General features: G+C 59.6%; 42 protein-coding genes and 2 pseudogenes (2 of these 44 only partly in view). 22 read left to right on the top strand and 22 right to left on the bottom strand.

Features of this window, described 5'->3' with window-relative positions; genetic code table 11:
- Positions 1–149 carry the 5' portion of a GIY-YIG nuclease family protein gene (locus tag ACIQAL_RS24230; RefSeq protein ID WP_401150150.1) on the bottom strand. It extends 121 nt beyond the left edge of the window, so only the first 149 of its 270 coding nucleotides appear in the window; its start codon is at positions 147–149; its stop codon lies beyond the left edge, outside the window.
- Between the two features lie 227 nt (positions 150–376).
- Here ACIQAL_RS24230 and ACIQAL_RS24225 point away from each other — a divergent pair, with 227 nt between their 5' ends.
- On the top strand, positions 377–1,255 hold the full coding sequence (locus tag ACIQAL_RS24225; RefSeq protein ID WP_401150071.1) for a hypothetical protein: 879 nt from the start codon (positions 377–379) through the stop codon (positions 1,253–1,255).
- Between the two features lie 18 nt (positions 1,256–1,273).
- Here ACIQAL_RS24225 and ACIQAL_RS24220 read toward each other — a convergent pair whose 3' ends face one another.
- From ACIQAL_RS24220 to ACIQAL_RS24195, 6 genes are all read right to left on the bottom strand, one after another.
- Positions 1,274–1,771: a nuclear transport factor 2 family protein gene (locus ACIQAL_RS24220; protein ID WP_401150070.1), complete on the bottom strand. Its 498-nt coding sequence runs from the start codon at positions 1,769–1,771 to the stop codon at positions 1,274–1,276.
- Between the two features lie 89 nt (positions 1,772–1,860).
- Entirely contained in the window at positions 1,861–3,168 is a 1,308-nt protein-coding gene (locus tag ACIQAL_RS24215) for a CynX/NimT family MFS transporter (RefSeq protein WP_401150069.1), read from the bottom strand.
- 272 nt (positions 3,169–3,440) lie between these two features.
- Positions 3,441–4,205: an amino acid ABC transporter ATP-binding protein gene (locus ACIQAL_RS24210; RefSeq protein WP_296179560.1), complete on the bottom strand. Its 765-nt coding sequence runs from the start codon at positions 4,203–4,205 to the stop codon at positions 3,441–3,443.
- Between the two features lie 10 nt (positions 4,206–4,215).
- Positions 4,216–5,313, bottom strand: a complete 1,098-nt coding sequence (locus ACIQAL_RS24205; RefSeq protein ID WP_401150067.1) for an amino acid ABC transporter permease — start codon at positions 5,311–5,313, stop codon at positions 4,216–4,218.
- A gap of 10 nt (positions 5,314–5,323) precedes the next feature.
- A complete protein-coding gene (locus ACIQAL_RS24200) occupies positions 5,324–6,505 on the bottom strand; it encodes an amino acid ABC transporter permease (protein WP_401150066.1) in 1,182 nt (393 codons plus the stop codon).
- A gap of 66 nt (positions 6,506–6,571) precedes the next feature.
- Entirely contained in the window at positions 6,572–7,603 is a 1,032-nt protein-coding gene (locus tag ACIQAL_RS24195; RefSeq protein WP_401150064.1) for an amino acid ABC transporter substrate-binding protein, read from the bottom strand.
- Between the two features lie 486 nt (positions 7,604–8,089).
- Between ACIQAL_RS24195 and ACIQAL_RS24190 the strand changes: the two genes are divergently transcribed.
- Positions 8,090–8,746, top strand: a complete 657-nt coding sequence (locus ACIQAL_RS24190) for an alpha/beta hydrolase (protein ID WP_401150062.1) — start codon at positions 8,090–8,092, stop codon at positions 8,744–8,746.
- A gap of 286 nt (positions 8,747–9,032) precedes the next feature.
- Positions 9,033–10,319 (top strand): annotated as a pseudogene (rhlB, locus tag ACIQAL_RS24185) (ATP-dependent RNA helicase RhlB); the annotation flags it as partial.
- 147 nt (positions 10,320–10,466) lie between these two features.
- Here the strand turns inward: rhlB and moaE are convergent.
- The 5 genes and pseudogenes from moaE to ACIQAL_RS24160 all read right to left on the bottom strand — a co-directional run.
- Positions 10,467–10,916: a molybdopterin synthase catalytic subunit MoaE gene (moaE, locus tag ACIQAL_RS24180; protein WP_401150061.1), complete on the bottom strand. Its 450-nt coding sequence runs from the start codon at positions 10,914–10,916 to the stop codon at positions 10,467–10,469.
- Between the two features lie 2 nt (positions 10,917–10,918).
- On the bottom strand, positions 10,919–11,164 hold the full coding sequence (locus tag ACIQAL_RS24175) for a MoaD/ThiS family protein (protein WP_341964471.1): 246 nt from the start codon (positions 11,162–11,164) through the stop codon (positions 10,919–10,921).
- Between the two features lie 5 nt (positions 11,165–11,169).
- Positions 11,170–11,652, bottom strand: a complete 483-nt coding sequence (gene moaC, locus ACIQAL_RS24170; protein ID WP_341962187.1) for a cyclic pyranopterin monophosphate synthase MoaC — start codon at positions 11,650–11,652, stop codon at positions 11,170–11,172.
- Positions 11,653–11,776: 124 nt separating this feature from the next.
- Complete coding sequence (locus tag ACIQAL_RS24165; RefSeq protein ID WP_401150060.1) at positions 11,777–13,171, bottom strand: PhoH family protein; 1,395 nt, start codon at positions 13,169–13,171, stop codon at positions 11,777–11,779.
- A gap of 413 nt (positions 13,172–13,584) precedes the next feature.
- Positions 13,585–14,748: pseudogene (locus tag ACIQAL_RS24160) on the bottom strand (polysaccharide deacetylase family protein); the annotation flags it as partial.
- A 301-nt stretch (positions 14,749–15,049) separates the two neighbouring features.
- On the opposite strand from ACIQAL_RS24160, the gene yaaA reads away from it, so the two are divergent.
- Positions 15,050–15,829, top strand: coding sequence for a peroxide stress protein YaaA (gene yaaA / locus ACIQAL_RS24155; RefSeq protein ID WP_401150059.1), 780 nt, complete (start codon positions 15,050–15,052; stop codon positions 15,827–15,829).
- Between the two features lie 100 nt (positions 15,830–15,929).
- Here yaaA and ACIQAL_RS24150 read toward each other — a convergent pair whose 3' ends face one another.
- From ACIQAL_RS24150 to ACIQAL_RS24130, 5 genes are all read right to left on the bottom strand, one after another.
- Entirely contained in the window at positions 15,930–16,379 is a 450-nt protein-coding gene (locus ACIQAL_RS24150; RefSeq protein WP_401150057.1) for a hypothetical protein, read from the bottom strand.
- A gap of 365 nt (positions 16,380–16,744) precedes the next feature.
- The gene (locus ACIQAL_RS24145) at positions 16,745–17,365 is read right to left on the bottom strand and encodes a hypothetical protein (RefSeq protein ID WP_401150055.1); all 621 of its coding nucleotides are present in this window, start codon (positions 17,363–17,365) and stop codon (positions 16,745–16,747) included.
- 150 nt (positions 17,366–17,515) lie between these two features.
- Positions 17,516–17,848, bottom strand: a complete 333-nt coding sequence (gene imm40 / locus ACIQAL_RS24140) for an Imm40 family immunity protein (protein WP_401150053.1) — start codon at positions 17,846–17,848, stop codon at positions 17,516–17,518.
- Positions 17,848–24,258, bottom strand: a complete 6,411-nt coding sequence (locus tag ACIQAL_RS24135; RefSeq protein ID WP_401150051.1) for a DUF637 domain-containing protein — start codon at positions 24,256–24,258, stop codon at positions 17,848–17,850. The genes imm40 and ACIQAL_RS24135 overlap by 1 nt, the downstream gene beginning before the upstream one ends.
- Before the next feature lie 30 nt (positions 24,259–24,288).
- A complete protein-coding gene (locus ACIQAL_RS24130) occupies positions 24,289–25,992 on the bottom strand; it encodes a ShlB/FhaC/HecB family hemolysin secretion/activation protein (protein ID WP_401150149.1) in 1,704 nt (567 codons plus the stop codon).
- An 891-nt stretch (positions 25,993–26,883) separates the two neighbouring features.
- Here ACIQAL_RS24130 and ACIQAL_RS24125 point away from each other — a divergent pair.
- The 12 genes from ACIQAL_RS24125 (at position 26,884) to ACIQAL_RS24070 (ending at position 43,598) form a co-directional block, all read left to right on the top strand.
- On the top strand, positions 26,884–28,200 hold the full coding sequence (locus ACIQAL_RS24125; protein ID WP_166597146.1) for a nucleotide sugar dehydrogenase: 1,317 nt from the start codon (positions 26,884–26,886) through the stop codon (positions 28,198–28,200).
- Between the two features lie 127 nt (positions 28,201–28,327).
- Positions 28,328–29,809 carry a mannuronan synthase gene (gene alg8, locus ACIQAL_RS24120; protein ID WP_401150049.1) on the top strand — a complete coding sequence of 494 codons (1,482 nt, stop codon included), beginning with the start codon at positions 28,328–28,330 and terminating at the stop codon, positions 29,807–29,809.
- Between the two features lie 53 nt (positions 29,810–29,862).
- Positions 29,863–31,035: a PilZ domain-containing protein gene (locus tag ACIQAL_RS24115; RefSeq protein ID WP_341964469.1), complete on the top strand. Its 1,173-nt coding sequence runs from the start codon at positions 29,863–29,865 to the stop codon at positions 31,033–31,035.
- 2 nt (positions 31,036–31,037) lie between these two features.
- The gene (algK, locus tag ACIQAL_RS24110; protein WP_401150047.1) at positions 31,038–32,453 is read left to right on the top strand and encodes an alginate biosynthesis TPR repeat lipoprotein AlgK; all 1,416 of its coding nucleotides are present in this window, start codon (positions 31,038–31,040) and stop codon (positions 32,451–32,453) included.
- Positions 32,450–33,955 carry an alginate export family protein gene (locus ACIQAL_RS24105; RefSeq protein WP_166597149.1) on the top strand — a complete coding sequence of 502 codons (1,506 nt, stop codon included), beginning with the start codon at positions 32,450–32,452 and terminating at the stop codon, positions 33,953–33,955. The genes algK and ACIQAL_RS24105 overlap by 4 nt, the downstream gene beginning before the upstream one ends.
- Positions 33,956–33,982: 27 nt before the next feature.
- Positions 33,983–35,614 (top strand): mannuronan 5-epimerase AlgG, encoded by a 1,632-nt coding sequence (algG, locus tag ACIQAL_RS24100; protein ID WP_401150046.1) that lies wholly within the window; start codon positions 33,983–33,985, stop codon positions 35,612–35,614.
- Positions 35,615–35,627: 13 nt separating this feature from the next.
- A complete protein-coding gene (locus ACIQAL_RS24095; protein WP_166597151.1) occupies positions 35,628–37,067 on the top strand; it encodes an alginate O-acetyltransferase in 1,440 nt (479 codons plus the stop codon).
- A gap of 7 nt (positions 37,068–37,074) precedes the next feature.
- Positions 37,075–38,211, top strand: coding sequence for a mannuronate-specific alginate lyase (locus tag ACIQAL_RS24090; protein WP_401150044.1), 1,137 nt, complete (start codon positions 37,075–37,077; stop codon positions 38,209–38,211).
- Between the two features lie 244 nt (positions 38,212–38,455).
- Positions 38,456–40,021, top strand: coding sequence for an MBOAT family O-acyltransferase (locus ACIQAL_RS24085; RefSeq protein WP_401150042.1), 1,566 nt, complete (start codon positions 38,456–38,458; stop codon positions 40,019–40,021).
- A gap of 10 nt (positions 40,022–40,031) precedes the next feature.
- Positions 40,032–41,225 carry an alginate O-acetyltransferase gene (locus tag ACIQAL_RS24080; protein WP_401150041.1) on the top strand — a complete coding sequence of 398 codons (1,194 nt, stop codon included), beginning with the start codon at positions 40,032–40,034 and terminating at the stop codon, positions 41,223–41,225.
- A gap of 38 nt (positions 41,226–41,263) precedes the next feature.
- The gene (locus ACIQAL_RS24075) at positions 41,264–41,920 is read left to right on the top strand and encodes an alginate O-acetyltransferase AlgF (protein ID WP_166597155.1); all 657 of its coding nucleotides are present in this window, start codon (positions 41,264–41,266) and stop codon (positions 41,918–41,920) included.
- 223 nt (positions 41,921–42,143) lie between these two features.
- Entirely contained in the window at positions 42,144–43,598 is a 1,455-nt protein-coding gene (locus ACIQAL_RS24070) for a mannose-1-phosphate guanylyltransferase/mannose-6-phosphate isomerase (RefSeq protein WP_166597156.1), read from the top strand.
- 79 nt (positions 43,599–43,677) lie between these two features.
- On the opposite strand, the gene ACIQAL_RS24065 is transcribed toward ACIQAL_RS24070, so the two are convergent.
- Positions 43,678–46,416, bottom strand: a complete 2,739-nt coding sequence (locus ACIQAL_RS24065) for an RHS repeat domain-containing protein (RefSeq protein WP_401150040.1) — start codon at positions 46,414–46,416, stop codon at positions 43,678–43,680.
- A gap of 153 nt (positions 46,417–46,569) precedes the next feature.
- On the opposite strand from ACIQAL_RS24065, the gene ACIQAL_RS24060 reads away from it, so the two are divergent.
- The 4 genes from ACIQAL_RS24060 to ACIQAL_RS24045 all read left to right on the top strand — a co-directional run bounded on the left by ACIQAL_RS24060 (position 46,570) and on the right by ACIQAL_RS24045 (position 51,020).
- Positions 46,570–47,034 carry a multidrug transporter gene (locus tag ACIQAL_RS24060; RefSeq protein WP_401150039.1) on the top strand — a complete coding sequence of 155 codons (465 nt, stop codon included), beginning with the start codon at positions 46,570–46,572 and terminating at the stop codon, positions 47,032–47,034.
- 29 nt (positions 47,035–47,063) lie between these two features.
- A complete protein-coding gene (locus ACIQAL_RS24055; RefSeq protein ID WP_401150037.1) occupies positions 47,064–47,888 on the top strand; it encodes an SDR family oxidoreductase in 825 nt (274 codons plus the stop codon).
- A gap of 201 nt (positions 47,889–48,089) precedes the next feature.
- Positions 48,090–49,490 carry a hypothetical protein gene (locus ACIQAL_RS24050; RefSeq protein ID WP_401150036.1) on the top strand — a complete coding sequence of 467 codons (1,401 nt, stop codon included), beginning with the start codon at positions 48,090–48,092 and terminating at the stop codon, positions 49,488–49,490.
- A 210-nt stretch (positions 49,491–49,700) separates the two neighbouring features.
- The gene (locus ACIQAL_RS24045) at positions 49,701–51,020 is read left to right on the top strand and encodes a hypothetical protein (protein WP_401150035.1); all 1,320 of its coding nucleotides are present in this window, start codon (positions 49,701–49,703) and stop codon (positions 51,018–51,020) included.
- A 47-nt stretch (positions 51,021–51,067) separates the two neighbouring features.
- On the opposite strand, the gene ACIQAL_RS24040 is transcribed toward ACIQAL_RS24045, so the two are convergent.
- Genes ACIQAL_RS24040 through ACIQAL_RS24025 form a run of 4 tightly spaced genes read right to left on the bottom strand, consistent with a single transcriptional unit; the run spans position 51,068 to position 55,827 of the window.
- On the bottom strand, positions 51,068–51,922 hold the full coding sequence (locus ACIQAL_RS24040) for an efflux RND transporter periplasmic adaptor subunit (protein WP_401150033.1): 855 nt from the start codon (positions 51,920–51,922) through the stop codon (positions 51,068–51,070).
- A 17-nt stretch (positions 51,923–51,939) separates the two neighbouring features.
- Entirely contained in the window at positions 51,940–52,140 is a 201-nt protein-coding gene (locus ACIQAL_RS24035) for a DUF1656 domain-containing protein (RefSeq protein WP_401150031.1), read from the bottom strand.
- The gene (locus ACIQAL_RS24030) at positions 52,130–54,316 is read right to left on the bottom strand and encodes an FUSC family protein (protein WP_401150030.1); all 2,187 of its coding nucleotides are present in this window, start codon (positions 54,314–54,316) and stop codon (positions 52,130–52,132) included. The genes ACIQAL_RS24035 and ACIQAL_RS24030 overlap by 11 nt, the downstream gene beginning before the upstream one ends.
- Complete coding sequence (locus ACIQAL_RS24025; RefSeq protein ID WP_401150028.1) at positions 54,313–55,827, bottom strand: efflux transporter outer membrane subunit; 1,515 nt, start codon at positions 55,825–55,827, stop codon at positions 54,313–54,315. Before ACIQAL_RS24025 ends, ACIQAL_RS24030 begins: the two co-directional genes overlap by 4 nt.
- 181 nt (positions 55,828–56,008) lie before the next feature.
- Between ACIQAL_RS24025 and ACIQAL_RS24020 the strand changes: the two genes are divergently transcribed.
- On the top strand, positions 56,009–56,956 hold the full coding sequence (locus ACIQAL_RS24020) for a LysR family transcriptional regulator (protein ID WP_166597163.1): 948 nt from the start codon (positions 56,009–56,011) through the stop codon (positions 56,954–56,956).
- Positions 56,957–57,169: 213 nt separating this feature from the next.
- Positions 57,170–57,671 carry the 5' portion of a 2-hydroxyacid dehydrogenase gene (locus ACIQAL_RS24015; RefSeq protein WP_401150026.1) on the top strand. It continues 473 nt past the right edge of the window, so the window shows 502 of its 975 coding nt (coding positions 1–502); it begins with the start codon at positions 57,170–57,172; its stop codon lies beyond the right edge, outside the window.

Raw genomic sequence — 57,671 nt, 5'->3', positions numbered from 1 at the left:
ACGAGAGCCACGGCAGGGCTGGAAAAGAAAAATCGCGCGCCCTTTCCACTCTGGTGTTTGGTGAAGCGCCTGTGGGGGTCGTCGCTGATGCCGCAATACAGCGAGCCGTTGGCGGCCCGCACCAAATACACGAACCAAGGCTTAGGCATGCTTCCTACAAAGGGTTCGACGGGCACAGCGGTGTCTCGGCTGGAAAGTCTGCGCAGAATACACAGGCGGCATCCTACGGTCGACAGACGTAAAGGTCACCGGTGAACCAAGTTACTCCTACTCTCTCAATCAATGACTCACGCCTTGACGCGGGACATAGACGGACAGACCGACCTGTATGCACTGCTTACCGTGAAGCTTCAAACCAAGGATGGAGCTTTACCAAATGAACAAACATCTGCTTATGGTCGCAATCACCGCTGGCTGCGCATCGACCTCAGGCGCAGTACTTGCGGGAATTGGCGAAGATACGGCGAGAGCGCTCACTCGTCAGTACCACGACACGCGCGAAGCGTGTGCAGGCAATTCGCCGGCCTTCAAATGCTCGGGAATACTGCTACGCACCACCAAGCCCTCTCTCGCTTATCACACATGGGATCACAGCCCAAACTCGAGAGAGAAAGGCGGCGTGTCGTTTTCCTACATGCGTGCAGACGCGCCTATCCAACGCCTCGCCGGAAGTGGCAAGAGCGGTTATATCCTCATGCCTGACAGCTTGAAGAAACCTGAAGCCCTGGCATACGAAGTGTTGTGCGCGTACCCGACAGATGGTGATTCGTGGTACCGAGATCGAGGTGGTTGCGGAGACAACTCTCGGACTTCGGACACCGAGATGTTTTGCCAGGAAATAGGTGTTCGCACCGCCGGAGAATGGTTCGAAAAATACACGTTCACGCCGGGTCATAGTGGTGAGCGCTATTACAGTCAATGCGCGTTCGATATGAGCGAATCGCGCGGAGCGGAAGCGACGAAGGAGTTTTACGGCACGTTGCGCTTGATGAAGCTATTACGGGGCGACCCGTTCCCGTGGAACGAGGTGATGGTTAAAGCCTGGGACGAAAATCATGCGCATCGCCTGCCCATCCAAGCGTTTTTCTACGTGAAAAATAAGCATGGTTCAGGGGATTATGCTCGCCATGATCAACAGGATTTTTATGCTCAAACCGGACGCTTCATTCCGATAATTGAAATTGACCTGCACAACAGGAAGGGCCCGACATTCATCTACAAACCTTCAGTCCAGAGTATGAAAGAGCCCGGATAACCGAACGGTGGCTACGCGCTAGAGCCCTTGGCGAAAGCTGCGTAGCCCCTTCTTCGCCTGGGCGCGAATGGCGTTTTGAACGAACGGTGTCCAGCCCAGCAACGCACCCTTCGCACCCAACGCCTGCCGCGACCAACGCCACAGGTCGAAGTTGTCGTGGTGTTCGCAAATCTTGCCTTCGCGAAACACGAAGCGCGCCTGAATATCGTTGACCACGGTGCGGCCGGTCTGGCTGAACAGGTAGGTCGCCACCCAATGTGCGCCGCCGGAGCGTTCGTCGGCACGCACATTGTCGAAGCGGATGGAGAATTCCTTGGCCCGCGACGTCAACATGCGCCACATGTCACCGGCCTCGCTTCCCCGTAACTCACCGAACACCGGGTCGCTGAACAACACGTCGTCGGTGTAACAGGCGGCCATGGCCTCGGCGTCGAGCCGATTGAACGCCTCGTAGAAACGGCGGATCAGGGCGCTGTTGTGTTCGCCAGGCTGTTCGGTGGTGTGGAGATCGCTCATACGCAGTGTCGTCCATGGAAAAAGATGCCTGCACGATAAGCGGCAGCGGAGCGTTTTGCCACGGACATTCGCCGGGCAAATACCTCGACTCAAACTTTCTCGCTGGTCACGTCGACGTACAGCGCACGCCCGGCGCCCATACCCGCCAGAATCGCACCCACGCCAATGATGCCGAAGATCCAGCCGACCGCGCTCCAGTTGCCCGTCCAGTCATGCACCACGCCAACCGCGAACGGACCCAGCGAGGCCAACGTGTAGCCCACGCCCTGAGCCATGCTCGACAGGTTGGCGGCGACATGAGAATCGCGGGAGCGCAACACGATCAAGGTCAGCGCCAGGCTGAACGTACCGCCCTGCCCCAACCCCAGCACCACGGCCCAGAGCCACAGCTGATTGAGGGGCGCGTACAGACAACCATACAGACCACCCAGTGTCAGCAGCATGACCAGCAGGATCGCCAGTCGTTGATCCTTACCCCGTGTAGCCAGCCAGGGTGCAGTGAGCGAGCTGACCAGTTGCACCATGATCGACCCCGACAGCAGCAGACCCGCTTCTGTAGGGGTCAGGCCACGGCCAATGAGGATCGACGGCAACCAGCCGAAAACGATATAGGCCAGCGACGATTGCAGCCCCATATATAAGGTGACTTGCCGCGCCAGACGATCACGGAACAGCCCACGCACCCGATAGGCCACCTGATGCTGCCCCTGGCGTTGACGGGTTTGTGGCCACCAGAAGATCGCGGCAATCACCGCGGGGACGATCCAGAACCCAAGGCCGAGTGTCCAGTCGCTGCTGCTTTCGTTTCCAAACACTTGGCTCAACGGCACCGTCGAACCCGCCGCCACCGCCGCCCCAAGGCACAGAGCCATGGTGTATACGCCGGTCATGGTGCCGGCCTGCTTGGCGAAATCGCGTTTGACGATACCCGGAAGCAGCACGCCGATGATACCAATGCTCGCGCCCGCCATGATGCTGCCCGCGAACAAGCCGACTTCACCGAACGAACTGCGCAACAGGATGCCGCACGTCAGGGTCATCAGAATCCCCAGCACCACGCGCTCGCTGCCGAAACGCCGCGCCAGGATCGGCGCCAATGGCGCGAACAAACCGAGACACAGCACCGGCAGCGTCGTCAGCAAACCCGCCTTGGCCGCTGACAGACCCAGACCCTTCGACACCTCACTGAGCACCGGCGCCATGCTCGACAGCGCCGGCCGCAGGTTCAACGCCACCAGCACCAATCCCAATAGCAGAAACCACGGGCGTTTCAGGACAGGCCGGTGCTGCTGGACTTCATCGTCATCAGCCTCCGCGTCAATCAGCAGCTCGTCGATTTCATGATGTTTTCGGGAAGGGGATAGCGTGTCGCTCGCCGTAGGCGCCTTGGTCGTCATGGGATTCTCGTGGGGGCAGGATGTGTAACAGCGCATTGCGCAAAGACGTAATCCTGTTGGAGATCGGCAGAGAACACAAGTTTTACGAAGATTGAGTACAACCTCGCCAGCGCAGGTTTCTGTAGGAGCCGGCTTGCTGGCGAATGCGGTGGATCGGCCACGACCAAGGCGCTGACACAAAGGGTTCGCCAGCAAGCTGGCTCCTACAGGTGGGGGCTTAAACGAGAAACCCGGGCACAGGGCCCGGGTTTCTGGTTAACGCAGCTATTAACTCAGTGCAGGATCTGACTGAGGAACAGCTTGGTACGGTCGCTTTGCGGGTTGTCGAAGAAGTCGTTCGGGGCAGCTTGTTCGACGATTTCACCTTTGTCCATGAAGATCACGCGGTTGGCCACGGTGCGGGCGAAGCCCATTTCGTGGGTCACGCAGAGCATGGTCATGCCTTCTTCCGCCAGGCCGACCATGGTGTCCAATACCTCTTTCACCATTTCCGGGTCGAGGGCCGAGGTCGGCTCATCGAACAGCATGATTTTTGGCTTCATGCACAGGGCACGGGCGATGGCCACACGCTGCTGCTGACCGCCGGAGAGTTGGCCCGGGTACTTGTGCGCCTGCTCTGGAATGCGCACGCGCTCCAGATAGTGCATGGCGATTTCTTCGGCCTTTTTCTTCGGCATCTTGCGGACCCACATCGGTGCCAACGTGCAGTTCTGCAGGATGGTCAGGTGCGGGAACAGGTTGAAGTGCTGGAACACCATGCCGACTTCGCGGCGGATGGTTTCGATCTGCTTCAGGTCTGAAGTCAGCTCGGTGCCATCGACAACGATGCGACCTTGCTGGTGTTCTTCCAGACGGTTCAGGCAGCGAATGGTGGTCGATTTACCCGAGCCCGACGGGCCGCACAGCACGATACGCTCGCCCTGACGCACGTTCAGGTTGATGTCTTTCAGCACGTGGAACTGGCCGTACCACTTGTGTACGCCTTCCATCCGGATCATGCCTTCGGCGCCCAGGGGCTTTTTGATAGCTTCACTCATCTCATAACTCCTAACGCTTGTGGCCTGTGTCCAACTTGCGCTCCAAATGCATGGAGTAGCGGGACATACCGAAACAGAAGATCCAGAACACCAGGGCCGCGAACACGTAGCCCTCGGTCGCCATGCCGAGCCAGTTCGGGTCGGCTGCCGCTTGCTTGACGCTGTTGAGCAGGTCGAACAGGCCGATGATGATCACCAGACTGGTGTCCTTGAACAGCGCGATCACGGTGTTCACCAGACCCGGAATCACCAGCTTCAGGGCTTGCGGCAGAATCACCAGGCCCATCCGACGCCAGTAGCCCAGGCCCATGGCCGCAGCGGCTTCATACTGGCCTTTCGGAATGGCCTGCATGCCACCACGCACCACCTCGGCGACATAAGCCGACTGGAACATGATCACGCCGATCAGGGCGCGCAGCAGTTTGTCGAAGTTCATGCCTTCTGGCAGGAACAGCGGCAGCATCACCGACGACATGAACAGCACGGTGATCAACGGCACGCCGCGCCAGAACTCGATGAACGTCACGCAGAGCACGCGAATCGCCGGCAGGTCGGAGCGACGCCCCAGTGCGAGGATCACGCCCAACGGCAACGCACCGGCGATACCGACCGTGGCGATGACCAGTGTCAGCATCAGGCCGCCCCACTGGCTGGTGGCGACTTCGGTCATGCCGAACACGCCGCCATGCAGCAGGAAGAACGCCACGATCGGGTAGATGACCAGGAAGCTCAGGCCGTAAACAGCTTTGCGTGGCATGGCTTTGATGAACAGCGGCGCCGCGCCGATGATCGCCAGCCAGACGGTCAGATCGACCCTCCAGCGCAACTCCTGCGGGTAGTAGCCGTACATGAACTGGCCGAAGCGCTGTTCGATGAAGACCCAGCATGCACCGGCCTTGGTGCAGTCGGCGCGCGTGGTGCCGACCCAGTTGGCGTCGAAGATCGACCAGCTCAGGAGCGGAGGAATGACCAGCCAGATCAGGTAGATCGCGAACAGGGTCAACAGCGTGTTGATCCAGTTCGAGAACAGGTTCTGGCGCATCCATGCCACCGGGCCGAAGACTTTGCTCGGCGGCGGCATGTCGGGTTTGAAAATATGGGATGTCATGCGCGTTTCCTCACCGCTCGATCAGCGCAATGCGCTTGTTGTACCAGTTCATCAGCAGAGAAATGCTGATACTGATCGCCAGGTACACGCTCATGGTGATGGCAATGACTTCGATGGCCTGACCGGTCTGGTTCAACACGGTACCGGCGAACAGCGAAACCATCTCCGGATAACCGATACCGGCCGCCAGCGAGGAGTTTTTCGCAAGGTTGAGGTATTGGCTGGTCAACGGCGGAATGATCACCCGCAGGGCTTGCGGGATGATGACCTTGCGCAGCGTCGGCCCCGGGCGCAGGCCCAAAGAACGTGCGGCTTCGGTCTGGCCGTGGCTGACGGATTTGATGCCCGAACGCACGATTTCCGCGATGAACGCGGCGGTGTAGACGGTCAGGGCAAGGGTCAGCGCGAGCAGTTCAGGGATCAATACCCAGCCGCCGACGAAGTTGAAACCTTTGAGTGCAGGCACTTCCCAATGCACCGGCGCACCGAAGATCGCCGCACACAGTCCCGGTATTACGATGAACAGGGCCAGGCCCGCCCAGAACTTGTGGAAAGGGACGCCCGTCGCTTCGAAGCGTTTGTTCGCCCATTTAGCCATGATCACGATGGCGACGATGGCCACCACGATGCTGATCACGAACGGCCAGGTAGCGTCGTTGGTGATCGCCGCCGGCATGTTCAGCCCCCGGCTGCTGACGAAGAACGAACCCAGGAAGCCGTGAGCGGCACGTGGACCTGGCAAGGTCAGGAACACGGCGAAGTACCAGAACAGGATCTGCAGCAGAGGCGGAATGTTACGGAAGACTTCAACGTAAACCGTCGCCAGCTTGTTGATGATCCAGTTGTTCGAAAGCCGCGCCACGCCGACGATGAAGCCGAGCAGGGTCGCGAGAATCACGCCGATGAAGGTCACCAGCAGGGTGTTGAGCAAACCGATGAGGAACACGCGCGCGTACGAATCCGATTCCGTAAAAGGAATCAGGTGTTGCGCGATGCCGAAACCGGCGCTGTTTTGCAGGAAACCGAAACCTGAGGTAATACCCCGGTGTTGCAGGTTGGTTTGGGTGTTATCGAACAGATACCAACCCATCGCGACTACGGCGATAACCGTGATTATCTGAAATAGCCACGCACGCACTTTGGGATCGCTGAGGGATAGCCTCTGCTTGGGTGCGCTGATCTGATTTTGCATGGGAGTGCCCCAGAGAAAATGCAACGAAGCGCCCGGCTGCGGGATACGCAGCCGGGCACAGGTCAATCAACGTACAGGTGGCGCGTATTGGATGCCGCCATTGGTCCACAGAGCGTTCTGGCCACGGTCGATTTCCAGAGGCGTGGTTTTACCCAGGTTCTTCTCGAAGATTTCACCGTAGTTACCGACTTGGGCAACGATCTTGACGACCCAGTCCTTCGGCAGTTTCAGCTGAGGGCCGTATTCGCCATCAGCACCCAGCAGACGGGCTACGTCCGGGTTCTTGGTGGCTTTGGCTTCGGCTTCGACGTTCTTCGAAGTGATGCCCGCTTCTTCGGTGTTCAGCAGTGCATAGCCAACCCAGCGAACGATGGAGGTCCACTCGTCGTCACCACGGGCCACAACCGGTGCCAGAGGCTCCTTGGAGATGGTTTCAGGCAGAACGACGTAGTCTTTCGGCGAAGCCAGCTTGGAGCGCTGTGCGTACAGCTGGGATTTGTCGGAAGTCAGCACGTCGCAACGGCCGGACTCCAGCGACTTGGCGCTTTCGTCGGAGGTGTCGAAGGTGATCGGGGTGTATTTCAGGTTGTTGGCGCGGAAGTAGTCGGAGACGTTCAGCTCAGTGGTAGTACCGGCCTGAATACAGATGGTCGCACCGTCCAGTTCCTTGGCACTTTTCACGCCCAGCTTGGTGTTGGCCAGGAAGCCAACGCCGTCGTAGTAGGTGACGAAGCCAGGAAATTCCAGACCCATGCTCGCATCGCGGGAGCTGGTCCAGGTGGTGTTACGCGAGAGGATGTCGATCTCGCCCGATTGCAGCGCGGTGAAGCGCTCTTTGGCGTTCAGTTGGCTGAATTTGACCTTGGTCGCATCACCGAAGACAGCAGCGGCAACAGCGCGGCAGAAGTCAGCGTCGATACCCTGGATCTTGCCGCTTTTGTCCGGTACCGAGAAACCTGGCAGACCGTCACTCACGCCGCACTGGATGAAGCCTTTCTTCTGAATGGCGTCCAGTTTGGCGCCCGCTTGAGCGAAACCGGTCAGACCGAGCGCTGCTGCGGCGGCCACTACAGCCAGGGTGGATTTCAACATCTTCATTCAAACCTCCAGTTTGCTCTTTGTTGTGTGGGAGCTTTAGCCCGTCGCACCCTTGTGAGGCATTCATGACCCGTGCTGGCTTGTTTTTGGGTCATGCGACGTTTGAACCGTGATCCGGGAACCGCGCGAAACATTACGCAAACGGTGTCATCGGATTGGCGGGTCAAATGGACTGAAGCCCCATGATGTCCCTGCACCCGAAGGTACGGGGCGAATCGTGCCGGAGATCCTCTCGATGGACTCCATGCTGCCTCGGCGTAACAATAAGCGGCGTGACGCCTAGCCTACTAGTGTTACCGCGCAAGGTGAGCGCCTTCACTCCGGTTGTTTTGTAGCAAAGCGCGTACCACCATGGTGGCAAACTCGTATTAGCGACAGGTCAAGATCAAAACTTGTAACCTTGCGACATCTTCTTTCATTTATGACATCGCCTGCGCACTGCGTTGAAGCAGGCCTGAATTCCGCCCGCACACAAATGGAGCACACATGAGCGAGCCTTTGATCCTTGAGCCCGAAAAAGCGGCCGATGCTTGCGTCATCTGGCTGCACGGCCTCGGTGCAGACCGTTACGACTTCATGCCAGTCGCCGAGGCACTCCAGCAATCATTGCTCTCCACACGCTTCATTCTTCCGCAGGCGCCAACTCGCGCAGTGACGGTGAATGGTGGCTATGAGATGCCCAGTTGGTACGACATCAAGGCCATGAGCCCGGCGCGAGCCATTGATCGTGACCAATTGGAAGGGTCGGCCCAACGCGTGCTGGCACTGATCGAAGGCCAGCGGGACAGCGGCATTGACCCGGCAAGAATCTTTCTGGCGGGTTTTTCACAAGGGGGCGCGGTGGTGCTGCACGCGGCATTCCTGCGCTGGGAAGGCCCACTGGGCGGGGTGCTTGCGCTGTCCACCTATGCGCCGACTTTCAGCGATGACATGACGCTTTCGGCCAGTCAGCAGCGCATTCCGGCGTACTGCCTCCACGGACAACACGATGAGGTGGTGCAGAACGCGATGGGCCGAACCGCATACGAGCATCTGAAAGCCCAAGGCGTCACCGTGACATGGCAGGAATACCCAATGGGCCATGAAGTGTTACCGCAGGAAATCGCCGATATAGGCGTCTGGCTCGGGGATCGGCTGCGTTAAAAAGCGCGTTTTGATCCTTTCCTTTGTCTGGCGAATTTGGTATGGCACTACGCCGCGCCCGATTCTTGCATTACACTGCCCGGCGTACATTCCTTAATCAATCGATGAGATGACCGTGCTCAAAGCACTTAAAAAAATGTTCGGTAAAAGCGAGGCTGGGCAGCTCGCGCCCGCTGCGCCTCTCCCCGCCTCCGTCAGCCCGACTGAAAGCGCTTTTCGGGAAGCCTCTACACCGGTAGCGCAATCCGCGCCATCAAACGCCAGCGACGAGCCCACCCCGCAACGTCCCAAGGCCGAGCGCCCACGCCGTGAACGCGCTCCCAAGCCTGTCGCAGTGCCATGGAAAATCGAAGATTTCGTGGTGGAACCCCAGGAAGGCAAGACCCGCTTTCATGATTTCCCGCTCGCCCCAGAATTGATGCACGCTATTCAGGACCTGGGCTTCCCTTACTGCACGCCGATTCAGGCGGGTGTCCTGGGCTTCACGCTCAAAGGCAAGGACGCCATCGGTCGCGCACAGACTGGCACTGGCAAGACCGCCGCGTTTTTGATTTCGATCATCACGCAGCTGACTCAGACTCCGCCGCCAAAAGAACGCTACATGGGCGAACCCCGTGCGCTGATCATCGCGCCGACCCGTGAGTTGGTGGTGCAAATCGCGAAAGACGCCGCGGCACTGACCAAATACACCGACCTCAACGTCATGACCTTCGTGGGTGGCATGGACTTCGACAAGCAGCTCAAGCAGCTTGAAGCCCGTCACTGCGACATTCTGGTTGCCACCCCTGGCCGTTTGCTGGACTTCAACCAGCGCGGCGAAGTGCACCTGGACATGGTTGAGGTCATGGTGCTCGACGAAGCCGACCGCATGCTGGACATGGGTTTCATCCCGCAAGTCCGCTCGATCATTCGTCAGACGCCGCACAAAGGCGAGCGCCAGACACTGCTGTTCTCTGCGACCTTCACCGACGACGTCATGAACCTGGCGAAGCAGTGGACCACCGACCCGGCCATTGTCGAAATTGAATCCGTGAACGTCGCCAGCGATAACGTGGAGCAGCATATCTACGCGGTTGCTGCGGCCGACAAATACAAGCTGCTGTACAACCTGATCAATGACAACGGCTGGTCACGGGTGATGGTGTTCGCCAACCGCAAGGACGAAGTGCGCCGCATCGAAGAGCGTCTGGTGCGCGACGGCGTTAATGCAGCGCAACTGTCGGGCGACGTCCCGCAGCACAAGCGGATCAAGACGCTGGAAGGTTTCCGCGAGGGCAAGATTCGCGTGCTGGTGGCCACTGATGTTGCCGGTCGCGGCATTCACATCGATGGCATTAGCCACGTGATCAACTTCACCCTGCCGGAAGTGCCGGACGACTACGTGCACCGCATTGGTCGTACAGGCCGTGCGGGCGCCGACGGTGTGTCGATCAGCTTCGCGGGTGAGGATGATTCGTACCAGTTGCCGTCCATCGAAGAGAAACTGGGCCGCAAGATCAGCTGCGAAATGCCGCCGACCGAATTGCTCAGGGCGGTGGTGCGTAAGCCAAGGGTCGAGCCCGCAGCAGAGTGACATAGCTCACGCGGTGCTGACCTGTAGGAGCGAATTCATTCGCGATTCGGTGGTACAGCCGATAGAGATACGTCGGATGTACCAGCCCATCGCGAATGAATTCGCTCCCACAGGATTTTCAGTCAGCCCCGAAAAAGGGGCAATCCCCTATTTCCAGCGATCTGCCGCCTGGTGATCGCTCTCCCGCCCTTCCACCCAGCGCGGGCCTTGCGACGTGTTTTCCTTCTTCCAGAACGGCGCGCGGGTCTTTAGATAATCCATCACGAAATCGCAGGCTTCAAATGCCGCCTGACGATGCGCGCTGGCCACGCCGACGAACACAATCGGTTCGCCCGGCTCCAGCGCCCCGACCCGATGCAGCACTTCGATCTTGAGCAACGGCCAGCGCTGCTGCGCTTCGTCGGTGATCTTGCCCAACGCCTTCTCGGTCATGCCTGGATAGTGCTCCAGAAACATCCCCGACACCTCGCGGCCGTCATTGAAGTCGCGCACGTAGCCGACGAACGTCACGACCGCGCCGACGCCCACATCAGCGTCGTGCATGGCATTGACCTCAGCTCCAGGATCGAACGCACCGGCCTGCACTCGAATGGCCATGTTCAGCCTCCGGTGACGGTCGGGAAGAACGCCACTTCGTCGCCCTGTTCAACCGGCTCATTCAACGAACAGAGTTCCTGATTGCGCGCGCACATGATGCTTTGCTCGCTCAATACGTCCCACACGCCGCCGCGTTGCAGTAAATGCTGACGCACTGCGTCAATGGTGGCGAACTCGCCTTCCAGGGTTTCGCTTTCGGTGCCGAGCGTCTCGCGAAACCGGGCAAAATATTGGACCTGCACATGAATGCTCATTACGCGCCCACCGTCTCATCGGCCACGAAATGCCCGCTCTTGCCGCCGAGCTTTTCCAGCAACCGAACGTGTTCGATGACCATGCCGCGATCCACGGCTTTGCACATGTCGTAGATCGTCAGCGCTGCGACGCTGGCCGCCGTCAGGGCTTCCATTTCTACGCCGGTCTGACCGGATAGTTTGCAGCGGGCAACGATGTGAACGATGTCCGCGCCTTCTGCGTTCAGCTCAACCTTCACGCTGGTGAGCATCAATGGGTGGCAGAGGGGGATCAAGTCGCTGGTTTTTTTAGCGGCCTGAATCCCGGCGATACGCGCCACAGCGAACACATCCCCTTTCGGATGGCCTCCGGCGACGATCATTTGCAGGGTTTCGGGCAGCATGCGCACGCGCGCTTCAGCCACGGCTTCACGGGACGTCACGGCTTTTTCAGTGACGTCGACCATGTTGGCGCGACCTTGGGAATCGAGATGAGTAAGCACGGGATGACTCCTGGACAGGAGCCCGCATTATAGCGGCAAGACGCGAGTTTCGAGCTACAAGCTGCAAGCATTGGCCCTACGCCGGACCAACACCTGCAGCTTGAAACTCAAAGCTCGACACTATTTACAGATGGCTTTCTGCATACTCCGCCAGGATAGAACGAGGCACCCCTTGCAGGGTGATGTGCACGCCATTCGGGAAGTCCTTGAAACGCTCCGTCAGGTAGGTCAGCCCGGAACTCGTGGCCGACAGGTAAGGGGTGTCGATCTGCGCAAGGTTACCCAGGCAGACCACCTTGGAACCGGCACCGGCGCGGGTGATGATGGTTTTCATCTGGTGCGGCGTCAGGTTCTGGCACTCGTCGATCAGAATCAGGCTCTGCTGGAAACTGCGACCCCGTATGTAGTTGAGGGATTTGAACTGTAACGGCACTTTGCTGAGGATGTAATCGACACTGCCATGGGTGTTTTCGTCATCCATGTGCAGCGCTTCCAGGTTGTCGGTGATCGCGCCGAGCCATGGCTCCATTTTTTCCGCCTCAGTGCCGGGCAGGAAGCCGATCTCCTGGTCGAGCCCCTGCACGCTACGCGTGGCAATGATGCGGCGATACCGTTTGCTGACCATGGTCTGCTCGATGGCAGCCGCCAGCGCCAGAATGGTCTTGCCCGACCCCGCCGCGCCAGACAGGTTGACCAGATGGATATCAGGATCGAGCAGCGCGAACAGCGCCAGCCCCTGATAGATATCCCGTGGTTTCAGCCCCCAGGCTTCCTGATGCAGCAAGGGTTCCTGGTGCATGTCCAGCAGCAGCAATTCATCAGGCTTGACGCCTTTGACCCAGCCGACGAAACCCTGCTCGTCGATGATGAACTCGTTGATGTGGACCGCCGGGATCTGCTCAGTCATCTGCACTTTGTGCCAGGTCCGGCCGTGATCCTGACGGGTGTCGACCTTGCTCACGCGATCCCAGAAGGAACCGGTCATGGTGTGATAGCCACGAGACAGCATCGATACGTCGTCGACCAACTGATCGGTGCTGTAGTCCTCAGCCTCGATGCCACAGGCGCGAGCCTTGAGGCGCATGTTGATGTCTTTGGTGACCAGCACGATGCGCACGTCCTTTCTGCGCGCGTGCATGTCGATGAGTTGGTTGATGATGATGTTGTCGTTCAGGTGCTCGGGCAGAAGGCTGTTGGGCTCTTCGCGCTTGCTCATCAGGATGGACAGATAACCCTTTAAAACACCTGTACCGCGATCGATCGGTACGCCTTGTTCGACCTCCTCCGGGGTCGCTTCACCGAGTGTCTTGTCGATCAACCGAATAGCCTGGCGGCATTCTGCGGCGACCGAGTGCTTGCCCGCCTTGAGCTTGTCCAGTTCTTCGAGGACCGTCATGGGGATTGCAACGTGGTGTTCTTCGAAATTCAGCAGAGCGTTTGGATCGTGAATCAATACATTGGTATCGAGCACATAGAGGATTGGCTGGTTAGAGGAAGGGGTGCGTCCGTGGTCATCCATACTCGCTCACCTTTGTAGTAGCCAGATAACGCGACACACAGTGATGCCGCGCTACGAAAAGGCCGCCGAGGCTTCCTCCTTGAGGCAGGAGGAAAATGCGCAAAGTGGAGTCTGGGGGACGCCACCTGTGTTGCAGGGTTCGGCGGTCTGTTGTCGTAATACCGCAAAACCGATGACATAAAAAAGCGTTTTGAATGGAATTTGAAGTTTATTTCACAGCATGACGAATAGCCCTTGGCGGATGCTCCTTACGCGTTTACAGTCGGAAGTCCGGTCGGCGAGAAATCCTCGGAAAAATCCCACCCCCCTCCTCGCAAAATCCCCTACTCCCCTTGTGTTTCGGGCTTCTCAGCCTGTTCGGTAGACTCCTGTGTCTGATTCGCAGGCGGCTCGTCGGCGGGCTCGTCGGTATCCTCATCCTCGGGCTCGTCCTGATCGGATTCGTCCGACAACTGCTGCGGATAGATATGACAGTCCTCCCAGACAATTCCCGTCTGCGCGGTGTTGGCCATCAACCAAGGCACCGCTTGCTGCGCCTTGTCGGTGCTGTCATGGAACACGACATTGCCGCGACGCCAGAGGAGCATCAGGGTCAGCACGCGATTGGCGGTTTGCTCGACGCCGATGCGACCGGTGGCGTCCTGGGAGTCGATGTTCCAGAGCGACACGCGCAACTGCTGGTCGCGGAAGAACTGCCCGCTGTCGGCGCGACGATGACCGTAGGGCGGACGGAACAGCGGCACGAAGTTGTCCGGCAGCATTTGCTGGACCAGCGCGGCGCTGCGCTCAATGGAATCCTGCCAGCCGTTCCAGTGCGCATGGGAGCGATACTCCCAGCCCTGCAGGCCCACGCATTGCTGGCGATAGAGGGTTTGCAGCGCCTGGGGGGAACTGCTGTCAATGCGGTTTTGCAGGTTCTTGCCGAGTACGAAGAACGTGGCGTTGATCTTCTGCTGACGCATGAAATCCGCGAGCCAGTCGGTGGCGCCATCAGCAGCTGTCGGACCGCTCTCGAAATTGAGCAGGAAGGTGCGATCCGGCATCTCGTCGCCACTCAACTCGTCCGAGTTGTAGCGCTCGATCTCGCTGCTGGTCTGAGGAAAAAGCGCGGCCATGCGCAACAGTTCGCTCAGGTAGCGCTGGTTGAACGCATCGGCAGGCGCTGCCCAGCGGGCATAGAAGGAATCGTCGGCGACTTTGTATTCCGCCGCACGCTGACGCAGCATCGGCACGTCATCAACCAACACACAGAACGACGCATCGGCCTCACAGGATTGCTCGGCGGCCTTCCAGTTCTCGAACAGGCGTGTCCACATCCGGTTGCGGATCAGGTTCATCGACGCCAGGTTGAGCTGCCGAAGCCCCAGCCGATCCGCCAGTTGAACGTCGTTGAGGTTTTCACTTTCCAGCAACTGGTGGGCGAAACTCAGGATCTCGGCACGGGACGCCACATCGAACAGCTGTGGTGTTTCCAACACCTCGGGCCAGACACTGCGATCCATCGTCGCGATATCCCCGGTCGCCGCTTGGGCATTCAGGCCCAACAAGCAGGCGCCGATCAATAACAACATGCGCAAAACGACGTGCTCCCAATCCTTGAACGAAGAAGCCGAAACCGGCGAGGCACTATAGCGGATTTGAGTGGCACGGCATTCCGTTTGATACCCCGCTTTCAGGCCTGCAGCGATCCCCTGTGAGAGCGGGTTCATTCGCCATAGGCATTACAGCCGACGCGCCTTTATCGCCTGTGCCCTTTTTCGCGAATGAATTCGCTCCCACAGAAAATCCCTCCCACCGAATGCGGCCTATCACCACCATAGCTGGAGTCCTCCGCCCGCAACCCCTAGAATCGCCCCCACGATTAAAGGAGACGACCGCATGCTGATGGTGATTTCCCCAGCGAAAACCCTCGATTTTGAAACGCCGCCAACGACTGAGCGCTTCACCCAGCCGCAATACCTGGACCACTCTCAGGAATTGATCACCCAGTTGCGCGAACTTAGCCCAACGCAGATCGGCGAGCTGATGCACTTGTCCGACAAACTGTCTGGCCTTAACGCCGCCCGCTTCGGCAGTTGGACCCCGGCGCTCACCCCCAAAAATGCCAAACCCGCGATCCTGGCATTCAAAGGCGACGTCTACACCGGCCTCGACGCCGAAACCTTGAAAGACGCTGATCTTGACTACGCCCAACAGCACCTGCGCATGCTCTCTGGCCTCTATGGCCTGTTGCGCCCGCTGGACCTGATGCAGCCGTATCGCCTGGAAATGGGCACCAAACTGGCCAACAGCCGCGGCAAAGACCTTTATGCGTTCTGGGGCAACCGCATCAGCGAGTGGCTCAACGAAGCACTGGCCGAACAGGGCGACGATGTCCTGCTCAACCTCGCCTCCAACGAATACTTCTCCGCCGTCAAACGCCCGGCCCTCAAAGCCCGCGTCATCGACACCGAATTCCGTGACCAGAAAAACGGCCAATACAAAATCATCAGCTTCTACGCCAAAAAGGCACGCGGCATGATGAGCCGTTTCGTCATCTCCGAGCGCATTGAAAAGCCTGAACAGCTGAAGGAGTTCAATGTGCAGGGGTATCGCTACGCAAAGGAACTGTCGACGGCGGACAAGTTAGTGTTCTTGCGGGATGAAGGGGCGGAGTGAAAATATAAGGGGGCTAGCTGATTAGCCCCCTTCGCCACCTTCAATCGATGTAGCAAAAAAACGACAGTCAAGAACACCCCCAAATGCTGATCTGAGGCCTCTAATTTAGGTTCGGAATCGATACAACACCTTCTTCAAACTCGCCTTCACGACCGCTGGACAGTTCAAATTTGAAGCTGAAATCAGCTGCCTTGAACTTCACATCCCCGCCTTGTTTAAGGGTGATCGTGCCCGATATCGCCTGCATTATTTCCCCATCAATTACGCCGCCAACGCCAATCGGGGCGCCAATTTCACTAGCGGGGGAAACGGTAAACGTTCCGCTCTGGTCAGTATTGATATTGATAACGATCCATTCAGGTGATCCAGACTCCTTCGTCAGCCCTTTGATCTGATAAAGATCCGGGTGCAGTGTGACTTCGGTAGCCATAAATTTTCTTGCCGACTCACCCGGCCGCTGCAGCGTGCCTTTGAAGACAGACTCCGTGGGGGCCTTGATTCCGTTGGCAGTATCTTTCCCTATCGCCCTATCCTGCATGTTTGAATCCATGATCATTCTCTCGTGAGTACAGAATCATTTTTTGCCGATGCGGCATAAAAAACGGCCCCGTGTCGAGCCGCACAATCCTAACAATAGTGTCGCCCCGAGCACGAACAATACTGATTCGAAGCAGGTAGAAATTTAATTATTACGGATCGCTATAATCGCCAACCGGTATCGTTCAAATATCCCCCGAGCATTGTCACACTTGATATTGACTGAGCATGGGGCGGGTGCAAGTCAAATGAAAAAGAATTTTATTGCCATAATAACCCGACCTGCCCCTTGAACGAGAGTATACGCTTGCAAGATGAGTCAAGCGTCGACAACCGCATCACCGGTCTGTCAATGACCAGCTCCCCATATGAATTGCGCTATAACAGCTCTTTCGCCAGCGATTGACTCGCCAGTTTGCTGACACTGTCGAGGGCCAGGCGTAATGTTTCGGCATCAGTGCCGAGTTGGTCCGGTTCATAGCCGTGGTCATTCCCGGCAGTGAATGGCGATACGCCTGTGGCATGCTGCCAGACTCGTTCCGTTCCACGCTTCATCACGGCGTTTACTCTGACCACCGGATAAATCACGCTGCTGAAACCATGGGATATATGAAACCCCCAGTGATCAACCGTCAGCTGAATGTTTGCATCGGCGGTCGCGTCGTCGTCCACTACTTTCAGCGAGGATTTCTTGGCCAACTCTGCAACAAAATGCTGTTTCACAAGCTCACCCACATTGATGTTCTCGTTATCCACCCTCTCGACGATTTCTGCCTGCGGGGACGTTGAAAGCATATTCGCCACAGCAACCCCCAACGCGCCGCCGAATGCCATTCCAGTGTTTTGGGCGCGACCAAAATAACTGATGTTGCCAGGCTGCCATTGAACGGGAAGCACTTTTACCGTTTTGATTTGCGCTCGGTGCTCAGCCGAGAATTTCTGCCCGGCGCAGCCCGTGAGAACGAGCGCGCAGAAGAGAACAGCGATTATTTTTTTCACATTGATCCTTAATGTTTAACGTTTGAGTATTCGTCGGTAATGCATCCGTGCATTGCATTTTTTGGTGAGTTACCTCTCAATTTACCTTAAGAATAAGCCCTGCCTTTCTATTACTCGACACACGCCGCCATTACGAAAGCTGCCCAACCCTTATGAAGGCTTGGGTACAAATACAAACAGGGCTCCACTTACAGAACAGTCATGGATATATTTCCTCGCCCTATCCAAACTTCTCGCAAAAAACACAGCATCCAGCTCTCCAGTCTGTTGATCGCAGTACCAACTATCATACGTCTGCTCAGCAATCTCACCGACCAACTGATATACGTCACCACCCAGTACCGGAATGCCTAAAGCTTCAAACTCATCAATTATCCGAATGGCATCATTGCGCTCCAACGCCCAGTTTTTTATTCCCAGACGACCTAGATAAACACCACAACTCAGAATTGAATCAATCTGCAGAGACCAGATAAAACTCATTACTCACTTCCCCGATTCGGTTTGAAAAGACGATGATTGATTGCCCCATCCGGCTCTTTTATGAACTCGAACACTCCGTGCTTCCCACGATACTCACCTGGAATTTGCAGCATATCTCTTATGACTCCGTCCCCACCTGTTATTTTCGTTATCTGACCAGCTGTCTGGAAAGTTTTTACACTTTCTGGGAAGGCATGGAGATCACCTGTCTTGATCTGAGCTAGCACTTTACTGGTGTACTTGGTTCCTGCAAAAAAATCAGCCGCTACAGAGTTTTCTTTTCCACCATCAGACACTCCCTGCTCGTTTTTATAGCTCGCCTGAGGCCGGGGATCCGGACCTAAACCGTTCCCTACATCTCCCTCGGAGTGCTGATGGCTAGGGCGGCCCGGTGTTGTGGTTGCTGGCTTCGCCGTCGAGCTCCCGCCCCCGGCCCCCAGCATCACCGCGCCCAGTTCATTCCAGAACCGGCTGCCTTCTCCGTTTTTGATCGCGCCGAGTTCGCTGGCGATTTCCAGCCTTGCGGTCAGGTTCTCCTGTTGGAAGAACGCCGCGATGAGGGTGCCTTCCTGGATTTCGCCTTGGGCGTAAAGCTCTTTGGCGAGGGCCTGGAGCTTCAGGTCGTCGGCTTCGAGCTGCGCGGAGATCTGTCGGCAGGTGTCTGGCGAGGTTTTGCAGAGGTTGGCGAGCGCGGCGTTTTTGTCTTCGTTCTGCTGCGCGTATTTCTCGTGAATCTGGCGCTTTTCAGCGTCGGTTTTGCTGGTGGCCAGTTCGCCGTGCATGGCCTCCAGGTCTTTGTGCAGGAGGTAGTTGTACTCCGTCGCGTTCTTTGCCACCCAAACCCCTTGCTGGAGTTTTTCGGCGTCGGTGTCTTTTTGGGCGGCGGCGGCGAGGAGGCCGATCATTTGGCTGCTGAGGGTGAGCAGCGCCTCATTGCCCTGTACGAGGCCGTCGAGGTGGCCGACGAGGGCTTCGTTAGCGCCAGCGGCGAGGGCACCGGTTTTGAAGTCGCCGCCGGTGGCTTTGCCCAGCAGGCCGCCGACCATGGCGTGGATAGCGACTTTGCTGGCGCTGCCGGTTTCGAGGGTGCCGGTGGTGTAGTCGCCGACGAGGTTGAAACTGGCAGCAGCGAGGGTGTTGAACAGCGCGCCCTTGAGACCGTCGCTGACGTTCCCGCCTTGCCCCAGTGCCTTGGCGAGCGCGGCTGAGGTGACGTTTTGCAGGGATTGGTTGGCGGCGAACTGGCCAATGCCCTGCCAGGTGTTGAGGGCGGGGCCGGTGACTTTCCCGGTGACGGGGTCGGTGTGGGTGCCGGTCCACTCGTTGAACAGACCTGACGTCAGGCCAGCGGTGAGACCTGCCACAGCGTAATTTTTAAGGCTGTCAGACGCCGTGACATCCTTGAACACTGCGCCGAGGTTGCCGCGATTGTTCACGGCCGAAACGGCGGCCGTCGTGCTGGCACTGGTCGCAACGGCACCTGCGGCCGCGGCAACACTCGCGGCAGCCCCGGCTTCGGCGACGGCGGCAAACGCAGCAGGCCCCACCGCCCATGCCATCAGAATCGCAATGGCAATCTGCGCCGCAGGCCCCAGCCCCGAGTTGTCGTATTTGAACGACTCGTGGATCTCGGCGACCTGCCGCCAATCCACATCCCCGCGCGCCTCGGCCGCTTTGAGCCAGGCCAGTTGCGGGTCGGCCGCCACCATGGCGTCGATGGTCTGACCGACGCTTTGCCGATCGACGCGTTGCACATCGATCTTGAGGCCCTGCACGGCGTTGATGACCACTGCGCCTTTGGCGGTCAGCTCGCTCTGGCGAAGGGTTTCGTCGGTGCGGCCCTCGCCTTTCATGCTGAACCAAGCGAGGTCGCTCTTGCTCTTGGCGTGGCTTTCCTGATGCAGGTCCTTGACCGCTTCGAAGGTCACTGCCCCGCCGCTGTCGAGGGTCAGGTTGCCGCCTGCGTCGAGCGTCGTCCGCTGGTAGCGCTGATCGCCGCCGCTGACGAGGCTGAGGTTTCCACCCGCCTTGATGCCGCTGCCGACGTGGGTGACGTTGGTGACTTCGTCGCGCTGGCTTTTCTTGGCGCCCCAGCCGCCGTTCTCCTGCATGTCGTACAGGGTCGATGTGCTGTTTTGCGCGGCGCTCAGGTCGAGTCGTCCACCGCTGTGAATCTGGACGTCGCGGCCCGCTTCTATCTGGCTGGCGATCAGCGTGGTGTCGCCAGCAGCGGTTGAGTGAACGTCCTGACCGGCCAGCAGCAGGCTGCCGACCTGGGTCTGGCGCTCATCGCGTTCGGTGATGCGTGTGTGGCCGTCCTTGCTGCGGGTTTCCACGCTGTGGACGTCGGCAGCGGAAGCAACCGTGACGTCGCGACCGGCGGTGAGTGTGAGGTCGTTGGCGGCGCTGGCCTGGCTGGCGACGACGTTGATGTCGCGCCCTGCGGTCAGGTTGAGGTGGCCGCCCGATTCGAGCGTGGAGGCAAGGTTTTCGATGTCGGTGCGGACCGTGTGGCGATGACCGCCGTCCGCGAGGTCATGTCGCTCACGCGCGCTGACCGTGGCGAGCAGATTGATGTCGCGACCGGCATGGAGACTCGCATCGGTGGCCGCTTTGATCGCGCCGCGATTGCTGATGTCTTGCCCCGCGATCAGCGAAAGACCGGCGTTGGCTTGAATGACGCCAGGCCCATCGATGACAGTGCGAACGCCTGCGCCGTCGCGAACCTGAATCGCGGTGCGGTCGTTGACGATGTCGCCGCTGATGGCCAAGAGGCTGACGTCGCTGCCACGGATTTCCCCGGCCATGGCATTGCGGATGCTGTCTTGGGCCAGCAGTGTCAGGTGCTCGCCCGCCTCGACGAGCCCGCCTTGGTAGAGGCTACCACCGGCGCTGGCGGCAAGATTTTCCTGGCCTCTTAACGTGCCGGTGTTCAGTAAATCACCGCCGCTGAGCAACTCAACGTCGCGTCCCTGAATCAGCGCGTTGCCACGCACATTGCGCTTCTCGGCATCCGCCGGGTACAGCACCGGCACCAGCACGGTCTGGCCATCGACAACGCGGTTTTCCATCCAGACGATGTCGGTGGTGAGCGCAGCGACCTGCTCGGCAGACAGCCCCACGCCCACACTCAGCTTCAACGCTTCCTGACTCGCCGCAGCGTTGTTCATCAGGTAGCGAAACTGCGCTTCATCGCTGGTCAGATCATCCGAGAGAAAGCGCTGACCGGTGCGCGCCACCACGGCGTCACGAATCAAACGCGACTCGTAAAACCCGTCGCCCAGTCGACGCCACGCCCCGTCCGCGCTGTAGCCCAGCAGGCCGAGCAGGTAATCGGAACCGAGAAACTGGCCGAGGTCGGTGAGGATCGGGTTGCGCTCCACCAGATACCGGGCGCTCGGGTCCTGGCTCTTGATGAACAGACCGTAGTCACCTTGAGGCAGGCGAAAACCGCTGGCCGAGGTCGGGTCGAAACCTGCTGCATTGAGTACGTCGCCATCCGCAACGCGTTTGCTCAAATCGATGTCCACGGCACCGAGCGCGTCGTCGCCGACCTGCCCGGTCAACTGCGCAAGGGTGTTTTCCCGGACCGTACCGTTCTGCACGCTGTGGGCAACGTTGAGCGTCATCTTGCCGCCCGATTGCAGCGTCGCAGCGTAGGTCTCGCCGCTGTCGCGCCATTTGGTGACGTTGCTCAGTTCTTCGAATCGGTCGTCGCCGGAGCGTGCCTTGAGCAGTTCGAACCACGCCAGATCGAAATTTCCGGCGGCCAATGCGGCCTTGAACGCAGGGATGTCGATGAACTCCATCTGGTCCCAGTACGCGGTGTCGATCTGTCCCGGCGTGCCGATCTGCGTGACGTTTTCGCCGATGCGGGCACCCGCGCCGAGGTTGAGCAGGTGCTGTGCCGTGATGGTGAGATCAGCATTCGCGGCCATCAGGCTGTAGCGGTTTTCGACCCGATCAGCCTCGATGTTCATCGACTGCCCGGCGACCAGCCGCGCCGATGCCGAATCCTTGATGGCGCGCTCGACCCAGGTTTGCAGGATCGTGATCAGGCCGCGCTTGAAGCTGTCGTGGCCGCCGCAGTGCTGGCCGCAGACCCAGTCCAGATCACCCGCCACCAGCTCGCGGCCCAGCTCGAACTCGGCCTTGGCGTTTTCCACCCAAAGGGCTTTAAGCGAGAGATTGCCTTCGCTTTCAACCGTGCCGGAGCGGTTGCTGAAGGCCTCCGCAAATCCACCGTTCAGCCCGCTGAAATGGAGGCCTCCCTGGCTGTAGACGTCGCCATACAGATTGCTGAAACGCGGGCCGAGCAAGGCCATGTCGCCGCCGCTGAACAGCAAGCTGTCAGCGTGGTTGGCGATGCCGGTTTGCGCCTGAAGCGTCACCGCGCCCTGAGCGCCGACGGTGCCGTGGTTGTCGATCTGCGCAGCGTTGATCCGCAGGCTTTGGTTGGCGGTCAGGACACCGAGGTTATTGAGCAGACCGCTGAGCGTGAGCGTCGCGTCTCCCGCGCTGGCGAGGCGGCCACCGGTCTGCTGCAGATCGCCAGCGGACAGGGTCAGGCGTTGCAGCGTCTGAATCAGGCCGCTGTTGCGCAGGTCCCCAAGGAACGCGAGGTTGAGATCGCCGTCGCTCAGAATCTCGCCTGCGTTGTTCAAGCGTGCGGCCGACAGCGCCAAGCCATTGCCACTGAACAGGCGCTCTCCGGCATTCAACGTGAGATCGTGTTCGACGTCGAAGCGGGACGTGCCTGCGAATTGCACAACACCCAGCGCCGTCACCGAACCCAGCGCAAGATGGCTGTCGCCCAGGCCGTTGATCATTCCGCCGCTGTTGTCGAGTGCGGCGGCGCGCAGGCTGAAATCGCCGTTGGCTTCGAGAATCCCGCGTTGATTCAGCAGGAGTTCGCCAACCTTCAGGTCCAGCGTTCCACCCGCGACCTGACCCTCGCGGTTGTCGAAGGTCGAGCCCTCGAAACGCAGCGCGCCCTTGGCGAAGATCGAACCCGCCTGATTGAGCAGCGTATCGACGGACAGCACGAGGTCATCGACCAGACTTGTCAGTTGCCCGGCGGCCTCGCCCAGTCGCCCGTTGTCCAGCAGCACGGTCGACACCGAGACCTGACTTCCCGCAATCACCCCACCACGGTTGTCGAGACGGTCGCGGCTAACGACTCCAATCTGCTGACCGCGTAACGTGCCGCCTTGGTTGTCAACGCGCTCTGCATTGATCGTCAGGGTGCGCTCGGCCGCCAGGGTCTTGCGATTGCTCAGCGTCTTGCTGTTGATGGCAACATCGGTGGCGCGGATGTCGCCTTCGTTGTGAAGCTTCTGGGCAGTGATTGCGATCCGGTCACGCGCGGTGAGCGTGCTGTGATTCGTCACTTCCCCGGCACTGCGAATCTCGACGACGGGCGCGTTGACCCGCTCGCCTTCGAGAGCCACGTCCTGAGCCTGCATGCGAATCGCCGACGCCGCCGAGGCGTTGGCCAGGGTCAGATGGCCGTTCACGCCCAGGTGCAGATCCCCGGCGCTGGCGGCCACATCGCCTGCCAGACGGACGCCGACCCCGGCTTCGGTGCCCACCAATCGAATGGTGTTGGCGTACATCCCGCCGAGCGCCGAGGAGTCGATGGCGACTTGCGGCTTTTCACTGCCATCGTCGGGCAGCGCCTGGGCATCCAGGCTTTGCGCATCGACTCGATTACGACCGGCCACGACGTTGAGTTCGCGGGCGTTGATCTGCGCGTTGATCTTCACGGAGCGGGCTATGATGTCGAAGCGGTCCACCGCTGTTGCATCCAGCCCCGCGCCGTCCACCGCGACTTCGCCCTGTTCGACCTGAAAGCGCCCGACCGTGCCGCCTTCGATCACCGGCTTGCCTGTGGTCAACGTCGCGCGCGGGGTGTTGATGAAGCCGCAACCGCTGCACGTGATGCCGTGGGGGTTGGCGACGATGACGTGGGCTGCTTGCCCGGCGACTTCCGTGGCGCCACGCAACTGGCTCGGGTGATTGCCGGTGACTTCGTTGAGGATGACCCCGGCGGCCTGCCCGCGCAGATTGGGGTTGCCCAGAATCTGCCCCCCCAGTTGCGTGGACTGGATCGGGCCGGTGGCGTTGTTGAGGATCAGCCCCTCGGGGCCGACGTTGTAGTCCTGAAACTGATTGTGGGAAAGGCCCTGCGCGTTGGGCGCGGCGATGTTGACAATGGGCACGCCGTTGCCCGCCTGTTGCTGGCCGGGACCGCCCACGATGCCTTGGGCCTGTGCCCAGAGCGGTTGCCAGAACAACGCGTTGGCCAGAACCAGCGCCAGGCCGCGCTTGGGAAGACCGCAGAAACGGTCACGAGGGGTCAGCGCGGCCGAAGGCTGGCGCGCCAGAAAAAGCAGGTGGCGAAAATCCATGTTCAAAAAAATCCAGAGAAACGAATGCGGTTACAGGAAGAGGTTCAGGCGCAGGTAAACCGGCGTCTCGCGTTCGGCGAGGGCCTCGGGGCGTTCGAGGGAATGGGCAAATGTCAGGCTGAGCGAGGCATGTTCACCACCGGCGAACAGCTCGGTGGAATGCCCCGAAAGGCGACCATGCTGGCCGCCGTCAAACCCGCGATGCCGGATAACGCCCCGGTCATAGCCGAGGTTGATGCCGTAGCCGGAGACCATCGGGCGCAGCCAATCGACGTTCACGGGTCGGGTCCAGCGCAGGTCGTTGCGCCAGTAACCGCCGCCGTCGCCGGACAGGAATTGCTCTTTGTAGCCGCGCACTGATGATTCGCCACCAAGGCTCATGCGCTGCGGGCTGAACAGCACGTCCTGGCTGTACTGACCGGTGGCCATGCTGCTGAACATGAACGCCTCGCCTGCCAGCTGAAACGGCGCGAGCACGCTCAGCGTCGCGCCGTATTTGCGGTACCGCGACTGGGGTTGGCGATCGTCCGGGCGCGCAGGGTTATTCGGCGTCGTACGTTGCGCACCGAATGCACCGACGCCTTTTTGCATGCCCAACGACAGGTTGGTGAAGACCGAGCCGATGCGCCGTCCGTGACTAAGCCCCACTTGCAGTTCGCTCAGACGATGACTGCTGCCGAGCAGGCGACTGCCTTCGATATAGCTGTTACTGCGCAGATGAGAGACGCCCAGTTGCAGTGAGGTTTTGCCGACGCCATCGCGGTGCAATACGCGTTCGGCATGCACCTGATGACTGACCGTGTCCCCGGTCTGGGCGAAGGCAAAGTCATTCGCCTGAACGCGGGATCGATAGTGGCTGCGGCTCTGTGCGTAGCTGACGTTCCACCACTGATAGGGCAGTTCGTAATACAGCATCGAACTTTCAGAATGGCGATGGTGATCACTGACCGCATCTGCGCCGCTACGCAGATTGAGACGATCGGCGAGGCCCAGCGGATTGTCCCACTCCAGCCCCAAATCCCATTGCTGCTCGCCAGTGCTTTTTTGCCCGGCATTGCTGCGTGAGAGCTGCGCGCGCCACGGTTTCAGTGGCTCATTGAGCACGCGAACATCGCTGCCGCCCACCTGTTTGCCGGGCTTGAGTTCCAGTCGCGCCCGATTCGAAGGCAGGCGATTGAGTTGATCGACCAACTGTTCGAGCGTTCGCAAATCCAGGATTTCGCCGGCCTGACCCGGAAACCCCATGCGCAATTCCTGCGCAGTGAAAGCCCCCTGCTCTGCGCCCAACGCTTCCAACTGACCTTCGACGACTTGCACCGTCAGCGTCCCACTGGACAGGTCCTGCTCAGGCAGATACGCCCGGCTGGTGACCCACCCCCTGTTCAGGTAATGGTTTGTGACGCTACGGAGCAAGTCATCAAACCGCGGGGCGCCGAGACACTGACGATGAAAGGGCTCGACCAGCCGCTGTTGGTCCGCAACGCTCAAATGGGCCGCGCCTTTCAGCGTGATACGCCGAATGGGAAAACAAGCGCTGGAAGTCGGTTTTGACTGGCGTGTCGGCATAATGGCCGGCGTCTGCAAGTGCTGGAGTTCCTCCAGCTTGCGCCGCTGGTCCTCAAGCAGCCGCTCCTGCCGGTCGGTGATAACGCTTCGGTCGCCGGGGTTAGCGCCCGGTGCGGCATATGTCGTGCTGCTTAACCCTAAACCGGCAATGACCAGCCCGGCTCGCATCCAGATACCCAAGAAAAATGCCCCAAAAAATGAAGGCGCGAAGAGTGCGCGCGATCAGAGGGCATCTCGATCCAGAGAGGAATGGAAACACGTAGGACGATTTTTGAAGTTCCCGTAGGACTGTTCTGGCAGACGAACGGTTCAAAGGCCATGTTATTGGCGCCAATTTATGATCACCCGGAAATGCCGCCTGGTTTTTCTCAAAAAATTAACAACATTTTTTTGTAGTGGCCTATCGCTTTTTTGCACTAGTGGCACAGTTACATGCTGTCGCCGCAAGCCCCTTAATATAAAGGACTAAATCGAAAGTGCTATCAAAGTGCAATTACCCTCAAAAACGAACCTGTATCGAAAATTCTCGAAAAGAGGACGAGCGGCCAGGAACTTCTGGGGAAACCTCATGCTCCTACATCCCGTAACAATTCTCGTCCACCTTGTGAGACATCTCTTACATGGCATAAGGACAGATCTGGAAGTTACTAGTCAACGTAGTTAGACCCGTCGGTCTATGTGGTACGTGCAAGGAGAGAACGCACCAAACTAGTTGAAGTAGATCGAGCAAGCACCAATCGGGTGCTGTAAAGCCACTGACGAGCAGGACCATACTGAATCATGGCCAAAAACCCTGAGCCAGAGGCGCGGCAGCGACTCACAATCATCCGGTGGAGTGTTATGCCATATCCCAGATCGGGAACCCACATACATATGTATGGGTCACTCGACGCTTGTAACCTGTAATATTCGGGCCCGCCTTTAACACGACGCCGCCCCTATTAAATTCTGCCTGTGCTTGTGTCACGACATTAACTTGCCGTGCGGACGAGTGCGCGAAAGTTGAAAGACAGTACTTATATCCAGCCAACTAATGGCGTAAAAATCGAGGAGATTACGATGCATATCAGCATCTTTGGTTTGGGCTATGTCGGTGCAGTATGTGCTGGTTGCCTCTCGGCACGTGGTCATGATGTGGTCGGTGTGGATATCTCCAGCGCCAAGATCGACCTGATCAATCAGGGCAAGTCTCCAATCGTGGAACCGGGCTTGGGCGAGCTGCTGGAGAACGGGATCAAGACCGGCAAACTGCGCGGTACGACTGACTTCTCCGAAGCGATTCGTGCCACTGACCTGTCGATGATCTGTGTCGGCACGCCAAGCAAGAAAAACGGCGACCTGGAGCTGGATTTCATCGAGTCCGTCTGCCGCGAAATCGGTTTCGTGCTGCGTGAGAAAACCTCTCGCCACACCATCGTCGTGCGCAGCACCGTGCTGCCAGGCACCGTCGCCAATGTGGTCATCCCGATTCTGGAAGACTGCTCGGGCAAGAAGGCGGGTGTTGATTTCGGCGTCGCGGTGAACCCTGAGTTCCTGCGCGAAAGCACCGCGATCAAGGACTACGATCACCCACCGATGACCGTTATCGGTGAGTTCGACAAAGCCTCCGGCGACGTCCTGCAATCCCTGTACGAAGAACTCGACGCGCCGATCATCCGCAAGGACATCGCCGTTGCCGAGATGATCAAGTACACCTGCAACGTCTGGCACGCGACCAAGGTCACCTTCGCTAACGAAATCGGCAACATCGCCAAGGCGGTCGGCGTCGACGGTCGCGAAGTGATGGAAGTGGTCTGCCAGGACAAGTCCCTGAACCTGTCGCAGTACTACATGCGTCCAGGCTTCGCGTTCGGCGGCTCCTGCCTGCCAAAAGACGTGCGTGCCCTGACCTACCGCGCCAGCTCGCTGGACGTCGAAGCGCCACTGCTCAACTCCCTGATGCGCAGCAACGTTTCCCAGGTGCAGAACGCCTTCGACATCGTTGCGGCCACTGACAACCGCAAAGTGGCGCTGCTGGGCCTGAGCTTCAAGGCGGGCACCGACGACCTGCGCGAAAGCCCGCTGGTTGAACTGGCAGAAATGCTGATCGGTAAGGGTTTCGACCTGAGCATCTACGACGCCAACGTCGAGTACGCCCGTGTTCACGGCGCGAACAAAGAGTACATCGAGTCGAAAATCCCCCACGTTTCGTCCCTGCTCAACTCGGACTTCGACGCCGTGGTCGACAACTCTGACGTCATCATCCTCGGTAACCGTGACGAGCGTTTCCGCGCGCTGGCCAACAACGCCCCGGCCGGTAAAAAGGTCATCGACCTCGTCGGCTTCATGACCGGCGCCACCACCGAAAACGGCCAGACCGAAGGCATCTGCTGGTAAGAGCAGCGGCGAGCTGCAAGTTTCAAGCGACAAGCTAACGGCCAGCTCCAGGTCTCGAGTCCAGCGCATTTTGCCTGGGCTTGGGGCTTGAAGCTTGCGGCTTGCAACTGATTTAGGGATGCAGATTATGAACGGGCTAAGACACGGCTTTCTTCAAGCCGCCGGTTGGCTGTTTTACTTGTGTGTGTTGGCGGCCATTGCGATGGCACTGCCAGCGACATTGTTCGACTCCCAGTCGAAAGACTTTATTTTCCTGGTCGGTATCGTCGGTATCTGGCGCTACTCGATGGGCGCAACGCACTTTGTGCGCGGCATGATTTTTCTCTACATCGTTTATCCCCACCTGCGCCGCAAAGTTCGCAAGTTGGGCAAGGCAGCTGATCCGTCTCACGTGTTCCTGATGGTCACGAGTTTTCGTATCGACGCGCTGACCACCGCGCAGGTCTACAGCTCGGTCATCCAGGAAGCCATCGCCTGCGGCTACCCGACCACCGTCGTCTGCTCGCTGGTTGAGATGTCCGACGAGCTGCTGGTCAAATCGCTGTGGGCCAGGCACAACCCGCCTCCGCATGTGACCCTCGATTTCGTGCGCATCGCCGGGACCGGCAAACGCGATGGCCTGGCCTTCGGTTTCCGTGCCATCTCGCGCCACATGCCGGACGACCGTGCCGTCGTAGCCGTGATCGATGGTGACACCGTGCTGGCGGAGGGCGTGGTGAAGAAAACCGTCCCTTGGTTCCAGTTGTTCGGCAATGTCGGCGGCCTGACCACCAACGAATTCTGTGAAGTGCGCGGCGGCTACATCATGAGCGAGTGGCACAAGCTGCGCTTCGCCCAGCGCCACATCAACATGTGCTCGATGGCCCTGTCCAAACGCGTGCTGACCATGACCGGCCGGATGTCGGTGTTCCGCGCCACGGTCGTGACCGACCCCGACTTCATCGCCGACGTGGAAAGCGACTCGCTGCAACACTGGCGCCTGGGCCGCTTCAAGTTCCTGACCGGCGATGACAAGTCGAGCTGGTTCAGCCTGATGCGCCTCGGCTACGACACGTTCTACGTGCCGGATGCCGCCATTAACACGGTCGAGCACCCGCCCGAGAAGAGCTTCCTCAAGGCCAGCCGCAAGCTGATGTACCGCTGGTACGGCAACAACCTGCGTCAGAACTCTCGTGCACTGGGCCTGGGTGTTCGTCGCCTTGGCGTGTTCACCAGCATCGTGCTGTTCGACCAGCGCGTCTCGATGTGGACGTCGATCCTCGGCTTGACCGTCGCGATTCTGGCCAGCCTGAAATACGGCGTGAGCTTCCTGCTCGCTTACCTGCTCTGGATCGGCATCACCCGCCTGATCCTGACGCTGCTGCTGTCCTGCTCGGGACACGCCATTGGCCCGGCCTACCCCGCGATTCTTTATTACAACCAAATCGTCGGCGCGCTGATGAAGATCTACGTCTTCTTCCGCCTCGACCGCCAGTCCTGGACCCGCCAGGACACCAAACTGAGCCGCGACATGGCCAGCTTCCAGGGTTGGTTCAACACCTGGTCGTCTCGAACCATGACTTTCTCGGCTGGCAGCATCTTCGTTGCCGTGCTGCTGACAATGGTCTGACCGCACTAATGGATCAACTCGATTACTCAGGAAACTACGCCATGAACACAGCCATGAACCCAGCCGTGAATGCAAACGTCGTCCATGAATCCGAAGCTCAGCGTCAGCATGCCCGGATCAAAATCCCCGCCAAGCTGCGCCTGCTCAATGGTCAGCCCAATGCCCCACTGGTGCGCGTCGAAGACCTGTCCGCTGGCGGCTTGAGCTACATCACGCCAGCAAACCTGAAGCCGACTGTCGGTGAGGTCATCAAGGCCCGCCTGCAGTTTCTGGTCGACAACCTCGGGCTGGCGATGGACGTCGAATTGCAGATTCGCGCCTACGACGCCGCCAGTGGTCGCGTCGGTTGCCAGTTCCAGCACCTTGAAGCCCAGGACATCGCGACCCTGCGCCACCTGATCACCTCGCACCTGTCCGGCGACATCGTCAGCATGGGCGAAGTGCTTGCGACCCTGCAGCGCGACAACTTCACCAAGGCGCGCAAGGTCAAGGACAGCGGCAGCGGCCTGAGCGCTTTCGGTCGTCTGCGTGCAGTCACCTTCAGCGCCGGTATTTTCGTGGTCGGTCTGGTGGCGTTCGGTTTCGTTGCCAAGTCGGTGTACGGCATGTACTTCGTCAGTCACTCCACGTCCGGTCTGGTCAGCGTTCCTTCCATGGATGTGACCATGCCTCGCGAAGGTACTCTGACCAGCCTCGTCGCCCCGAATAGCCCGGTCGCCAAAGGTGCGCCACTGGCCACGTTCAACACCAGCATGCTGGACATGCTCAAGGGCAACCTCGACCCGGATCAGATGCAACCGGCGAAAATCGAAGAGTTGTTCGGTCGCCAACTGGCCGGAACCATGACCAGCCCGTGCGATTGCATCATCGGCAAGCAACTGGTCGCCGACGGTCAATACGCCAGCAAAGGCCAGGTGATCTTCCAGATGATCCCGCGCAACATCGCCGCCAACGTCGATGCCCGGTTCACCTATCGCCAGTTCGCCGACGTTCAGCCGGGTGCTCGCGTCAACTTCACCGTGGCCGGCGATGACACCACCCATCGCGGCAAGATCGTCAGCGCCACCGCGTTGAGCCCTGCCGACCTGTCGTCCGACATTCGGGTGCAGATCCAGCCTGACGAATCGCTGAACAGCAGCCTCGCCGGTCTGCCGGTGGAAGTGGTCAGTGATCGCGGTCCTTCGCTGAACTGGCTGATCGACAAAGCCACGGCCGCAGGTCTCTAAACATGGCTAGCCCACTACGAAGCTTGTCAGCCCCTACGTTGTTGAGCCTGGCGATTGCCCTGGGTCTGGGGGGTTGTGGCATCAACCTGCCCGACCAGCGCCTGGCCAATGAAGCCCTGCAACGCGGCGATACCGCCGTGGCGGAGCAAAACTATCGGCAACTGGCGGACCTGGGTTATAGCGATGCACAGGTCGGTCTTGCAGACATTCAGGTCGGCACCCGCGACCCGGAACTGATCAAACAGGCCGAAGCGACTTACCGCGCCGCCGCTGCAACCTCGCCTCGCGCGCAATCGCGCCTGGGCAAGCTGCTGGCGGTCAAGCCCAACTCGACCCCGGCCGAGCAACACGAGGCCGAGGGGCTGTTGAAGAAAGCCTTCGCCAATGGTGAAGCCGGCACGCTGGTACCGCTGGCGCTGCTCTATCTGCAATACCCGCACACGTTCCCCAACGTGAACGCGCAGCAGAAGATCGATGAATGGCGCGCCCAGGGTTATCCGGAAGCGGGTCTGGCGCAGGTGCTGCTGTATCGCACCCAAGGCACCTACGATCAGCATCTGGCTGACGTCGAAAGCATTTGCAAACAGGCCCTGCGCACCAACGACGTTTGCTACATGGAACTGGCCACGGTCTATCAGAAACGCGGCGACGCCGACAAACAGGCGGCGTTGCTGACGCAGATGGAAAGCGGCTATTCCAGCGGCAGCGTCCCGGCCATGCGGGTCGACACCGTCGCCCGCGTGCTGGCCGACGCGACCCTCGGCAAGCCTGACGAGAAGACCGCCCAGCGACTGTTGGAAAAAGTCGCCCCGGGCTATCCGGCGTCGTGGGTCAGCCTCGCTCAGTTGCTGTACGACTACCCGGAGCTGGGCGACGTCAACAAGATGATGGAATACCTGGACAACGGCCGCGCGGCGGATCAACCCCGTGCCGAACTGTTGCTGGGCAAGCTGTACTACGAGGGCAAGCTGGTCCTGCCGGACGCGAAGAAAGCCGAGGAGCACCTGACCAAGGCCGCGCCGACGCAGATTTCCGCGCATTACTACCTCGGTCAGTTGTACCGCCGTGGCTACCTTGGCCACCCCGACGCCCAGCGCGCCGTGGACGAGTTGCTGACCTCCGCCCGCGGCGGTCAGGCCAGCGCCGACTTCGCCCTCGCGCAGCTGTTCTCCGGCGGCAAGGGCATCAAGCCCGACCCGGTCAACGCCTGGGTCTTCGGTCAGCTCGCGCAAAGTCAGGGCACCCCGCAGGCGGCGGACCTGATGCAGCAGCTGAACGATCAATTGCCGCCTGAGAAGCGTGCCCAGGCACAGAGTCTTCTCCAACGCGAACAGCAGGTCCGTGGGACCTCAGCGCAAAACGCGCTGGCCTTGCAGACCCTGCAAGAAGAAAAAGACGGCGAGGACGCACCTCTATGAAGCTTAAGTTGAACCCTCTGATGGCGGCCGGGCTTGGCCTGGGCTTCACCCTGATCTGGGCCACACCGACCCTGGCTGCCTTGACCGAAGAAAAGAATTTCGGCATCGAAGTGAAGGCGACCGGCCAGATGGAAGATGACCGCGACCTCGGCACCCGTGGCGGTGGCGACGTCAACGGTCTCGGTCTGGACCTGCGTCCATGGGCTTATGGCCAATGGGGCAACTGGAGCGGCTACGCGATGGGGCAAGTGGTCACGGCCACCGACACCATCCAGACCGACCCGCTGGACCAGCAGGTCAACAACGCCGATGGCCAGTCCAGCCAGCGCGCCCGCAAGACCTCCAGCAGTCGCGAAGTGGACGACAGCTACGCGGCGCTGCGTGAATTCTGGATCGGTTACAGCGGCTTCACGCCCTACCCCGGCGAGATCCTGAAATTCGGTCGCCAGCGCCTGCGTAACGACGACGGCCAGTGGCACGACACCAACATCGAAGCCCTGAACTGGACGTTCGACACTACGTTGCTCAAGGCCGAACTCGGCGCGGCGCAGCGCTTCAGCGAATACCGCACCGACCTGACCGAGCTGTCGGCCCAGGACAAAGATCGCCAACACCTGTTCGGCGACGTGCAGTACCAATGGATGCCGGGCCAATGGGCGGGCATTCGTGCGCACCACACCCACGACGACGGCAGCCTGAAACATCAGGGCGAAGCTATCGACGATCTGGACAAGACCAGCCGTGGCGACCTCACCTGGCTCGGCCTTCAGGCCAACAGCGATGCGTACAACTACCGCAACCTGAACAACGTTAATTACTGGGGCAGCCTGACCTGGCTGACCGGTAATCGCGATCAGATCGGCTCCACCTATGACGCCGCCACCGACCAATACCTGGCCGGTCAGAAAGACAGCAGTCACGTGAACGGCTGGGCGACCGATCTGGGCCTGCGTTTCCGTCTCGACCCGCAATGGCAGGTCGGCGGCGCCTACTCCCGAGCCAGCAAGAACTACGAGCAGAACGGCCTTGAGAGCAACCGCTCGAACTGGACCGGCACCCGCTCACGCGTGCATCGCTTCGGTGAAGCGTTCCAGGGCGAAATGGCCAACGTGGAATCCGGCTCGCTGTTCGCCTCCTGGCAGATGCAGGACGAGTACGACGCCTCGCTGATCTACCACAAGTTCCGTCGTGTCGATGGCCATGCAGGCATCGGTGGCGCAGGCATCAACCCGGCCAGCGAAAGCGTCGACGCCGATGGCGTCTCCACCTTCACGTCCTTGCCGCTGCAAGACGGCAACAAGGACTTGGGTCAGGAGATGGACCTGGTGGTCACCAAATACTTCAAGCAAGGCCTGCTGCCGACCTCGGTCAGCCAGTCCTTCGACGAGCCGTCGGCGCTGGTTCGCCTGCGTGCGGGCGTGTTCAAACCCGGCGATGCGTATGGCAGCGGCGTGGACAACTACATGCACCGCGCCATCGTCGACGTCATCTGGCGCTTCTGATGCAAGCCGCTATAGGAGTGCAATGAGATGAACAGCCAAGCGAACTTACGGCATTGGGCATGGCCCCACGCCCTGCTCGAAAGCGCAGTGCTCAGCAGCGCACTGCTGCTGGCCAGCGCCCAGGCCATGGCGAACACCCCGGTGCCTTTGCCCACCGCAGCGGCCGCGCAACCGGCCAGTGGCGAAGAAGTGGTCAAGGGCCTGCATCAGGCCAAGACGTACACCATCAGCAGCCCCGACGCCGGGCCGCTGAAGATGGACAAACCCAAATTGCCGGACCTGTCGGGCTACACCCAGCAGGCGATGCAGAAAAAGATTGTGCGCAGCAAGCCGGGCAAGGTGTCGATCCGTCGCATGATGCAGGAAGACTCGCTCAAGGAGTTCATTGGCGGCGATAACAAGATGGCCGAATGGGTGGCACGCCAGCACGGCATCCCCCAGGCGATCTTTGTCGACGACGGCTACATGACCCTTCAGGACTTGGCGAAAAAAGTGCCCAAGCAGTATTTGAGCGAAACCTCACCGGGCGTTTTTCTGGCGCGGCTGCCGATCGTGGTCGGTCACAAAGGCATCTTCGAAGTCGACAAGAAAACCACCGAGCTGCGCCTGTCTCAGGAAGCCGGTGCGTTTCTGATCAACGACAACCAGTTGTTCATGCAGGACACCAAGCTGACCGGCTGGAGCGAGAAAGCCAACGGGCCGTCGACGTTCAAGGCGCCGAAGGAATTCCGTCCGTTCCTGCTGTCCTGGGGCGGTACCCAGACCTACATCTTCAACACCAAGATGGCGAGCATGGGATACAACAACAGCAAGTCGTACGGCGTCAGTATTTCGCAGTACACGCCCATGACGAAGGTCAAGATGAACCGCCCGGACCCGACCGGCTGGATCGTCAATTCCGAGTTCTCGGACATGTGGTACGGCTACTACTGCTATGAGACCCGTGACTTCGTGGTCAAGGGCAACACCTACCGCGACAACATCATCTATGGCATCGACCCGCATGACCGTTCACACGGTCTGATCATTGCCGAGAACACGGTGTACGGGACCAAGAAAAAGCACGGGATCATCGTTTCCCGTGAGGTGAATGACAGCTTCATCATCAACAACAAGAGCTACGAGAATCACCTCTCCGGCATCGTGCTGGACCGTAACAGCGTGAACAACCTGGTGGCCTACAACCAGATTTACCGCAACCACTCCGACGGCATCACGCTGTACGAGAGTGCCGACAACCTGTTGTGGGGCAACCGCGTGTTCGCCAACAAACGCCACGGCATTCGGGTTCGCAACAGCACCAACATCAAGCTGTACGAGAACCTGGCCATCGGCAACGGCCTGATGGGCGTCTACGGCCACATCAAGGACCTGTCCGACACCGACCGCGACATCAAGCTCGACCCGTTCGACGCCGAAGTGTCGCTGATCATGGTCGGTGGCGAACTGACCTCCAACGGCTCCGGCCCGCTCTCCATCGACTCGCCGCTCAGCGTCGAGCTGTACAAGGTGTCGATGCTCGCGCCAACCAAGAGCACTGGGATCAGCTTCAACGGTGTGCTCGGTGATCGTCAGGACGAAATTCTCGATCTGCTGGTGCGCCAACAAAAAGCCGTGTTGATCGACCCGGTCGAAAGCCAGAAACAACTCCGGGACTGAGGAAGCCATTTCTATGCACGCACATTTGATTAAATTACTCAGCCTCTCCGGCCTGACCGCAGCACTGTTCGCTGCCAGCAACGCCGCTTACGCCGACGACGCCAGCGCGCCGAAATTTACCGCCGAGCCTTGCTGCAGTCTGTGCCCGGAAGCTCATGACGAGAAGAACTACGTCACCCGCTACCAGCAGAACTTCACCACGCTGGTGCAGGCCCAGGGCGACTGGCTGTTCCGGACCCGCGAAGATCTGCGCACCGAGTTCGACACCACGCCTGAAGGCTACCGTCGCATGCAAGAGCTGCACGACGCGTTCAAGAGCAAGGGCGTCGAGCTGGTTGTGGTGTATCAACCGACCCGCGGGCTGGTGGACCGCAACAAGCTGTTCCCGGCCGACCGGGACAAATTCGACTACAACACCGCCTTGCGCAACTACCAGGCCATGCTCGGTCGTTTCGCCAAAATGGGCTACACCGTGCCGGACCTTTCGCCGTTGACCAACGAGCAGCAGGTCCACGACTTCTACTTCCGCGGCGACCAGCACTGGACCCCCTACGGCGCCCAGCGCACCGCGAAAATCGTCGCCGAATCGGTGAAGAAAATGCCTGAGTTCGCGGGCATTCCAAAGCGCGAATTCGAGACCCATCTGTCAGGTCGCATGGGCAAGAAGGGCACTCTGCACAATATGGCCGGTCAATTGTGCGGCTCCAGCTACGCCATCCAGTACATGGATCAGTTCGAGACCGAACCGAAAGGCGAAGCAGCCGACGGCGACCTGTTTGGCGATTCCGGCACCCCGGAAATCACCCTGGTCGGTACCAGTCACAGCGGCAAGAACTACAACTTCGCCGGCTTCTTGCAGGAATACATGGGTGCTGACGTGTTGAACGTCGCCTTCCCTGGCGGCGGACTTGAAGGGGCGATGCTGCAGTACCTGGGCAGCGACGACTTCCAGAAACATCCGCCGAAGATTCTCATCTGGGAATTCTCGCCGCTGTACCGCCTGGACCAGGAGACCATCTATCGCCAGATGATGTCGCTGCTGGACAACGGTTGCGAGGGCAAGCCCGCGCTGATGACCACCAAAACCTCCCTCAAGCCAGGCACCAACGAGCTGTTGGTCAACGGCAAAACAGGCATCAAGGACGTGCGTAACGGCAGTAATCAGGTCGACATCAAGTTCGCTGACACCTCGGTGAAAGCCCTTCATGCGCGCCTCTGGTACATGAACGGTCGCCACGAAGACCTGAAGATCGAAAAACCTGAAACATCCGAAACCGACGGGCGCTTCGCCTTCGAACTGCGCGACGACAAGGACTGGGCTGACCAGCAACTGCTCGCCGTGGAAGTGCAGGGTCCTGAAGCGGGCACTGCGCCGCAGGAAGTCGAAGCGAAAGTATGCAAACGCAACGTGTTCCCGAATGTCGCGCATCAAACCGCGCAAGCCGGGTTATGAGGCTCCTATGCACACTCCAAAAATGATGCTCCCTACCCTCCTGTCGCTGGCCATGTTGTCCGCGTCAGCGTTTGCCACCAGCGCCAGCGCAGCGTCCACGCTCGTGCCGCCGCAGGGGTACTACGAAGGGGTCGAGAAATACAAAAGCGGCGAAGGCAAATTCAGCTGTGATGCCACGCCGCAGCCCTACACCGGCTCGCTGCAATTCCGCAGCAAGTACGAGGGGTCGGACAAGTCCCGTTCGACGTTCAATGCCGCGTCGGATCAGGCGTTCCGCGACACGACCAAGGACATCACCACCATGGAGCGCAACACCAGCAAAGTGGTGATGCAGTACATGCGTGACGGGCGTCCTGAACAGCTCGACTGCGCGCTCGGCATGCTCACCACGTGGGCCAAGGCCGATGCACTGGAGTCCAAGGACTTCAACCACACCGGCAAGTCGATGCGCAAATGGGCACTGGGCAGCATGTCCTCGTCCTACCTGCGCCTGAAATTCTCCGAGTCGCACCCGCTGGCCACCCGTCAACAGGACGCGCAAGTGATCGAAGCCTGGTTCAGCAAGCTGGCGGACCAGGTGGTCAGCGACTGGAACAACCTGCCGCTGGACAAGACCAACAATCACTCGTACTGGGCGGCGTGGTCGGTGATGTCCACGGCCGTGGCGACCAACCGCAAGGACCTGTTCGACTGGTCGGTGAAGGAGTTCAAGGTCGCGGCAAACCAAGTTGACCAACAGGGCTTCCTGCCAAACGAACTCAAGCGTAAGCAGCGCGCACTGGCGTACCACAACTATGCCCTGCCACCGCTGGCGATGATCGCCAGTTTCGCCCAGGCCAACGGCGTTGATCTGCGTCCTGAAAACAACGGCGCACTGAAGCGTCTGGGTGATCGGGTGCTGGCAGGCGTGAAGGATTCGGGTAACGAATTCCAGGCCAAAGATGGCGATAAGCAAGACATGACGGACCTGAAGACCGACATGAAATTCGCCTGGCTGGAACCCTACTGCTCGCTCTACGACTGCGGCCCGGATGTGCTGGAACAGAAGCACAAGATGCAACCGTTCAAGAACTTCCGCCTCGGCGGCGACATGACTCGCACGTATGACCCGAGTCATGAGAAGGGTGAGAAAGGCGGTTCGTAGAAGCAACAGCTGAACGCAATCCAACTGTGGGAGCGGATTCATTCTGGGCGGCATACCGACGAGGGTCGGTCCTGACAACTCGGAACTGACCTGCAAATGGCGGTGACTGAGCCACCGCTTCGCGAATGAATTCGCTCCACAGGGGCCTGCGCTGGTAATGAGATGTGTGCTTTACCCCCTCGATTTTTCATGGGGGGTTTGGGGGGGCTGTGGCCCTTGATGTTGGACAAACGGAGAGATAAGGATGGTTTTCTCATCCAACGTGTTCCTGTTCCTGTTCTTGCCGGTGTTTCTCGGCTTGTACTACTTGAGCGGGCAACGCTATCGCAACCTGCTGCTGCTGGTGGCCAGTTACGTGTTCTACGCGTGGTGGCGAGTGGACTTCCTGGCACTGTTCGCAGGTGTAACGCTGTGGAACTACTGGATCGGCCTGCGCGTCGGTGCCGCCGGGGTCAGGACCAAACCTGCGCAGCGCTGGCTGTTGCTGGGTGTCGCGGTCGACCTGTGCATCCTGGGCTATTTCAAATACGCCAACTTTGGCGTGGACAGCATCAACGCGATGATGACGTCGATCGGCCTTGAGCCGTTCATCCTCACCCACGTGCTGCTGCCGATCGGGATCTCGTTCTACATCTTCGAATCGATCAGCTACATCATCGACGTATACCGTGGCGACACGCCGGCGACCCGCAACCTGATCGACTTCGCCGCGTTCGTGGCGATCTTCCCGCACCTGATCGCAGGCCCGGTGCTGCGTTTCCGCGACCTGGTGGACCAGTTCAACAACCGCACCCACACTCTGGACAAGTTCAGCGAAGGCTGCACGCGGTTCATGCAGGGTTTCATCAAGAAGGTCTTCATCGCCGACACCCTGGCCGTCGTTGCCGACCATTGCTTCGCCCTGCAAAACCCGACCACGGGCGATGCCTGGCTCGGCGCACTGGCGTACACCGCGCAGCTGTACTTCGACTTCTCCGGTTACAGCGACATGGCCATCGGCCTGGGCCTGATGATGGGTTTCCGCTTCATGGAAAACTTCAAGCAGCCTTACGTCAGCCAGTCGATCACCGAGTTCTGGCGTCGCTGGCACATCAGCCTGTCCACGTGGCTGCGTGACTATCTCTACATCACCTTGGGCGGTAACCGTGGCGGCAAGGTCGCGACCTACCGCAACCTGTTCCTGACCATGCTGCTGGGCGGTCTGTGGCACGGCGCCAACATCACCTACATCGTCTGGGGTGCATGGCACGGCGTGTGGCTGGCCATCGAAAAAGCGCTGGGCATCAACACGGCGCCCAAGACCTTTAACGTCGTGCGCTGGGCCTTCACCTTCCTGCTGGTGGTGATGGGCTGGGTGATCTTCCGCGCCGAGAACCTGCACGTCGCTGCCCGTATGTACGGCGCGATGTTCAGCTTCAGTGAATGGCAGCTGTCGGACCTCAACCGCGCCAGCCTCACCGGCCTGCAAGTGGCGACCCTGATCGTGGCGTACATCACCCTGGCGTTCTTCGGTCTGCGCGATTTCTACCGCAACCGCGCACCGGAGAAACCAAAAGGTGACACGCCGGTTCAAGCCGACGGCCCTGCTTCGGCAGTGCCAGGCCTGATCAAAGCCGTACCGGGCGACACGCCGGGGAGCATTCATCAACCGGGCTACATCGTCGGCACCGATGCGCAGGTCCAGCCTGCCTACTGGACCGCCGATTGGTCGCGCTACGTCATGCGCGCACTGATCCTGCTGATGTTCGTGGCCTCGATTCTCAAACTCTCGGCGGCCAGTTTCTCGCCGTTCCTGTACTTCCAGTTCTGAGGAGCCTGACATGACCCGTTCATTACGTTTCCTCTACATCTTCCTGTTCCTGGCCATCCTGCTGGCGCTGGGCCTGTGGTCGCTGCGCAGCTTCATCGGCTTCTCGACATCCAAGGAAACCACGGTCCTCAACGGTCATTGGACCAAGGCCGTGGAAACCCACTACGACGAGGAGTTTCCGATCAAGCGCCTGGGCACCAACCTCTGGGCCGCGCTGGATTACAAGGTGTTCAACGAAGGTCGTCCGGGGGTGATTCTCGGCAAGGACCAGTGGCTATACACCGACGAGGAATTCGACGCGGTGGCCAACGGCGAGCAGAACGAAGCCGACAACCTGGCGATCATCAAAGGTGTGCGCGACACCCTGAAAAAACAGGGCACGCAGCTGGTGCTCGCCATCGTCCCGGCCAAGACCCGTCTGTACCCGGAGCACGTCGGCGACAACAAGCCTGCTGCGCTGCACACCGACCTGTATCAACAGTTCCACGCGCAAGTCAGCCAGGCCGGCATCTTCGCCCCTGACCTGCTGGCACCGCTGCAAAGCGCCAAGGACAAAGGCCAGGTCTTCCTGCGCACCGACACCCACTGGACGCCAATGGGCGCTGAAGTCGTGGCACAGCAACTGGGCGAGGCGATCTCGAAAGAAGCCCCGCTCAGTGGCGACCCACAGAACTTCATCACTGAAGCCAAAACCACTTCGCCGTACAAGGGCGACCTGACCAACTTCCTGCCGCTGGACCCGCTGTTCAGCAACCTGCTGCCCAAGCCGGATGACCTGCAACAGCGCAGCACCAATCCGGCGCAAGCCGAGGGTGACGGTGGCGATGCGCTGTTTGCGGACAACTCGGTGGCGGTCGGTCTGGTCGGCACCAGCTACAGCGCCAACCCCAACTGGAACTTCGCCGGTGCGCTTAAACAGGCCCTGCACAGCGACGTGGTGAATTACGCCGAAGACGGCCACGGCCCGATTCTGCCGATGCTCAAATATCTGCAAACCGATGCCTTCAAGAGCAGCCCGCCGCAGGTGCTCGTCTGGGAATTCCCGGAGCGCTATCTGCCGGCCCACAACGACCTGACCGAGTTCGATCCGCAGTGGATCGCCGAACTCAAGAAGGCCCGTGACCCTCAACAAAATCTGGCTCAGAACGCCAACGCTTCTAACTCCAACGTCAATTCCGAGTCGCCCGATCGGGCGCAAAACTGAGAGGACTACCCAAAATGACCTTACAGAACCCAACTCGCATGCCTACCCGTTCGGCCAAAACCGGCCTGCTGAAAACCTGCGTCCTGGCCGCCAGCCTTGGTTTCGTCTCACTCTCGGCCTTCGCCGGTGGCGACGCCGCCCTGTACGGCCCGACCGCTCCGAAAGGCTCGGCCTTCGTGCGTGTCTACAACGCCAGCAACGCGGAAGTCAGCGCCAGTGTCGGCAACACCAGCCTCAACGAAGTCGGCCCGCTGGCCAGCAGTGACTTCAGCTTCATGCCGCAGGGCGACTACAGCGCCAAGATTGGCAGCAACACCCTGCCGGTGAAACTGGCGAGCGATCACTACTACACCATCGTCAACAACACCTCCGGCGCGCCGCAACTGGTGGAAGAGCCGCCGTTCAAGAACAAACAGAAGTCGCTGGTGCGTGTGCAGAACCTGAGCGACAAGCCGCTGACCCTGAAAACCGCCGACGGCAAGACCGCCGTGGTGGATTCGGTAAAAGCCAAAGGCACCGGCGAGCGCGAAATCAACCCGGTGAAAGTCAGCTTCGCGCTGTTCGACGGCGACAAGAAAGTCAGCGACCTGAAACCGGTTGCACTGGAGCGCGGTGAGGCAGCGGTGCTGTACATCACCGGCAACGGCAGCAACCTGTCGCCAGTCTGGGTCAAGCGCCCGACCTCGACTCAGTAAAACCGAAGTCGTGCGCTGCCCCCGCGGCGCACGCGATTGGCTTTTGATTCTGGCCGAAGGCCGTAGAAGCGGATTCGACAGAAATCAGCGTTCGGCGCCAGGTGATGCGGAGCAGCACACCGTGAGGGCACCGAGCGCAGCGGCACAACAACAAGACAGACGAAACGACAGAACAACCGACGTATAGCCCAAACAAACGCTATCGAAATTTTGGAGAAACAAAATGATTCCAGTGATCTTGTCAGGTGGCAGCGGTTCCCGACTCTGGCCTCTTTCGCGTAAACAGTTTCCAAAACAGTTCCTGGCGCTGACCGGCGAACACACCCTCTTCCAGCAGACCCTCGAGCGCTTGCAGTTCGATGGCATGCAGCACCCTGTCGTGGTCTGCAACAAGGATCACCGCTTCATCGTGGGCGAGCAGCTCGATGCTTTGGGCCTGGACACTCAGGCCATCATCATGGAGCCGTTCGGCCGCAACACCGCCCCTGCCGTCGCCATCACCGCGATGATGCTGGCCAACGAAGGTCGTGACGAACTGATGCTGGTGTTGCCGGCCGACCACGTCATCGACGACCAGAAATCCCTGCAACGCGCACTGGCTTTGGCGACCGTCGCCGCCGAGCGTGGCGAAATGGTCCTGTTCGGCGTACCGGCGACCAAGCCGGAAACTGGCTACGGCTACATCAAGTCCACCGCCGACGCCCTGCTGCCGGAAGGCGTGAGCCGCGTGGCCCAGTTCGTCGAAAAACCTGACGAAAAACGCGCCGCCGAATTCGTCGACGCGGGCGGCTATTACTGGAACAGCGGCATGTTCCTGTTCCGCGCCAGCCGTTACCTGGAAGAACTGAAAAAGCACGATCCGGACATCTACGACAACTGCCTGCTGACCCTTGAGCGCAGCAAGCACGACGGCGACAACATTGAACTGGATCAGGCCAGTTTCGCCTGCTGCCCGGACAACTCCATCGACTACGCCGTGATGGAAAAAACCCAGCGCGCCTGCGTCGTTCCGCTGGAAGCCGGCTGGAGCGACGTGGGTTGCTGGTCTTCGCTGTGGGACGTGCATCAAAAAGACGAAAACGGCAACGTCACCAAAGGCGACGTGGTCATTCAGGACAGCCGCAACTGCATGATTCAGGGCAACGGCAAACTGGTCACCGTGATCGGTCTGGACAACATCGTGGTCGTCGAAACCAAGGACGCTATGATGATCGCCCACAAAGACAAGGTTCAGGGCGTCAAGCAGATGGTCAACACCCTCAACGAGCAGGGTCGTACCGAAACCCAGAATCACCTCGAAGTCTATCGCCCGTGGGGCTCGTACGACTCCGTGGACATGGGCGGCCGGTTCCAGGTCAAGCGCATCTCGGTCAAACCGGGCGCCAGCCTGTCGCTGCAAATGCACCATCACCGCGCCGAACACTGGATCGTCGTGTCGGGCACCGCTCAGGTCACCTGTGACGAAAACGTGTTCCTGCTCACCGAAAACCAGTCCACCTACATCCCGATCGCCTCGGTCCACCGCCTGCGCAACCCAGGCAAGATCCCGCTGGAAATCATCGAAGTGCAATCGGGCAGCTACCTGGGCGAAGACGACATCGAACGCTTCGAAGACGTCTATGGCCGCTCGACTCCGGGCATCGAAGCCGGTGTGAGAACCCAAACCATCGCACGCTGATACACCCGCAAAACCCGTTGTACTGCCCCCGCCCGCCTCCTGCGTATTCCCCATCCGCAGGGGGTGGGTGGGGGCTTTTTTACACTTGAACGGAGGGCAACACCGAACGCTCGATGCGACGCAAAAAGCGCCGACCAACGCTCAACTCTGCGGCCATAACAGACTCGCCCGTCTGTATGTCTTTGATGTCGTGCCGTTCAATATGCCCCACTGGCTTTAGCCTCACGATCGTCAAGGCCTTTCTGGATGACGTTGAAGGGAGACGGTGAATCTCGCCCACCTTCAGAAACTCGCCGGGGGACAACAAGATGTGATCGCCCAGCATCGCCGTTCCGGCGACTTTCTTGGGAATCTCCTTGCTCATGAGGAACATCACTTGCTCAGGATTCTCTGTCAGATTGTTCGTCCATTCTTCCAGCCAATTGATGCTGTTCCTCACAAGCGCACTTGCGGACATGTACCCTGCATCCCTGACCACATCACCTGGCTTGATTTTGTTTCCATAAATTCCGTTGTTCGTTTTTACAGCTCTGAAGGCCACTTCAGAAAAATCGTTCAATTGCTCGTACTCAGACGCCAACTCATCTATGGCGGCAAGTGTGCTATCGCTTCCCTTTTCCAAACCGCGCAGATGGCTGTTGATATCGCGATATACACCATCGCCGCCACTGACATATTCGGCAAGCATCGGCTGCTCGTTCATTTTTGCCACGACATCATTCAACCTCTGTGATGCAATTTCACGCTCCGCGCCAGAAAAGGCGCGTGAACCACCCTCGTTCTCACGGTTGTAGATTTCAATGAACCGAGCTACTTCCGGTGCCGTCCCCCGTTGCCATGGCCATCTAACCAAACCGGAAATATCGAAAAAACCTACCGGCTGGTTGCCCACAAATTGATAAAAGTTGAGCCCACCACCTTCCCCCTCGGGATCAGGGTTCAGCCACCGACATAGCCAAGGTGCGTAATACCGCAACCCATAGTAATAAAGCCCCGTCGCGTCACGTTCTTTACCTGAGTAACGGACAGCCTTGTACTTGGCCTCTACCTCGCTTCGCGCCTCAAACCATGCCGTTTCTCCATAGGGGTAATAGACCTCATGGCTGATCAGTTGCCCGTTCTGGTCCAGTTCAAAGGTGGTGGTGCCAAGCTGGTCGCTCAAAGCGTAACGCGCCTGGTTGTTTTCAATTTCTACCGGGCGCGCTGTTTGCCAATGCAGTACCCGCACATCACTGCGCCCCCCCGCTGCGGTGATCACATGCAGCTCTTCACCGGTCGCGCTGTTGCTGCGGATTTCCATGCCGGGCAGATAGCGGACTTCGCTTAGATGGGTCAGCACTTTTGATTGGGTTGAACGCACTTTACGAACCCGCGCACCGGCAGCATCGTATTGGTAGATCTCACGATCATTGACGCCAGACTCTCGCTCCACCGGCGTGACTCCGCTCAGTTGATTACGCGCATCCCAACGCAAGGTCTGGCCCGGCGACAACCCCCGCAAGTTCCCGTTGGCATCGAAGCCAGCCACAATTTGCTCTTCAGTCGGCGGGGTGACGCCTGTTTGCAGCAGAGTGCGATTGCTGTACCGGGCGGTGGCAAAGGTACGCGTGTGATTGCGGGCGCCGGTGTGAATCAGCTTTTGCAGGTTTCCGCCAGCGTCGTACTCGTAGCGTTGGGTGTAATTGCTCAGTTCATTCGCCGTTGCGAAAGATTGCGTTGTTGGGCTTTTATTTACCGTCGCAGACTCATAACCCGTCGCCTCGATCAATTGATAAAGAGTGTCGTAAGCGAACGCTCGAAGCGGCTCGATTCGTTGGTTGCCAAAATACCGCGTCGGTTGGGCGCGATCTTCAATACTCACAACATTGCCGACCGGATCGTAGGCGTAATGCAGGTCCTGAAGACGTCCGTTATCGGCGCGCAGGTTGCGCAAGCGGCCATCAATAGGGTCGTAATCGAGGGCGGTGACGATCCCGTTGCCGAGCGTTTCAGCCTCGATTCGATTGTGCGCGTCGTAGCGAATATCGCTTACAAGGGTATGCAGGGGCTGGTTCAGCAATTGCAGTCGAGTGCTTTTCAGTTGACCCGAAACGGTGTGACAAAAGCGCTGAGTGTTCCCCATGACGTCGGTCTGTTCTGCTGCACCCCCAGACGCATCAAATCGCCAACGAGTTGTTGCTCCCGCACCTGGCTCAAGAAATGAATCACGCTCGTTTTCACGTTCAGGCCAGTCAGGTCCAGCAAGTTCGTTCAGGAAACGGCGCGCTTGCTCGATCACCTGCCCACGCAGGCTGAAGGCTGAACTGACCACGCAGCCTGCCGGATCATCATGCCGAATCAGTCCCCCGCACTGATTGGCATCTGCGTCATCGGGGCCGCCATAGGTCAGGCGCTCGGCGCAGGTCTCCTGGCCATCGCTGATCTCGAAGACTGCGAGCACGCGCAAGAGCAAGTCGTATTCCCTGCGCTGCCGTTGACCTTGGGCATCCCAGCGAAAGCACTGCTGTCGTGCCTCGCCCGGCAATTCGACACGCCAACCCGCGTCGGAATGGTCATTGAGCAAGGTTTGCCCGGTCAGGGAATGGATCACGTGGAGGTTCGCAGGGGCGTCAAGGTCGTTATCCGCAGCAGCACACAGCCTTGGGTCCCATTGCCGTACTCGCCGACCTGCGGCGTCATGCAAGGATCGATTGATTCGTTCGCGGACAGGGTCGGCGGCGTCTACGCGATGGAAAGCGATCTGGCGCACCGACAGACCGCGCGGGTCGATCACGCTCAAGGCAGGTGTGTGGGTGTGAATGGACGAAAGAGAGGCCATGACACGTGCAATCCATTGCGACGTTTTTCAAAGCCTAGCGGACGCCAAACGCGGTCAGAAACCGCTGGTCAGAAATGCGCTCGGCGAATCGCCCGTTGGTCTCCTCCTTCCCTTTCGGTACGATGCCCTCACCCGCCTCCCGAGACCACACACATGATCATCGGCGCCATACTGATCTTCACCTGGCTGACTCTGCTGCTACGTTACCCCGCCAAAGCCTTGCCGGTTTCGTTGGCGGCGGCTATTGGGCTGGCGATCGTTGCGGGGTTCGTGGTCTGGGAAGACAAGCGCGACGCCCAGCGGCTGGAGCGCCTCCAATTACGCGTGAATTACGCGCCACAACAGTGCCCTGTGGGTAAACCGCTGCTGGTGCTGATCGACAACGGCAATGATGTGCCGCTGAAGGAACTGCGCTGGAAAATGGCGGCGTATGCGTCGGGGGACACCGTCAACCTCGCCGATGACACCTACACGGCTCCACGCTATCGGGGGCCCGGCGAACTGTTGCCAGGCAGCCAATGGCAGGACTGCCTGCCACTGCCGCCGCTGCGCAACGGTTATCGCCCGCAAACCCTGGAATTCCGCGCCGAGCGCCTGCAAGGCACATTTTCCGATTGAACCGTCACTCACTCTTCAAGGAATGAAACATGCCTGTCGTTCTGATCACCGGTTGTTCCAGCGGCATCGGTCGTGCCATGGCGGATGCGTTCAAGGGCGCAGGCCATGAGGTCTGGACGACGGCGCGCAAGCCCGCCGACGTGCAGGCCCTGACCGCCGCCGGTTTCACGGCAGTCGAGCTGGACGTGAATGACAGTGCAGCGCTTGAGCGGCTGGCGACACAGCTGGAAGCGCACGGCAAAGGGCTCGACGTCCTGATCAATAACGCCGGTTACGGAGGCATCGGCCCGTTGCTGGACGGCGGCGTGGACGCGATGCGTCGCCAGTTCGAAACCAACGTCTTTTCCATTGTGGGTGTCAGCCGCGCGCTGTTTCCCTTGCTGCGTCGCAACAAAGGGTTGCTGGTGAATATCGGCAGCGTTTCGGGGGTGTTAGTGACGCCATTCGGCGGCGCCTATTGCGCGTCAAAAGCGGCGGTCAGTGCATTGAGCGATGCGTTGCGCATGGAATTGGCGCCCTTTGGCATCCGCGTGATGGAAGTCCAGCCGGGCGCCATCGATACACAGTTCGCCAAAAACGCCAGCCACGAAGCCGAGCAGGTTATCCACGAAAGCTCGCCGTGGTGGCCGTTGCGCGAAGGCATTCGCGCCCGCGCCAACGCATCGCAAACCCACCCGACGCCCGCCAGCACCTTCGCCCGCGATGTGCTGGAAGCGGTGAGCAAACCCAATCCCCCGCGTTTGCTGCGCTCCGGCAATGGCAGCCGTGCCTTGCCGCTCATGGCTCGGTTGCTGCCCAAGGCTGCGCTTGAACGCATCCTGAGCAAGCGCTTCAAAATCAATCAAATGCTGTAAGCCAGCACGGCTATGGGCGACAAACGCCTACGGCGTCAAACGCGTAACCTGAATTGATCAATCGCCTTTTTCTCGGCATGGGAAGGAAATGGGCTACATCAATTCGTCGTTGATCCTCCGATACTTCCTGCGGTTGCCCTTCAATGAGGGCGCATTTGAACAGGCCTCGGGACGAGGCCTCCTACTGTCAAGGAAGGCACCATGAACCCGTTAATGTCTGCAGGCTCTGTCGAGAGCTACTACGACTCCGAAGAATACGATTTCGCTCCCTTGGAGCCTGGCTCCGAAGCAACCGAAGGCCCCGTTCAACTCACGCCCGAAGGCATTAAACGGCTCTCATCCGACATGACCGAACTGTTTCGGGATATCTACGATCCGAACCTGATCGACCCGGTGCAATACATCCGTTCCTCGATCAAGCGAATGGTCAACGAATCCAGTGCCTACGAAGAGGTCAAGGAACGGGTGGATGGGCAAACCTGGATCACCGTAAGCTCAATCATCGAGCCCGGTCTGCAAGCGCTGTGGGAATTGGGTTGGGACGGCCTGGGCCATAACGAGGAACGACGCGATTATCGCCTCGAAGAGATCGTGACCGACACCTATCGGCGCAAGCTAACCCGCCAACACAACGCCATCAAATGGCCTGGCGATTTCACTGAAGACTTGATCGAGGCATTTGAGTCGGCGGACCTGCAAGCAAGCTACCAGGCCGATGTCGAAAAGCATCTCAACAACCCAAAGGCCCGGTTCCTGTCGAAATTTCAGGCCAGGATTGAGGTGGAAACCCGGTTGCGTAAATTCGCAGAAAACCCGGACACGACAGACATTTACAAGCAGTTGGTCCAAGACTACTTCGACGAAAAAGTGTCCCTTGAGAGCGTGCAGTTCCGAGACCAGCTCAATCAGTACTCCGTGCCGCGGGTCGCGTACCTTCGCTACCCTGCTACCCAAAACAGCCCGGCAGGCGGGCTATTGATCTTCTTGGGAGAACCCGCAGAAACGGCGGTGCTGGAACTGCCCAAAGAGGGTCGGCGCTCATTTATCGAGACGTCCAAGGAACTTCACCGCCTGATGTTCAAACGGCTTCCCCTGAAAGCCCAACTCACCGCAGGAAATGACAAATTCTCCTACGTGTATTCGTTCATGGGGCCTCTGGCGAAACAGATAGCACCGCTGCAGTTTTTTGGCAGCGACGACATCTTCGAGACCCTGCATGACCTCCAGATTGCCCTACTGAAAGGGGACATCGATATTTTGGTGTCCACAGACGGTGAGCGTCTGAATGACCTGATGTTCCAAGTGGGCATCACGGTGTTTGAAGCGCTGGCAATCGTAGTAGCGGCTCCCGCTGGCCCGTCGCTGGTCCTCACCCGCGCGCTCGTGACGGCGCTCGCAGGCGGAGGCGCCGTCGCGTTTCGGGTACTTCGGGGCGTCAATGAAGACCTTCCCAACGAAGCCCGAGCCTTCTATGAAGACGCGTTGAAGGAGGGGCTCAAGCAACTGATTGGCCCCATCGTCGAGTTTGCGACCGGGAGCGAGCACGCGTCGGAGGTCATCTCGCAGGTCACCGACATCGTGGTCGAAGAGCTGCTTGAGTAAGCCGTTTCAAGGTCATCCCGCATCCATCATCACGTACAACATTCGCCCTGTCATCAGGGCGCATTGGGCTGAGCCTCAGGACGAGGCGCCCTAATTGTCAAGGAAGACACCATGAATCCATTAATGACCGCAGGCACCGCCGAGGATTAATACGGCCACGACGAATACGATCTCGCGCCGCTCGATCCCGGCTCGGACGCGTCCGAAGGCATGATTTACATCACTCAAGAGGGTGTAGACCGGCTGGTCAACGACCTGACTGAGCTGTTTCGGGATCTTTATGATCCAGAGCTGTTTAACCCCGTGCGATACATCCAGTCGTCCATCAAGCGAATGGTCGATGAATCAAGCGCATCCGACGACGTGAAAGAACGCGTCAATCACAAAACGCCTATTCAGCTTGCCTCCAGACTTCATCCAAATCTCGCTAACGTGATCATGCATGGTTGGGACGGATTCGGGCTGACGGAAGAAGTGTCTGAGTTTCCGCTGGAAGAAATCGTCACTGACACTTATCGACGCAAACTGATTCGCGAATACAACGTCATACAATGGCCCGGGGACTTTCCCGACGATCTCATCAACACGCTAACCGCTGCGGATCTGCAAGCGAGTTATCAGACCGAAGTAGACCGACGCCTGACAACCCCGAAAATGGTGTTTCTAGCGAAACTCCAATCCCGGATTATCGTCGAGAAGCACCTGCGAGCCTTTGCTGAAAAAGACGACACCCCTGACGTCTACAAGGAGCTGGTCGAGCGGTATTTCAAGGGCGATACCGTGTTGAAAACCGTGCAAATCAAACGTCGCACGAAAGAATACGATGTCAGTCAGTGCGTTTACTTGCGTTACCCCGCGGGCACACAGACCTCCGAAGGTGGGCTATTGGTCTTCCTGAACGAACCTGCGCAAAGTGCCGTTCTCATTCTGCCCAGAGCCGGCAGGCGCGAATTCATCGAGGGATCGAAAACGCTTCACCGGTTGATCCATGCACGCCTGCCGCTCTACGCCCAGTTGACACCCGGCAATGACAAACTTCGCTACCATGAATTTTTTTATGGCAGCCAGATTCAGTACATCTGCCCACTGCAATTCGCAGTCAACGACGATGTGTTCGGGGAGTTGCACAGCAGGACGATCAAACGCCTGAAATCGGATATCGATGTGCTGGTGTCCACAGATACTGAAAGGATGAACGATCTGCTGTTGCAGACAGGCATTACGATACTGGGCGCCATCGGCCTTGCAACAACGGCGCCAGCAGGACCTTCGCTGGCGCTGACGCGAGCCATTGTCGGTCTTCTGTCAGGGGGCGGATCCGTCGCATTCAAAGTGCTGCGCGGGGCTAACGCTGATCTTCCGCAAGAGGCTCAAGCGTTCTATAACGAAGCAATGCTCGATACCTTGAAACTGTTGGTCGGTCCGATCGTGGAGCTGGCGACTGGCAGCGAACATGGCAGTCAGGTCGTTTCCGAGGTCATCGACATCGTTTACGACGAATTGGCCGAAGCCACTCCTGAGCCCGAGTGATCACACCCCGCTAACGGCGGCGTTCACAGGGCAAGGCGCCCGCCCGATCACTCCGGATTCACGATCACCGTGCACGTGATCCCCGCCGCCAACACCACGCTGTCCGGTACGTTATCCAGGTGGATGCGCACCGGCACGCGTTGGGCCAGGCGCACCCAGTTGAACGTCGGGTTGACATCGGCGATCAGTTCGCGGCTTTCCGGGTTGTCCCGGTCGTAGATCGCTCGGGCGATACTTTCGACGTGGCCCTTCATCACTTCGCCGCTCATCAACTGCATGTCTGCCGGGTCACCGATTTTCACGTGGGGCAGCTTGGTCTCTTCGAAGAAGCCGTACACCCAGAACGAGTTCTTGTCGACGACCGCCATTTTCGCTTCGCCGATGCGTGCGTAGTCGCCGCGATGCACGTTGAGGTTGGTGACGTAGCCATCAACCGCCGCCAGCACTTTGGTGCGTTGCAGGTTGAGTTGCGCGGCTTCCAGTTGCGCCACCGCCAGTTGGTAATCGGCCTGGGCGGAGTTGGCGACGTTGGATGCGTCTTCGCGGTTTTCGGCAGAAATCACCAGCGCGTCCATGTCCTTGCGGCGGGCGGCGTTGACCTTGCGCATCTCCCACGTGGCTTTGCGTGACGCGACCAGCGCTTCGGCCTGTTTGACCGCCAACTGGTAATGCTCGGGATCGATCTGCATCAACAGATCGCCCTTTTTCACGGGCTGGTTGTCCTTGACCGGCACGTCGATGACCACGCCACTAACATCGGCGGCGACGTTGATCACGTCGGCGCGCACGCGGCCGTCTCGGGTCCAAGGCGTGTCCATGTAGTGAATCCACAGCAGGCGGCCGATCCAGATGGCCAGCGCCAGAATCAATAACGTCGCGATCAGACTGATGAGCTTTTTCATCTCGGGTTACATGTGCCTCAACGGTAAACGGCCAGCGCCATCGCGCCAAAAATGCAGCTGAACAGGCTCAGGCGCAGCAACGCCGGATGCCAAAAAAAACGGTACAGGTCGAGGCCGGACATGAAACGGTCCAGCGCCCAGGAAAGCACCATGGCCACCAGAAACATCAGCGTCACGGTCGGCATGTAAACGCCGTGGAAGGCGATTTCACGTGGCATGGGAAAGTCCTTGCACGGCGTGCTCGGGGGGCGACGAGGCCAAGGGTGATTGCGGGTCGAGCAGGCAGGTGCGGATGAAGTGCAGGTAGCTTTTCACCCGGCGCAGCGCCGAGGTGTCGAAGTGCGGGGCGAACGGCTCGTCGGTGTTCTGCACGCAGACAATCGCGTGGTCTACGGCCGCGAGGCTGCGCGCCAGATTGTGGGGGTCGGGTTGCAGGAACAGGCGCACCAGCGAGCGGCCCATGGCCCGCAGGGCCTGACGCCACGGCTGCGATTCCGCATAACTCGGATGCACAGGCAGCACGTCCTGCTCGCGGCGCAATTCGATGATCGCGTGGCCGATTTCCAGCACCACCAGCATCCAGCGCAGCAGGTTGCGCTGCACTTCGGGTTTGCCTGCGGCCAGACCGTAGGCCTGATGCATGAGGTCACGGGTGCGGCTCTCGAAACTCGAACGAATCCGACGCAACGGCGCGCTGATCGCAAACCCCACCTGCTGGCGCAAATCCCCTTCCAGCCGTTGCCACAGCCAGCGGCTGTTGGGCGGCAGAATGATCGCCCCGGCCGCTGCGCACAGCAGCATGCCGATGACCATCGCGATGTAATCGTTGATGAATGTATAGGGGTTGTAGACCGTGAGGTTGTCTGGCGCGGAACCGATGCTGAAAAAGATCAGCAAACCCAGACCGTAACCGACCCACTGCGGGCGCGTGGTCAGAAACGTCCCCAGCACGAAAACCGGCGCCAGCACCATGCACAGCAAGGGGAAGCCGTCGATGCGGGGCAGCACGAAGAAGGTGATGAAGAAGCCGAGCAGCGCGCCCAAAAACGTGCCGCTAGCCATCTGGAACGACATGCGCCGAGGGTTCGCGGTGGTCGCCGACAAGGCAACGGTCGCCGCTGAGACCAACGTCATGGACGCCCCGCTGGGCCAGGCCGTTGCGACCCAATACACCGACATCACGCCCAGAATGAACGTCGCCCGAACGCCCGACGCCACAGACGACATCCAGTTGGTGGTGGAGACGAACGGCTCGACCCAGTTTTCCCGCTCGTGGCGGTGATCGGCCAGCGAGGCGTGAGTCTCGGCGTAGTCGTGCAGGTCGTCGACGAAGCGATACATCAATTCGTAGGCGGTATGAAAATCCAGCAGGTCGTCATCGCTGGGCAAGGTCTTGACGAACTCAGCCCGGAGGCTGCGCACCTGCTCAGGCAGGTCGGCCTTGAAGTCGCTCAGCCGACGGGCCAGCAGCGCGGCGTCGGCGTTGGTCAGCGCGCGACCGGCGAAGCCCTGAAGCAACTCGGCCAAGGCGTTGAGGCCCGGCTCGATGGCCGCGACGGCAGGCGTCACACCACGACGACGCAGGCGCCCCAGCAATTGATGCAAGGCGTTGAAGCGCGTGGTGATGGTCATGAATTCGCTGTTCAAGCGGTTCAAGCGACCGTTGCGCCGGCGCATGTGCGGGTCTTCGAACACCGTCACGGCGCGCAGGCCTTCCAGCCCGACCGCATCGGCGATGAAACGCACGTTGCTGGCTTCGAACGCCGCCGGATTGCCCTCGCCACGCAGGCCAGTCACGACGAACTGCGCGAATACGCCAAAGCGCTGATACAGCGCGTTGCGCATCGCCGCGCCGGAGCTTTGCGGCAGGATCGCCGCAGTGACCAAGGTCGAGCAGACGATGCCGAGGGAGATTTCCAGCACTCGCCACACCGCCGCCATGAACGACGTTTCAGGGTGAGCGAGCGCAGGCAGGCCGGTCATCGCCGCCGTGTAACCGGCGAGCACAAAACCGTAAGCGGCAAAGTTTCGGTAACGTGCGGCGCCTGCGCAGCAGAGGCCAACCCAGATGGCCAGGCTGCCGAGAAACAGCTCGCTGTTCTGGGCAAACAGGGCCATCAGCGTGACCATCACGACGGAGCCCGCCAGCGTGCCGATCAGGCGATAAAAACTCTTGGCGAACACATGCCCACTCTGCGGCTGCATGACGATGAACACGGTGATCATGGCCGTACGCGGCTGCGGGAGTTCCAGACGCATCGCGACCCAGTAGGTCAGGAACGCGGCCATCAGCACCTTGAAGATGTAAATCCACGTCACCCCGTCGCTGCGCGCCCAGCCATTGAGTTCGCGGCGAAATTCGAGGGATTTGAGCCAGCTCAGCGCGCTGTTCATTGCTTGTCGAACACCGTTAGCAACGCCGGGGTTTTCGGCGCGGCGGTCTTCTCGGGCGCTGGCGAATCATTGCCTGCCATCAACCCGCCGCCTAGCGCGACTACCAATTCTGCGTGCACGGTCAAACGCGCGGCCTGAACCTGCTGCTGCACCTGTTCCTGGTGGAACAACAGGGTTTGCGCGTTGAGCACGTTGAGGTAGTCGGTCAGGCCGCGTTTGTAGGCGACCATCGCGATGTCGTAGGTCTTCTGCGCCGCAGCCACCGATTGATCGGCGAACACCTGCTGTTTGTTCATCGACTCACGACGGATCAACTGATCGGAAATGCTCTTGAGCGCTACCACCAGCGTCTGGTTGTACTGCGCAACAGCCGTGTCATACCCGGCAGATGCCACGCCCAGCTCCGAGCGCAAACGGCCGCCGTCAAAAATCGGCAGACTGATGGCCGGACCCACGCTGTAGTTGAATTTCTTGCCGGTCAAGAACTCCAGCATGCCGCCGCCGGTGGCCATGTAACCCAGGCTGCCCATCAGATCGACGTTGGGGTAGAAACCGGCGTGGGCGACATCGATGCCACGGGCCTGCGCCGCCACTCGCCAACGGCTGGCGACGACGTCAGGACGCTGGCCGAGCAACTGCGCGGGCAAGGCGGACGGCACGGTCAACGCAGTCTTGAGCGACAGTGTCGGGCGTTGCAGGCTCGCGCCGTCTCCCGGCCCCTTCCCTGCCAATGCCGCGATCTGGTTACGGCTGAGGGCGATGGCCTCGTCCAGCGCATCGATCTGGCGATGGGTTTCGGGCAGCGGCGTCTCAGCCTGACTGACCTCGAAATGCGTGCCGATGCCGCCTTTCAGACGACGCTGCGCCAGATCGAGAATTTGCTGTTGCTGGGCAAGGGTCGCTTCGGCGATGTCGCGCTGGGCGTAGTTGAGCGACAGCTGGATGTAGGCGCGGACGATGTTGTCCTGCAATTCCAGCTGCGCCTGACGTTCTTCGGCGGCGCTCATGTGCGCCAGGTCCAGTGCCTGCTCGGTGCTGTTGCTTTCCCGGCCCCAGAGGTCGAGGGAATAGCTCAGGCCAAGGGAAGCGTTGTTGTCCCAGGTGCTGGTGTTGGACAGCTCGCCCGGCCCGTAGAACTGATCCGTCGGCCAATTGTGGCGTTTGAGGGTGCTCTCGCCGTTGACGTGCAGGGATTCCGCAGACTCGGCGATACCCGCCATGGCCTTGGCCTGTCGCACGCGCGCAGCGGCGATGGCCAGGCTTGGGCTGCCCAGAGCCGCCAGTTCGATCCAGTGGTTGAGTTGGTCGTCGCCGTAGGCGCGCCACCACTGACCGTCCGGCCAATGAGCGTCCTTGGCCGCGGCCTTGATGGCGTCGTCGGTGGCCAGTGCGTCTGGCGACATCGAGATGCCTTGAGGTGCGATTCCGCCGGTTCCGATGCAGCCGCTGATGAGTAACGTTAAAGCCCAGACACTGAGGGGTTTCAGCCCTCTGACGATGCGACGCGGCACAGCTGCAATTACCCGAATGAGGAGGAAGGAGATCGAGCCGCGATTCTAGGTGGCGCCCGTTTCGGCGATAAGCTGGGACTTCTGTGAATCTTTATTACGGAACCAGAGATAATCCTTTGGTATGGCTGACATGGATCAGCAACTTCATGTCACAATTTGCCATCTCACCAGAGAACGGCCAATGGACACTCTGCAAAACATGCGCGCCTTCAGTTGCGTGGCACAGGCGGGCAGCTTCACCGCTGCCGCAGCTCAGCTGGATACCACCACCGCCAACGTTTCACGCGCCGTCTCCAATCTAGAAGCACACCTGCAAACCCGACTCCTCAACCGAACGACCCGTCGCATCGCGCTGACCGAGGCCGGGAAGCGGTACCTGCTGCGCTGCGAGCAAATTCTGACGTACGTCGAGGAAGCCGAAGCCGAGGCCAGCGACGCCCATGCGCGCCCGGCCGGACAGCTGAAAGTGCACTCGATGACCGGCGTCGGTCAGCATTATGTGATCGACGCCATTGCCCGCTACCGGCGCAATCACCCTGACGTGTCCTTCGACCTGACGATGACCAACCGGGTGCCGGACCTGCTCGAAGAGGGCTACGACGTCTCCATCGTGCTGGCCAGTGAGTTGCCGGATTCGGGGTTCGTGTCCCAGCGTTTGGGCATCACGTACAGCATCGTCTGTGCCTCGCCCGCGTACATCAAGGCGTTCGGCATGGCGTACAAGCCCGCCGATTTGCTGAATCACGCGTGCCTGCGGTTGGTCAGCCCGGTGTTTCCGCTGGAGAAATGGGCGTTCGACGGTCCGGAAGGTCAAGAGACCGTGACCATCGGCAACTCGCCATTTCTGGTGAACTCGGCCGACGCCATGAAAGCGGCGATCAGCAGCGGCATGGGCATCGGGATTCTGCCGATCTACTCGGCTATCGAAGGCCTGCGCAATGGCTCGCTGGTGCGCGTGCTGCCGCAGTACCGCTCTCATGAGCTGAACCTGTACGCGATTTATCCGTCGCGTCAGTACCTGGATGCCAAGATCAAGACCTGGGTCGAATACCTGCGCGGCTCCCTGCCGGAAATCATGGCGGCCCATGAGGCGGATTTGCAGACGCATGTGTTGCCGGAGACCGTGTAGCTCGCAAACACCCGTGAACCTGTGGGTGCGAATTCATTCGCGAAAAAAGGATCAGTCCACGCAGATGTGTTGACTGCACTGGTCTTTCGCGAATGAATTCGCTCCCACAGATTTCACTCCGACGTCATTCCTCCGGCAGCCCTGCCAATCCCGCCACAAGAATGTTAGCGTGCTACGCACTTTTCCCCTGAACCGCCCGAGAGTAGCTATCCGATGAAAAAGACTGTCCTTGCCTTCAGCCGCGTCTCCCCGGAAATGGCAGAGCGCCTGCAGCAAGACTTCAACGTGATCATCCCGGACCCGAAAAAGGGTGATCTGAACGAGCAGTTCAACGAAGCATTGCCCCACAGCCACGGCATGATCGGCGCCGGTCGCAAGCTGGGCCGCGAACAGTTGGAAAGTGCGAAACAGCTGGAAGTGGTGTCGAGCATCTCGGTCGGTTACGACAACTATGATGTTGGCTACCTCACCGAGCGCGGCATCATGCTGACCAACACCCCGGACGTGCTGACCGAAAGCACCGCCGACCTCGGTTTCTCGCTGATCATGAGCAGCGCCCGTCGCGTCGCCGAGCTGGACGCCTACACCAAGGCGGGCAAGTGGACCCGTAGTATCGAAGCGCCACAGTTCGGTACCGACGTTCACGGCAAGACACTGGGCATCGTCGGCATGGGCAACATCGGCGCTGCCGTTGCGCGTCGCGGTCGTCTGGGTT

This window comes from Pseudomonas sp. NPDC088368, assembly GCF_044753445.1.
GTDB classification, from domain to species: domain Bacteria; phylum Pseudomonadota; class Gammaproteobacteria; order Pseudomonadales; family Pseudomonadaceae; genus Aquipseudomonas; species Aquipseudomonas bambusae.
Note: the sequence above shows the minus strand (reverse complement) of the source record. Positions and strands in the feature narration are given on the sequence as shown.

Coding starts and splice junctions, on each gene's coding strand:
- ACIQAL_RS24125 (WP_166597146.1), top strand. CDS start 26,884: ATGCATATCAGCATCTTTGGTTTGGGCTATGTCGGTGCAGTATGTGCT.
- ACIQAL_RS24050 (WP_401150036.1), top strand. CDS start 48,090: ATGAACCCGTTAATGTCTGCAGGCTCTGTCGAGAGCTACTACGACTCC.
- ACIQAL_RS24200 (WP_401150066.1), bottom strand. CDS start 6,505: ATGCAAAATCAGATCAGCGCACCCAAGCAGAGGCTATCCCTCAGCGAT.
- ACIQAL_RS24095 (WP_166597151.1), top strand. CDS start 35,628: ATGCACGCACATTTGATTAAATTACTCAGCCTCTCCGGCCTGACCGCA.
- ACIQAL_RS24205 (WP_401150067.1), bottom strand. CDS start 5,313: ATGACATCCCATATTTTCAAACCCGACATGCCGCCGCCGAGCAAAGTC.
- ACIQAL_RS24135 (WP_401150051.1), bottom strand. CDS start 24,258: ATGGATTTTCGCCACCTGCTTTTTCTGGCGCGCCAGCCTTCGGCCGCG.
- ACIQAL_RS24030 (WP_401150030.1), bottom strand. CDS start 54,316: ATGAACAGCGCGCTGAGCTGGCTCAAATCCCTCGAATTTCGCCGCGAA.
- ACIQAL_RS24115 (WP_341964469.1), top strand. CDS start 29,863: ATGAACCCAGCCGTGAATGCAAACGTCGTCCATGAATCCGAAGCTCAG.
- ACIQAL_RS24215 (WP_401150069.1), bottom strand. CDS start 3,168: ATGACGACCAAGGCGCCTACGGCGAGCGACACGCTATCCCCTTCCCGA.
- ACIQAL_RS24085 (WP_401150042.1), top strand. CDS start 38,456: ATGGTTTTCTCATCCAACGTGTTCCTGTTCCTGTTCTTGCCGGTGTTT.
- algK (WP_401150047.1), top strand. CDS start 31,038: ATGGCTAGCCCACTACGAAGCTTGTCAGCCCCTACGTTGTTGAGCCTG.
- algG (WP_401150046.1), top strand. CDS start 33,983: ATGAACAGCCAAGCGAACTTACGGCATTGGGCATGGCCCCACGCCCTG.
- ACIQAL_RS24055 (WP_401150037.1), top strand. CDS start 47,064: ATGCCTGTCGTTCTGATCACCGGTTGTTCCAGCGGCATCGGTCGTGCC.
- ACIQAL_RS24090 (WP_401150044.1), top strand. CDS start 37,075: ATGCACACTCCAAAAATGATGCTCCCTACCCTCCTGTCGCTGGCCATG.
- alg8 (WP_401150049.1), top strand. CDS start 28,328: ATGAACGGGCTAAGACACGGCTTTCTTCAAGCCGCCGGTTGGCTGTTT.
- ACIQAL_RS24065 (WP_401150040.1), bottom strand. CDS start 46,416: ATGGCCTCTCTTTCGTCCATTCACACCCACACACCTGCCTTGAGCGTG.
- ACIQAL_RS24165 (WP_401150060.1), bottom strand. CDS start 13,171: ATGGATGACCACGGACGCACCCCTTCCTCTAACCAGCCAATCCTCTAT.
- ACIQAL_RS24190 (WP_401150062.1), top strand. CDS start 8,090: ATGAGCGAGCCTTTGATCCTTGAGCCCGAAAAAGCGGCCGATGCTTGC.
- imm40 (WP_401150053.1), bottom strand. CDS start 17,848: ATGAGTTTTATCTGGTCTCTGCAGATTGATTCAATTCTGAGTTGTGGT.
- ACIQAL_RS24075 (WP_166597155.1), top strand. CDS start 41,264: ATGCCTACCCGTTCGGCCAAAACCGGCCTGCTGAAAACCTGCGTCCTG.
- moaE (WP_401150061.1), bottom strand. CDS start 10,916: ATGGCCATTCGAGTGCAGGCCGGTGCGTTCGATCCTGGAGCTGAGGTC.
- ACIQAL_RS24220 (WP_401150070.1), bottom strand. CDS start 1,771: ATGAGCGATCTCCACACCACCGAACAGCCTGGCGAACACAACAGCGCC.
- ACIQAL_RS24035 (WP_401150031.1), bottom strand. CDS start 52,140: ATGCCACGTGAAATCGCCTTCCACGGCGTTTACATGCCGACCGTGACG.
- ACIQAL_RS24060 (WP_401150039.1), top strand. CDS start 46,570: ATGATCATCGGCGCCATACTGATCTTCACCTGGCTGACTCTGCTGCTA.
- ACIQAL_RS24040 (WP_401150033.1), bottom strand. CDS start 51,922: ATGAAAAAGCTCATCAGTCTGATCGCGACGTTATTGATTCTGGCGCTG.
- ACIQAL_RS24210 (WP_296179560.1), bottom strand. CDS start 4,205: ATGAGTGAAGCTATCAAAAAGCCCCTGGGCGCCGAAGGCATGATCCGG.
- ACIQAL_RS24080 (WP_401150041.1), top strand. CDS start 40,032: ATGACCCGTTCATTACGTTTCCTCTACATCTTCCTGTTCCTGGCCATC.
- ACIQAL_RS24225 (WP_401150071.1), top strand. CDS start 377: ATGAACAAACATCTGCTTATGGTCGCAATCACCGCTGGCTGCGCATCG.
- ACIQAL_RS24105 (WP_166597149.1), top strand. CDS start 32,450: ATGAAGCTTAAGTTGAACCCTCTGATGGCGGCCGGGCTTGGCCTGGGC.
- ACIQAL_RS24195 (WP_401150064.1), bottom strand. CDS start 7,603: ATGAAGATGTTGAAATCCACCCTGGCTGTAGTGGCCGCCGCAGCAGCG.
- yaaA (WP_401150059.1), top strand. CDS start 15,050: ATGCTGATGGTGATTTCCCCAGCGAAAACCCTCGATTTTGAAACGCCG.
- ACIQAL_RS24130 (WP_401150149.1), bottom strand. CDS start 25,992: ATGCGAGCCGGGCTGGTCATTGCCGGTTTAGGGTTAAGCAGCACGACA.
- ACIQAL_RS24070 (WP_166597156.1), top strand. CDS start 42,144: ATGATTCCAGTGATCTTGTCAGGTGGCAGCGGTTCCCGACTCTGGCCT.
- ACIQAL_RS24045 (WP_401150035.1), top strand. CDS start 49,701: ATGATTTACATCACTCAAGAGGGTGTAGACCGGCTGGTCAACGACCTG.
- ACIQAL_RS24150 (WP_401150057.1), bottom strand. CDS start 16,379: ATGGATTCAAACATGCAGGATAGGGCGATAGGGAAAGATACTGCCAAC.
- ACIQAL_RS24020 (WP_166597163.1), top strand. CDS start 56,009: ATGGACACTCTGCAAAACATGCGCGCCTTCAGTTGCGTGGCACAGGCG.